This window comes from Thiospirochaeta perfilievii, from assembly GCF_008329945.1.
Taxonomy (GTDB): Bacteria; Spirochaetota; Spirochaetia; order DSM-2461; family DSM-2461; genus Thiospirochaeta; species Thiospirochaeta perfilievii.
In genome coordinates, this window is sequence record NZ_CP035807.1 from 1,038,083 (window position 1) to 1,095,753 (window position 57,671).

General features: G+C 31.8%; 60 protein-coding genes, 5 tRNA genes and 2 pseudogenes (2 of these 67 running past the window's edge). 36 read left to right on the plus strand and 31 right to left on the minus strand.

Features of this window, described 5'->3' with window-relative positions; genetic code table 11:
- Window positions 1-684, plus strand: partial view of a transcriptional regulator gene (locus tag EW093_RS04755; protein WP_246745071.1) — the 3' portion only. It extends 234 nt beyond the left edge of the window; the window shows 684 of its 918 coding nt (coding positions 235-918); its start codon lies beyond the left edge, outside the window; its stop codon occupies window positions 682-684.
- Here EW093_RS04755 and EW093_RS04760 read toward each other — a convergent pair.
- Both EW093_RS04760 and EW093_RS04765 read right to left on the minus strand, forming a co-directional pair.
- Window positions 681-1,352: a hypothetical protein gene (locus tag EW093_RS04760; protein ID WP_149567297.1), complete on the minus strand. Its 672-nt coding sequence runs from the start codon at window positions 1,350-1,352 to the stop codon at window positions 681-683. The genes EW093_RS04755 and EW093_RS04760 overlap by 4 nt on opposite strands.
- Window positions 1,315-2,568 (minus strand): SelB domain-containing protein, encoded by a 1,254-nt coding sequence (locus EW093_RS04765; RefSeq protein WP_149567298.1) that lies wholly within the window; start codon window positions 2,566-2,568, stop codon window positions 1,315-1,317. Before EW093_RS04765 ends, EW093_RS04760 begins: the two co-directional genes overlap by 38 nt.
- Before the next feature lie 87 nt (window positions 2,569-2,655).
- Between EW093_RS04765 and pth the strand changes: the two are divergent.
- The 5 genes and pseudogenes from pth to EW093_RS04795 all read left to right on the plus strand — a co-directional run bounded on the left by pth (window position 2,656) and on the right by EW093_RS04795 (window position 6,258).
- Window positions 2,656-3,209 (plus strand): annotated as a pseudogene (gene pth / locus EW093_RS04775) (aminoacyl-tRNA hydrolase).
- A complete protein-coding gene (mtnN, locus tag EW093_RS04780) occupies window positions 3,206-3,907 on the plus strand; it encodes a 5'-methylthioadenosine/S-adenosylhomocysteine nucleosidase (RefSeq protein ID WP_149567301.1) in 702 nt (233 codons plus the stop codon). Before pth ends, mtnN begins: the two are co-directional and overlap by 4 nt.
- Window positions 3,908-4,381 carry an S-ribosylhomocysteine lyase gene (locus tag EW093_RS04785; protein ID WP_149567302.1) on the plus strand — a complete coding sequence of 158 codons (474 nt, stop codon included), beginning with the start codon at window positions 3,908-3,910 and terminating at the stop codon, window positions 4,379-4,381.
- Window positions 4,382-4,405: 24 nt separating this feature from the next.
- Window positions 4,406-6,028 carry a M30 family zinc metallopeptidase gene (locus EW093_RS04790; RefSeq protein ID WP_149567303.1) on the plus strand — a complete coding sequence of 541 codons (1,623 nt, stop codon included), beginning with the start codon at window positions 4,406-4,408 and terminating at the stop codon, window positions 6,026-6,028.
- Between the two features lie 50 nt (window positions 6,029-6,078).
- The gene (locus EW093_RS04795; protein WP_149567304.1) at window positions 6,079-6,258 is read left to right on the plus strand and encodes a histidine kinase dimerization/phospho-acceptor domain-containing protein; all 180 of its coding nucleotides are present in this window, start codon (window positions 6,079-6,081) and stop codon (window positions 6,256-6,258) included.
- A 3-nt stretch (window positions 6,259-6,261) separates the two neighbouring features.
- Here the strand turns inward: EW093_RS04795 and EW093_RS04800 are convergent, their stop codons facing one another.
- Genes EW093_RS04800 through EW093_RS17815 form a run of 4 tightly spaced genes read right to left on the minus strand, consistent with a single transcriptional unit; the run spans window position 6,262 to window position 10,063 of the window.
- Complete coding sequence (locus tag EW093_RS04800; RefSeq protein ID WP_149567305.1) at window positions 6,262-7,062, minus strand: response regulator transcription factor; 801 nt, start codon at window positions 7,060-7,062, stop codon at window positions 6,262-6,264.
- Window positions 7,055-8,782, minus strand: a complete 1,728-nt coding sequence (locus EW093_RS04805; protein ID WP_149567306.1) for a sensor histidine kinase — start codon at window positions 8,780-8,782, stop codon at window positions 7,055-7,057. Before EW093_RS04805 ends, EW093_RS04800 begins: the two co-directional genes overlap by 8 nt.
- A complete protein-coding gene (locus tag EW093_RS17810) occupies window positions 8,769-9,410 on the minus strand; it encodes a type 2 periplasmic-binding domain-containing protein (RefSeq protein ID WP_149567307.1) in 642 nt (213 codons plus the stop codon). The genes EW093_RS04805 and EW093_RS17810 overlap by 14 nt, the downstream gene beginning before the upstream one ends.
- Entirely contained in the window at window positions 9,407-10,063 is a 657-nt protein-coding gene (locus EW093_RS17815) for an ABC transporter substrate-binding protein (protein ID WP_149567308.1), read from the minus strand. The genes EW093_RS17810 and EW093_RS17815 overlap by 4 nt, the downstream gene beginning before the upstream one ends.
- Before the next feature lie 140 nt (window positions 10,064-10,203).
- On the opposite strand from EW093_RS17815, the gene EW093_RS04820 reads away from it, so the two are divergent.
- The 3 genes from EW093_RS04820 to EW093_RS04830 are packed head-to-tail and all read left to right on the plus strand — an operon-like array spanning window position 10,204 to window position 13,299.
- On the plus strand, window positions 10,204-11,490 hold the full coding sequence (locus EW093_RS04820) for an extracellular solute-binding protein (RefSeq protein ID WP_149567309.1): 1,287 nt from the start codon (window positions 10,204-10,206) through the stop codon (window positions 11,488-11,490).
- Between the two features lie 60 nt (window positions 11,491-11,550).
- Complete coding sequence (locus tag EW093_RS04825; RefSeq protein ID WP_149567310.1) at window positions 11,551-12,450, plus strand: carbohydrate ABC transporter permease; 900 nt, start codon at window positions 11,551-11,553, stop codon at window positions 12,448-12,450.
- Window positions 12,451-13,299 (plus strand): carbohydrate ABC transporter permease, encoded by an 849-nt coding sequence (locus EW093_RS04830; RefSeq protein ID WP_149567311.1) that lies wholly within the window; start codon window positions 12,451-12,453, stop codon window positions 13,297-13,299.
- Window positions 13,300-13,333: 34 nt separating this feature from the next.
- Here the strand turns inward: EW093_RS04830 and EW093_RS04835 are convergent, their stop codons facing one another.
- The 5 genes from EW093_RS04835 to EW093_RS04855 all read right to left on the minus strand — a co-directional run bounded on the left by EW093_RS04835 (window position 13,334) and on the right by EW093_RS04855 (window position 16,352).
- Window positions 13,334-14,449 (minus strand): two-component system sensor histidine kinase NtrB, encoded by a 1,116-nt coding sequence (locus tag EW093_RS04835; protein ID WP_149567312.1) that lies wholly within the window; start codon window positions 14,447-14,449, stop codon window positions 13,334-13,336.
- Entirely contained in the window at window positions 14,434-14,916 is a 483-nt protein-coding gene (locus EW093_RS04840; RefSeq protein ID WP_149567313.1) for a hypothetical protein, read from the minus strand. The genes EW093_RS04835 and EW093_RS04840 overlap by 16 nt, the downstream gene beginning before the upstream one ends.
- Window positions 14,916-15,545, minus strand: coding sequence for an MEDS domain-containing protein (locus EW093_RS04845; RefSeq protein WP_149567314.1), 630 nt, complete (start codon window positions 15,543-15,545; stop codon window positions 14,916-14,918). The genes EW093_RS04840 and EW093_RS04845 overlap by 1 nt, the downstream gene beginning before the upstream one ends.
- Before the next feature lie 51 nt (window positions 15,546-15,596).
- Window positions 15,597-16,187, minus strand: coding sequence for a chemotaxis protein CheD (locus EW093_RS04850; protein WP_149567315.1), 591 nt, complete (start codon window positions 16,185-16,187; stop codon window positions 15,597-15,599).
- Window positions 16,188-16,278: 91 nt separating this feature from the next.
- Window positions 16,279-16,352, minus strand: a tRNA-Ala gene (locus EW093_RS04855).
- Between the two features lie 65 nt (window positions 16,353-16,417).
- Here EW093_RS04855 and EW093_RS04860 point away from each other — a divergent pair.
- Window positions 16,418-17,083 (plus strand): hypothetical protein, encoded by a 666-nt coding sequence (locus EW093_RS04860; RefSeq protein WP_149567316.1) that lies wholly within the window; start codon window positions 16,418-16,420, stop codon window positions 17,081-17,083.
- A gap of 100 nt (window positions 17,084-17,183) precedes the next feature.
- On the opposite strand, the gene folK is transcribed toward EW093_RS04860, so the two are convergent.
- The 4 genes from folK to folE are packed head-to-tail and all read right to left on the minus strand — an operon-like array spanning window position 17,184 to window position 19,428.
- The gene (gene folK / locus EW093_RS04865) at window positions 17,184-17,657 is read right to left on the minus strand and encodes a 2-amino-4-hydroxy-6-hydroxymethyldihydropteridine diphosphokinase (RefSeq protein WP_149567317.1); all 474 of its coding nucleotides are present in this window, start codon (window positions 17,655-17,657) and stop codon (window positions 17,184-17,186) included.
- Complete coding sequence (gene folB, locus EW093_RS04870) at window positions 17,650-18,015, minus strand: dihydroneopterin aldolase (RefSeq protein ID WP_149567318.1); 366 nt, start codon at window positions 18,013-18,015, stop codon at window positions 17,650-17,652. Before folB ends, folK begins: the two co-directional genes overlap by 8 nt.
- Before the next feature lies 1 nt (window position 18,016).
- Window positions 18,017-18,865 (minus strand): dihydropteroate synthase, encoded by an 849-nt coding sequence (gene folP / locus EW093_RS04875; protein WP_149567319.1) that lies wholly within the window; start codon window positions 18,863-18,865, stop codon window positions 18,017-18,019.
- A gap of 2 nt (window positions 18,866-18,867) precedes the next feature.
- On the minus strand, window positions 18,868-19,428 hold the full coding sequence (folE, locus tag EW093_RS04880) for a GTP cyclohydrolase I FolE (RefSeq protein WP_149567320.1): 561 nt from the start codon (window positions 19,426-19,428) through the stop codon (window positions 18,868-18,870).
- A gap of 21 nt (window positions 19,429-19,449) precedes the next feature.
- Here folE and EW093_RS04885 point away from each other — a divergent pair, with 21 nt between their 5' ends.
- The 14 genes from EW093_RS04885 (at window position 19,450) to EW093_RS04950 (ending at window position 31,504) form a co-directional block, all read left to right on the plus strand.
- Window positions 19,450-20,010, plus strand: coding sequence for a 5-formyltetrahydrofolate cyclo-ligase (locus tag EW093_RS04885; RefSeq protein ID WP_149567321.1), 561 nt, complete (start codon window positions 19,450-19,452; stop codon window positions 20,008-20,010).
- Window positions 20,010-20,588, plus strand: coding sequence for a DUF6657 family protein (locus EW093_RS04890; RefSeq protein WP_149567322.1), 579 nt, complete (start codon window positions 20,010-20,012; stop codon window positions 20,586-20,588). The genes EW093_RS04885 and EW093_RS04890 overlap by 1 nt, the downstream gene beginning before the upstream one ends.
- Window positions 20,588-22,744 (plus strand): AAA family ATPase, encoded by a 2,157-nt coding sequence (locus tag EW093_RS04895; protein WP_149567323.1) that lies wholly within the window; start codon window positions 20,588-20,590, stop codon window positions 22,742-22,744. Before EW093_RS04890 ends, EW093_RS04895 begins: the two co-directional genes overlap by 1 nt.
- Before the next feature lie 159 nt (window positions 22,745-22,903).
- A tRNA-His gene (locus tag EW093_RS04900) sits at window positions 22,904-22,976 on the plus strand.
- A 7-nt stretch (window positions 22,977-22,983) separates the two neighbouring features.
- Window positions 22,984-23,057 (plus strand) — tRNA-Arg (locus EW093_RS04905).
- 65 nt (window positions 23,058-23,122) lie between these two features.
- A tRNA-Leu gene (locus EW093_RS04910) sits at window positions 23,123-23,204 on the plus strand.
- Between the two features lie 58 nt (window positions 23,205-23,262).
- Window positions 23,263-23,334: transfer RNA gene (locus tag EW093_RS04915), tRNA-Gly, on the plus strand.
- A gap of 74 nt (window positions 23,335-23,408) precedes the next feature.
- Entirely contained in the window at window positions 23,409-24,761 is a 1,353-nt protein-coding gene (gene tig, locus EW093_RS04920) for a trigger factor (RefSeq protein WP_149567324.1), read from the plus strand.
- A 17-nt stretch (window positions 24,762-24,778) separates the two neighbouring features.
- A complete protein-coding gene (locus tag EW093_RS04925) occupies window positions 24,779-25,372 on the plus strand; it encodes an ATP-dependent Clp protease proteolytic subunit (RefSeq protein WP_149567325.1) in 594 nt (197 codons plus the stop codon).
- 2 nt (window positions 25,373-25,374) lie between these two features.
- A complete protein-coding gene (gene clpX / locus EW093_RS04930; RefSeq protein ID WP_149567326.1) occupies window positions 25,375-26,655 on the plus strand; it encodes an ATP-dependent protease ATP-binding subunit ClpX in 1,281 nt (426 codons plus the stop codon).
- Window positions 26,573-29,002, plus strand: coding sequence for an endopeptidase La (gene lon, locus EW093_RS04935; RefSeq protein WP_149567327.1), 2,430 nt, complete (start codon window positions 26,573-26,575; stop codon window positions 29,000-29,002). The genes clpX and lon overlap by 83 nt, the downstream gene beginning before the upstream one ends.
- A gap of 59 nt (window positions 29,003-29,061) precedes the next feature.
- Window positions 29,062-30,000, plus strand: coding sequence for an ornithine carbamoyltransferase (gene argF, locus EW093_RS04940; RefSeq protein WP_149567328.1), 939 nt, complete (start codon window positions 29,062-29,064; stop codon window positions 29,998-30,000).
- Window positions 30,001-30,053: 53 nt separating this feature from the next.
- The gene (locus EW093_RS04945; RefSeq protein WP_149567329.1) at window positions 30,054-30,470 is read left to right on the plus strand and encodes a hypothetical protein; all 417 of its coding nucleotides are present in this window, start codon (window positions 30,054-30,056) and stop codon (window positions 30,468-30,470) included.
- Between the two features lie 62 nt (window positions 30,471-30,532).
- Complete coding sequence (locus tag EW093_RS04950; protein ID WP_149567330.1) at window positions 30,533-31,504, plus strand: DHH family phosphoesterase; 972 nt, start codon at window positions 30,533-30,535, stop codon at window positions 31,502-31,504.
- Window positions 31,505-31,577: 73 nt separating this feature from the next.
- On the opposite strand, the gene EW093_RS04955 is transcribed toward EW093_RS04950, so the two are convergent.
- Window positions 31,578-32,090, minus strand: a complete 513-nt coding sequence (locus EW093_RS04955; RefSeq protein ID WP_149567331.1) for a hypothetical protein — start codon at window positions 32,088-32,090, stop codon at window positions 31,578-31,580.
- Window positions 32,091-32,194: 104 nt separating this feature from the next.
- Between EW093_RS04955 and hpt the strand changes: the two genes are divergently transcribed.
- From hpt to EW093_RS04975, 4 genes are all read left to right on the plus strand, one after another.
- Entirely contained in the window at window positions 32,195-32,737 is a 543-nt protein-coding gene (gene hpt / locus EW093_RS04960) for a hypoxanthine phosphoribosyltransferase (RefSeq protein WP_149567332.1), read from the plus strand.
- 268 nt (window positions 32,738-33,005) lie between these two features.
- Window positions 33,006-33,716: a tyrosine-type recombinase/integrase gene (locus EW093_RS04965; protein ID WP_149567333.1), complete on the plus strand. Its 711-nt coding sequence runs from the start codon at window positions 33,006-33,008 to the stop codon at window positions 33,714-33,716.
- On the plus strand, window positions 33,713-34,147 hold the full coding sequence (locus EW093_RS04970; RefSeq protein ID WP_246745091.1) for a tyrosine-type recombinase/integrase: 435 nt from the start codon (window positions 33,713-33,715) through the stop codon (window positions 34,145-34,147). The genes EW093_RS04965 and EW093_RS04970 overlap by 4 nt, the downstream gene beginning before the upstream one ends.
- A gap of 72 nt (window positions 34,148-34,219) precedes the next feature.
- Window positions 34,220-34,642, plus strand: a complete 423-nt coding sequence (locus EW093_RS04975; protein WP_149567335.1) for a hypothetical protein — start codon at window positions 34,220-34,222, stop codon at window positions 34,640-34,642.
- A 447-nt stretch (window positions 34,643-35,089) separates the two neighbouring features.
- Here EW093_RS04975 and EW093_RS04980 read toward each other — a convergent pair whose 3' ends face one another.
- Complete coding sequence (locus EW093_RS04980) at window positions 35,090-35,281, minus strand: hypothetical protein (protein ID WP_149567336.1); 192 nt, start codon at window positions 35,279-35,281, stop codon at window positions 35,090-35,092.
- 181 nt (window positions 35,282-35,462) lie between these two features.
- Between EW093_RS04980 and EW093_RS04985 the strand changes: the two genes are divergently transcribed.
- From EW093_RS04985 to EW093_RS17620, 6 genes and pseudogenes are all read left to right on the plus strand, one after another.
- Complete coding sequence (locus EW093_RS04985; RefSeq protein WP_149567337.1) at window positions 35,463-36,239, plus strand: transposase; 777 nt, start codon at window positions 35,463-35,465, stop codon at window positions 36,237-36,239.
- A gap of 132 nt (window positions 36,240-36,371) precedes the next feature.
- Window positions 36,372-37,316, plus strand: a complete 945-nt coding sequence (locus EW093_RS04990; RefSeq protein ID WP_149567338.1) for an Abi family protein — start codon at window positions 36,372-36,374, stop codon at window positions 37,314-37,316.
- A complete protein-coding gene (locus EW093_RS04995; protein ID WP_149567339.1) occupies window positions 37,313-37,999 on the plus strand; it encodes a hypothetical protein in 687 nt (228 codons plus the stop codon). Before EW093_RS04990 ends, EW093_RS04995 begins: the two co-directional genes overlap by 4 nt.
- A gap of 44 nt (window positions 38,000-38,043) precedes the next feature.
- Window positions 38,044-39,840 carry a BREX-1 system phosphatase PglZ type A gene (gene pglZ, locus EW093_RS05000; RefSeq protein WP_149567340.1) on the plus strand — a complete coding sequence of 599 codons (1,797 nt, stop codon included), beginning with the start codon at window positions 38,044-38,046 and terminating at the stop codon, window positions 39,838-39,840.
- An 8-nt stretch (window positions 39,841-39,848) separates the two neighbouring features.
- Window positions 39,849-41,228, plus strand: a pseudogene (gene brxL, locus EW093_RS17460) (BREX system Lon protease-like protein BrxL); the annotation flags it as partial.
- A 102-nt stretch (window positions 41,229-41,330) separates the two neighbouring features.
- On the plus strand, window positions 41,331-41,876 hold the full coding sequence (locus tag EW093_RS17620; RefSeq protein ID WP_246745092.1) for an MIT C-terminal domain-containing protein: 546 nt from the start codon (window positions 41,331-41,333) through the stop codon (window positions 41,874-41,876).
- A 226-nt stretch (window positions 41,877-42,102) separates the two neighbouring features.
- Here the strand turns inward: EW093_RS17620 and brnA are convergent, their stop codons facing one another.
- The 5 genes from brnA to EW093_RS05030 all read right to left on the minus strand — a co-directional run bounded on the left by brnA (window position 42,103) and on the right by EW093_RS05030 (window position 44,229).
- Window positions 42,103-42,345 carry a type II toxin-antitoxin system BrnA family antitoxin gene (gene brnA, locus EW093_RS05010; RefSeq protein WP_149567341.1) on the minus strand — a complete coding sequence of 81 codons (243 nt, stop codon included), beginning with the start codon at window positions 42,343-42,345 and terminating at the stop codon, window positions 42,103-42,105.
- A complete protein-coding gene (locus EW093_RS05015) occupies window positions 42,323-42,595 on the minus strand; it encodes a BrnT family toxin (protein ID WP_149567342.1) in 273 nt (90 codons plus the stop codon). The genes brnA and EW093_RS05015 overlap by 23 nt, the downstream gene beginning before the upstream one ends.
- Before the next feature lie 217 nt (window positions 42,596-42,812).
- A complete protein-coding gene (locus EW093_RS05020; protein WP_187759834.1) occupies window positions 42,813-43,112 on the minus strand; it encodes a cupin domain-containing protein in 300 nt (99 codons plus the stop codon).
- 462 nt (window positions 43,113-43,574) lie between these two features.
- Entirely contained in the window at window positions 43,575-43,856 is a 282-nt protein-coding gene (locus EW093_RS05025; protein WP_149567344.1) for a helix-turn-helix domain-containing protein, read from the minus strand.
- Window positions 43,843-44,229 carry a type II toxin-antitoxin system RelE/ParE family toxin gene (locus EW093_RS05030; RefSeq protein ID WP_149567345.1) on the minus strand — a complete coding sequence of 129 codons (387 nt, stop codon included), beginning with the start codon at window positions 44,227-44,229 and terminating at the stop codon, window positions 43,843-43,845. The genes EW093_RS05025 and EW093_RS05030 overlap by 14 nt, the downstream gene beginning before the upstream one ends.
- A 471-nt stretch (window positions 44,230-44,700) precedes the next feature.
- Between EW093_RS05030 and EW093_RS05035 the strand changes: the two genes are divergently transcribed.
- Window positions 44,701-45,807, plus strand: coding sequence for an IS110 family RNA-guided transposase (locus EW093_RS05035; protein WP_149567346.1), 1,107 nt, complete (start codon window positions 44,701-44,703; stop codon window positions 45,805-45,807).
- A gap of 207 nt (window positions 45,808-46,014) precedes the next feature.
- Here the strand turns inward: EW093_RS05035 and EW093_RS05040 are convergent, their stop codons facing one another.
- From EW093_RS05040 to EW093_RS05070, 7 genes are all read right to left on the minus strand, one after another.
- Window positions 46,015-47,805: a hypothetical protein gene (locus EW093_RS05040; protein ID WP_149567347.1), complete on the minus strand. Its 1,791-nt coding sequence runs from the start codon at window positions 47,803-47,805 to the stop codon at window positions 46,015-46,017.
- A 405-nt stretch (window positions 47,806-48,210) separates the two neighbouring features.
- Window positions 48,211-49,554, minus strand: coding sequence for an MATE family efflux transporter (locus EW093_RS05045; RefSeq protein WP_187759835.1), 1,344 nt, complete (start codon window positions 49,552-49,554; stop codon window positions 48,211-48,213).
- A gap of 53 nt (window positions 49,555-49,607) precedes the next feature.
- Entirely contained in the window at window positions 49,608-49,799 is a 192-nt protein-coding gene (locus EW093_RS05050; RefSeq protein ID WP_149567349.1) for a hypothetical protein, read from the minus strand.
- Between the two features lie 130 nt (window positions 49,800-49,929).
- The gene (locus EW093_RS05055; RefSeq protein ID WP_149567350.1) at window positions 49,930-50,661 is read right to left on the minus strand and encodes an amino acid ABC transporter ATP-binding protein; all 732 of its coding nucleotides are present in this window, start codon (window positions 50,659-50,661) and stop codon (window positions 49,930-49,932) included.
- Window positions 50,655-51,341 carry an amino acid ABC transporter permease gene (locus EW093_RS05060; protein WP_149567351.1) on the minus strand — a complete coding sequence of 229 codons (687 nt, stop codon included), beginning with the start codon at window positions 51,339-51,341 and terminating at the stop codon, window positions 50,655-50,657. The genes EW093_RS05055 and EW093_RS05060 overlap by 7 nt, the downstream gene beginning before the upstream one ends.
- A gap of 13 nt (window positions 51,342-51,354) precedes the next feature.
- Window positions 51,355-52,119, minus strand: coding sequence for an ABC transporter substrate-binding protein (locus tag EW093_RS05065; protein WP_149567352.1), 765 nt, complete (start codon window positions 52,117-52,119; stop codon window positions 51,355-51,357).
- 95 nt (window positions 52,120-52,214) lie between these two features.
- Window positions 52,215-54,356 (minus strand): methyl-accepting chemotaxis protein, encoded by a 2,142-nt coding sequence (locus EW093_RS05070; protein ID WP_187759836.1) that lies wholly within the window; start codon window positions 54,354-54,356, stop codon window positions 52,215-52,217.
- A 152-nt stretch (window positions 54,357-54,508) separates the two neighbouring features.
- On the opposite strand from EW093_RS05070, the gene EW093_RS05075 reads away from it, so the two are divergent.
- Complete coding sequence (locus EW093_RS05075; RefSeq protein WP_149567354.1) at window positions 54,509-55,024, plus strand: DUF1543 domain-containing protein; 516 nt, start codon at window positions 54,509-54,511, stop codon at window positions 55,022-55,024.
- On the opposite strand, the gene EW093_RS05080 is transcribed toward EW093_RS05075, so the two are convergent.
- Together EW093_RS05080 and lacZ are read right to left on the minus strand one after the other, a co-directional pair.
- Complete coding sequence (locus tag EW093_RS05080; protein ID WP_149567355.1) at window positions 55,025-57,154, minus strand: methyl-accepting chemotaxis protein; 2,130 nt, start codon at window positions 57,152-57,154, stop codon at window positions 55,025-55,027.
- Between the two features lie 127 nt (window positions 57,155-57,281).
- On the minus strand, window positions 57,282-57,671 hold the 3' end of the coding sequence (gene lacZ / locus EW093_RS05085; protein ID WP_149567356.1) for a beta-galactosidase, LacZ type. 2,688 nt of this gene lie beyond the right edge of the window; the window shows 390 of its 3,078 coding nt (coding positions 2,689-3,078); its start codon lies beyond the right edge, outside the window — the gene reads right to left on this strand; its stop codon occupies window positions 57,282-57,284.

A 57,671-nucleotide genomic window follows, 5' to 3' on the forward strand; every position in this document is an offset into this window, starting at 1 on the left:
TTTTTACCTAAAAAAGAACATCTTAGAAATAGATGGGTAAGTATAGATAAAGCCCATATAACAGATGTAATACTTCCCCCTATAAAGCTTTATAAAATAGGGGATTTATACTTTGTACGAGATGGAAATCATAGGGTTTCTGTGGCTAAAATGCAGAAAGTTTACGCCATTGATGCAGAAGTAATTGAGTTAAATGCTGAAATACCCCTAGAAAAGGGAATGACCAGATCTGAATTGGAAGATAAGGTTATAGCCTATGAGAGAGAGAACTTTTTAGAGGATACCAAGATAGGCGAGTATATCGATATGTCTGAGATATATTTTACAGCTCCAGGTAGATATATGGAGTTGTTAAATCACATTTTAGGACATAAATATTTTATAAACCAAGGAATAGAAGATGAGATCTCTTTAAAAGAAGCTACTATCTCCTGGTATGAAAATCTATACAGTCCTATAATTAAGACAGTAAGAGAAGATAGCCTTGTTGCAAGATTTAATAATAGAACAGAGGCTGACCTATATATATGGATTGTAAAACATTGGGATGATCTAAAAAGTAAATACGGTCAAGATTTTCCTTTAGATCAGGCCACTAAAGAGTATTCGGATATTTATGGAAAAAATCTGTTTCAGAACTTTTTAGCCTACTTAAAAAAGATTTTTAATAGTATTAGACATTAAAAGTTCCAGGGACCTGATTTAATTTTTAGGTCCCCTTTTTTAACTGTTACATAGAGGGATATATTGGGATTTAGTTCTGTTAAGTCCCTTTTAAATACCTCCTTAAATAAGGATTCACCCTTTAGAATCTTACCACTTGTTAGTAATAAATCATCTAAGTATATATCTACTACCCCACTATCATAATTTAGTAAAACGATCTTATTATCATTAAGTTCTAATTCCGGGTAGATGATATCCCTAGGCTCAACACGACTCTTTGATATATAAATTTTATCATCTACACTCTCCCCTGCTAAGTCCCGTACAAAAACCCTTATAGGGCCTCTAGGAATAGGGGATCTATTAGGCATAACAAGGGAGGTTGACCCAATCCATCTAGTCTCATTTTCTACTTTAATATCCCAGTTATTACTATTTAATTCCCAATAAAATTGAGACTCATCAGATATCAAAAATACAGTCTCTATGTCTCCCTCACCATCCTCATCATATATATTAAGAAATACATTTAAGATCTCATACTCTAAAGATCGCTCTTCATCTTTAAAAAAAGTCACATCCCAATCTATCTCATTTATTATAGGAGGATTAACTGTACAAGAGTATAAGGATATAAAGATTACTATATTAAGGGATAACTTTAATAACTCTTTTATCATCTTCATCCCTCTCTATAACTCCATCGTCTTCTAAAATATTAAGTAATGCAATTATATATCTTCTAGATAGTCCACTAGACTCCCTAATTTCCTGGATAGAAAGATCATCCCCTACAACTTTACTCTTAAAAATCTTACCTAGAAGTTCATTAAAAGCATCTAAACTGTAGTAGAGATCATCATCTAAAACCTTAGCTAATTTCATTCTCTTTATTTCATAAAAACAGTTTATCATACCAAAGTCTTTTATAGATCTTCTGCTTAAACCATTAATACCAGCCTCTTTAATTAGTAAAAAGGAGTTTTTAGTTAGAGGTGATAAAAAGTCCTCCCTATTTTCACAGGTTGAAATAACATAATCCCCATCAACTTCAACTAGTTTTTCCTCTACTAGTTGGTCTAAAACCGCATGAAAAAATGAGGGGGTAACATTACAACTCTTTTTAACTGAGTTAAATAAAACACCACCAGAAGCCTTACTCTGTTTAATTATTCTGTTTTTTACAGAGAGATACTCCCTCTCCATTACCCTTTTATATCCCATTGAGATAGAGCCATCAAAACTTTCATCTTCTAAGAAAAATGGTAATTCTACATAGTTATCTGTTCTTAGAATAATTGAGTATATCCCTTTAACTGTTGGCCTTGTTCTAAATTTTTCAATCCTGGATGTTACTATATTCTCACTTTTTTTGCTCATATCACCAGGATAGATAAGAACCATCTCACCACTAAAACCCTTATTATTCTCAAAGGTGTAACTACCTCCTGGTACTAAGGGGGATTTAAATGGGAAACTAACACTGTACAAACTACCTACTTTTTTAACCTTAGCGCTATACTTTTCCTTATTAAACATTCTATAGCCGGTAAAAATACCGCCAGTTATGTAGTAGTCCCCTGGATAAAAATCCTTACTGTGATAGTCTGAGGGAATAAAATAAGCTTTTTTATTGTACCGAACCTTAAGATTAACAGGGGTAATTACTGCAAAAGGTATACAGTTTTTAAAAGGAATACCCTTTACTTTTACTAAATAGTTATTATCTTCTACTGGAGTTATATCTCTTACTTGGAATTTTCTCTCCCCAGGGAAAATAATAGCTTCTGTAAATGGTTTAAACTCCCCTGTCATCCTACATGTTAATGTTGTTAATTTCTCACCCTTCTCTTGGCTAGCCTTAATAATGCTAAGTACTGATGTAGGTATTCTATCTTCCATTTAAACCTCTTTAAAAATCTTATATCCTATTATATTCATTTTATATAAATTACACTATAGTATTTTTAGGAGCCTTTAATGATTAAAATGGTAGTGTTTTTAGGTAATTATGGTAACCAATATCGTAATACAAGACACAATGTTGGTTGGTTATTTGAAGAATACCTAAACAGATCCACACAAAAAATGACAAAATTTAAAGCTGAATATTATAAAGAGAGTAACATTGTCTATCTACTACCCCAAACACTAATGAATAGATCAGGGGAGTCTGTTGTAAAGGCGATCTCTTTTTTAAGATAAATATAGATGAAGTTTTAGTAGTACACGATGATCTAGAGACTGAGTTTGGGTCCATAAAAATAAAGCACGGTGGTGGTTTAGCTGGTCATAATGGGCTAAGGTCAATAAAAGATTTAACGGGGAGTAGTAATTTTAAACGGCTGGCCATTGGAATATCAAGACCAAGCCGGGGTTCTGTGGCAAATTATGTTCTAGAGCGATTTACCCCCCAGGAAGAGTCTGAATTAGACATTATTTTTAAAGAAACAGAAAATTATTTCACTAAATTCCTAGGTGATGATGATGAAACAAAGGGTAAAAAAGTAGTAATATTACAGCAAGGAAGGGAAAAGAGATGAGAATTGGCTTAATTGGAGCAATGGAAGAAGAAGTAAATGGATTCCTTCATAAGATGAAGGATGTTAAAACTATAGAGAAATGTGGAACAAAACTTTACCATGGAACTCTTTTTAATACCGATGTAGTTTTATTACAGTGTGGAATTGGAAAAGTTGCTGCAGCTGTTGGAACAACAATATTAATAGACCAATTTTCCCCTGATTTAGTAATAAATACAGGTAGTGCTGGAGGACTCTCTACAGATTTAAATGTAGGTGATGTTATTATTTCCCAGGAAGTAAGATACCACGATGTAGATGTTACACTTTTTGGTTACGAGTATGGTCAAATCCCTAAAATGCCTCCTGGATTTACACCGGACAAAAAATTAATAGAAGTTGCAAAAAAAGCAGCAAAAAAAATTGACAAGATCCATGTTACTGATGGTCTAATAATTACTGGCGATTCTTTTATCCACGATGAGGATGATGTTGATAGAATTAAATCCAAACTACCTCCTATGAAGGCTACTGAGATGGAGGCTGCAGCAATAGCCCAGGTGTGCCACATGTCTAAAGTCCCATTTTTAATTATTAGATCCATCTCCGATGTTCCAGGGAAGGAGTCAAAACAATCCTTTGAAGAGTTTCTTGTGGTAGCAGCAAAAAATTCAGGAATGTTAATAGAAGAGATTATATTAGAACTTAAGGAGAAATAAATGGAAAAAATACCAAGTTTTACTGTAGACCATACAAAACTACTGTGTGGGGTATATGTTTCTAGACAGGATAGAGTTGGAAGTGAAGTTGTTACTACCTTTGATATAAGAATGAAGAGACCAAATATGGAACCAGTAATTGATGTTCCAGCCCTTCATACAATTGAACACTTAGGTGCTACTTTTTTAAGAAATAATACAGAATGGAAGGATAGAGTTATATATTTTGGACCAATGGGGTGTAGAACTGGAAACTATCTTATTTTAAAAGGGGACTTAAAACCTATGGATATTAAACCCCTATTAATTGAACTATATAGTTTTATGGCAGATTACCAAGGGGATATTCCTGGAGCAACTGCTAAGGATTGTGGGAATTACCAATCTATGGACCTTAATATGGGTAAATATGAGTCAAAACTCTTTCTAGAGGTACTAAATTCTTTAAATAGTCAAAATACTATTTACCCCTAATAGTTTAAGTATGATAATTGGATTATGGATATAAAAAAAAGTTTTCCAATTATCATTAATCTTATTATACTACTATTAACAAGCAGCTGTTTTTTAGGTAATAACAGTGATGTATTAGTTGTTAAAACAATAACCGTTAATAGTAGTTTATTACCAAAATCTGACAGTTCAAATGCCTACCTTCTATTAACAAACCCTACAAGTAGGAATATTTTAATACCAGAAGTAACTATAAATAGTCAGAGTCGAAGCCTTATAACAACCAGAAATAGTTATCCTTATCCAATTACTCCCACTACAACTCTACCTAGAAGGTTGGATAAACCTCCACGGACAAGGGAAAACAGTATAGATATCTCTAATAGAACAAGGGATATTAATCCCCAAGATAGTTATAGCCAGGGGGATTTAGAGTCCTTTTTTGTTCTTGTAGGTTCAGAGGTTGATGAAAACAACAATAGTGTAATGACCTATTCTAATACTACATTTAAGTTAGTTTCCCTTACTAATAAAATAAATAATACAACTATCAACCTACATATCTGGGTTGATGTAAAGGATCTGGACATATTAAGTATAGATGCTGTAGAGTTTCTTAAAAGTAATTTCTCTGGGATTTATAATGATATGACAAACTTATATGGGGATTATTGGGGAGAACATAACTATGAAAATCTTATAGAGAAGGATAATAGTGACTTCCATATTTTATTAATGGATATTGGCTATGATAAAAATATTGATAAGGATAACAGAGGGGTTATTTATGGTTATTTTGATAGTTATGATACTTATATAGATAAAGAGGGTTCTAATAAGGCTCTAAATGTGGTCCTTGACTCCTACCTACTTTTTAATCGGGCAGATAGTAGTAAAGGGTGGAGTGAAGAGAGTATAGAAACCATATATGGTTTATCCACATTTATTCATGAGTTTCAACACCTAATACATTTCTATCAAAAGAGGATTAAAAATAAAATTACTCTTACTTCAACAAATGACGAGACCTATGTTAATGAGATGTTCTCTATGATAGCTGAGGATATATTAGCATATAACTATTTAATTGCTTCAGATGAAAGTGATACCTATTTTTTCCCGCCAGACTTACAAAGAATACCAATATATAATCAGGATTGGATAGAACACAGTACACTTAATTGGAACTACGATATTTCAAGTTATAGTAGAGCCTATGTTGTAGGAGCATATCTTATTAGAAATTTTGATAGTTTTATAAAAGAGTATTTTACAACAGGAACTCTTGGAATTAATGGCTTATTAGAAGCTATTAATAAAAATAGTACCTTCAATATTGATAGAACAACTCTATTACAAAATCTAGGACTAGCTATTTTATATTCAAGAGAGACAAATACATCTAGACCCCAGCAACTTAACTCAAATAGTTTCTTAGAATACTCAAACTTCAATCTAATTCAGTTAGACTTTTTTTCTAACTATATACCATCATTTAAACCCTTAGATGTAGCCCAGATAAAAGATATAGCTAACTCCAATGGGATAAACTTCTACAAAGAGTCAAATATATATATTAATCTAGGAGAAATTAGTAGTAGTGATACTATTAAAATAGAGTTTGCAAATGATGGAAGTGGAATTGAATATAGATTAGTATATTATTAATGAAAAATAAGTTTATTTGTAATATAGTTAATATATAGAGGAGATGGCTCTTGAGTGAAGATATAAATAAAATAAAACATGACTTAAATAATTTATTAAATGCAATTATTGGTTCTGCAGAGATTATAAAATTCAGTATAGATGATGACAACGAAAAACTTAAAAAATACACTGGGTTAATATTAGAATCAGCAACAAAGGCCACAGATATTACAAAGTCTTTAAAATAGACTCTACCTAGTGCTATACTTATTACGAAAATCCTGGGGAGTGCATTTAAAATATCTTTTAAAAAGTCTGGAGAAGTAGTTTGCATCTATAAAGCCAACTATTGAGGCTATATCCGTAATAGTTAGTTCCATATTATTTATTAAAAGTTTTTTTGATGCATCAAATCTTTTTGTAATCAGATACTTATTAAAACCTATGCCGACTTCCTTTTTAAAGGTCTCAGAAAGATAGGACCTGTTCATTAAAACAACATCACTAACGTTTTCTAGGGATATCTGATTCTGAAAATTTTCCTCTATAAACATCAAAACTTTCTTAATTTTATCATTTTTAATATAAGAAAAATCCGTTGTTGTTTTTATAACAAAATCGTACTCCAATCTTTTAACCTGTTTTTCTAAACTCTCTGACCGATTAATCCTTTTATCCCTATTTAATTGTTTAATAGCCTTAGAGATAGAGTTTTCTAACTCCCCCTCCTCCACAGGTTTTAAAACAAAATCCACAACCCCTAATTTAATAGCCTTTTGGGCGTATTCAAAAATATCATACCCTGAAATTATTATAATACGAGTACTGTTAGTAATCTTATTAATTTCACTTATAAGATCTAAACCAGAGATTCCAGGCATTCTAATATCTGTTAAAACAATATTGGGTTTTTTATCTCTAATTAGCTTTAAACCCTCTTCACCATTTTCTGCTTCACCAACAACTTTTAAGCTAAATTTATCATAGGGTAGAAGTTTTATAATTAGTTTCCTTATCCATTTCTCATCATCTATTACTACAATTTTAACCATCTAAGTCCCCTGTATATGGAATTTTTATATAGACAGTAGTACCATCCTTGTTACTATCGATATCTAGTCCAAAGGGATTTCCATATAGTAGTTTAAGTCTTAAATTAACATTATCTAATCCATGGGCTGATGTAACACTTGAAATATTTGGCTCTTCCTTTAAGGATTTTTTAAGTTTTAATAGTTTATCAGGTTCTATAAAAGGGCCATTATTATAAACTTCTATTACTAGTATATCTTCTTCTGTTTTTGCTGAGACCTTTAGTTCTCCTCCATCTGTTGCTAACTCTAGACCGTATTTATATGCATTCTCTATTATTGGTTGGATTATAAACCTAGCAATTTCTATACTTTTTAGGCCATCGCCTATATTAAATGTAGTTGTAATTCTATCTCCAAATCGAAACTCTTGAATTTTAAGATAGTCTTTTAAATACTCTATCTCTACTCCTAGTTTGTTTGTCTCTTTAAGATTTCCCACATTGTATCGAAATAGTCTAGATAGGGATAAGGTCATTGAAGAGATATCCTCATTATCATTTTCTAGAGCAATACTTCTAATAACATCTAAAGTATTATATAAAAAGTGTGGGTTAATTTTTGCCTGAAGAGCTTGAAATTTTGCCTCTGTTGCCTCCCCTTCTTTTTTAACAACAACATCAATTAAAGAGTCTACTTCATCAACCATTTTTTTGAATCTTTCAATTAAATAGTCAAGCTCATAATAGTTAGTTGATGGGTAACTAGGGGAAAAATTCCCCTGCCCTACCTTTTTCATTGATATATAGAGCTCATGTAGGGGAGAAGTTATAGCTCTAGAAAATAGAATAGCTATAATAAGACTAACAACAGCGATAAGAAAAATAGTGATAATTGTAACCAATATTGCAGAGTTAACTCTAATAAAAAACTGATCCTGTCTAATAAACCCAATAAGTTCTAACTGACTATCCACAATACTCTTTTTTACAATTATATCCTTTGGCCTATTAGATATATATTTAGAATAGATTTCATTTTGTAGAAGTTTTTCATTATTCTTTCTATATAATAGGTACATTGGAATCTGTTCAGCATTTTCTGATGAATCAATAAAATTTTGAAAGGCTGACATATCTATATCTATCTGTATTATTACCTTATCTCCATTTTTTTCAGGGAGAGTAAACTGCTGAATGTAGGAAATAACACGATCATAATCATCCCTCTCTAGAGCTACATTGTAATTGGCGCTATGCACCTTTGTAAAATACTCATTTTTTGCTAAATCACTACTGTTTTTAAGCCAAGGTCTATCTAATAGCAGGTTATCCCTAATACCTAACCTAGAACTAATAACATACTGTTTATCAAAAATAACATAGATCCCATTTATATTTGAACTGGCATTATCTGTTATATATAGATACTCTATAAGATCCTTAAGTTTAGATATTTCGTTTTTATTAAAGTTATCACTATTATCAAAAATAATGTAATCGGATATAACTTTACCTATTGTAGCCCTCTGTATCATTTTTATATTTGAAAAGATATTTATAAGGTTATTACTTGATTGGGTTACTATCGCTTCTTGATAATCCTTAACATCCTTATCAATAATATTTTTAACATTATATATAAAAACAAATGAAATTAGAGTAAATGGTATAAGAATAGATAGAATAATTAGTGCTAATAAGTCCTTTCGAATTGTTCTATATGAATTAATTTTTCTCAACTACCCTACCCATAACATTTTGAACCATATCCATAAATTCATCCCTACTAAGAGCACCACTCCATAAAAGATCATTTGCCTCTTTAAACTGGTTAAATGCCCCTAATGAGTTAAAATAAAATTCGTGAAGATCATAAATTTCACTATTTTTTATATAATTTGCAGATTTTATATATATTGGTTTATCAATTATACTAATATCCATCTTTTTAGCTGGAAATGACCCAGACTCTCTATACCGTGCAATAAAAACTTCATCAGAAAATATCCAATCAATAAGCTTTATTATTGCCTCTCTTTTACTTAAATCAGCCCAGGCTTTTTTGCTAATACAGATGCTTTGGGAGACTCCTCCAATAGTAAAATTTCTAGTATCAATAGACTCATCACTTATTCTAGGTATTGGAATTATTACTGTATCTTTAGCTACATCATCATTAAACCTTGCTAGACTCCAGGTAAAAGCAAAAATTATAGCTGCCTTTCTATTATTATATAGATCAACCTGCCTATCAAAGGAGCCTTCGTAGATTGTATTATTTGGAATTACCCTATTTTTTCTTAACTCTAAAATAGCATCTACAGCCTTAAGTGTTCCAGGATTTTCAAACTTATTGTTAAGTTTCATATCCTTTGCATCTCTATATCCATTAGGATCTTGGTAGGAGAGTGCACTAAAAAAAAGATGTCCTGGATCCCCCTAAAGCTTCCCATGGAAAAGGGTGTTATACCATTTTTATTTAATATAGGTGATATCTCTTTTAAGTCATTAAAAGTTTTTGGTATATCTAAATTATACTCATCGAAAATTGACTGATTCAGTGCCATAAATCCATAAAAGGACTCATGGGGTAAGGCGTAATTTATACCATCAACCTTAGTTGCATCTAAAAACCTGGGAATAAAGTCCTCCCTACTATATTTAGTAGAGGCTTCTAAGTACTCATCCATATTTAAAAGAAATCCATTATCTGCTAGATATCTAAGATTAGTTTCATAACTCCAGAAGCAAAAAACATCTGGTACAGAGTTTGAAGATGCATCTATTAGAATTTTCTCCTTATGGTTTAACCCTAGGTTCTCCTCTGTTTTAATTATAAATTCATTTTTAACTGAGTCTGAGAACTCTTTTAGATTATTTTTAAATCCATACTCCCATGAATAGGCCATGGTTATTACTGGAAGCTCTCTATTAGACTCGATAATCTCCCTATTACTTCCACAGAAGATAGTATTTGAGAAGATAATAAAAACTAAAATAAATTCTAACTGTTTTTTCATTATGTAAGAATAATAACACTAGTTTATAAAAAATATAGTTTAATCCAAAAAAAATCCTATAATTCCAAAAAATCACTTCTACCCAAGTAGAATTTACCATACTACCATTAGTTAATAATTAACAAAAAGGAGAAAATTTTATGCAAATTGTAAAAAAAGTATGGGCTTTGTTATTAATAAGCTTATTAGGTGTATCATCAACTTTTTCTAACAGTCAAAAAGAAGCTGGAACTGAAAATGGTGTTAAAACAGTATCTGTTTGGACTTTATGGACAGATGGGACAGAGGATGTAAATGCAGTAGCTTTTAGAAAGGCTTTAGAAAGTGCAAAAACGGACCTTCCAGGTATTGTAATAGAACACGATGGAACAGCAAATGAAGCATATAAAACTAAAATTAAGACAGCTATAGCTGCTGATGAGCAACCTGATGTATTTTTTGCATGGGGAGCAGGTTTTGTAAAGCCATTTATTGATGCAGGGAAAGTTCTTCCACTAGATGAGTATTTAGCAGATGGAACATCTGATAGAATTAAAGGTGGTGCCAATACTAACTTTACTTTTGATAATAAAACTTATGGTTTAACTTTTACTCAATGGGTTGCTTCTCTTTATTGTAACCAAGAGTTATTTGATAAATACGGTGTTAAAATCCCTGAAACATATGATGAATTATTAACAGCTGTAGATGTATTTAACCAAAACGGAATAATCCCAATTACAGTTGGAGAGAAAGATTTATGGCCTGGAATGTTTTGGCAGAACGCTTTTGCAATTAGAACTGCTGGTGCTGATGCTTCCAATGCAGCCCTTGCAGGAAGAGGTTCCTTTGATACACCAGATTTTGTAAGATCTGCCCAGTTATTAAAAGACCTAGTTGATAGAAACGCATTTGTAGAAGGTGCCTTAGGTATAGATTACAATGAAAGTGGAGCTCTTTTATTAGAAGGTCAAGCAGCAATGTACTATATGGGTAACTGGTTTGCAGGGGATATCGCTGGACATGATAGCGATATCATAAACAAAATAGTTCCAACAAGGTTCCCTACAATAGAGGGAGGTAAGGGTGATAATACTCAATACTTAGGTGGTTCTATTGATGGTCTTTGTGTATCTAAAACAGCTACTGATTTAGATGCTGCTACTACTGTTGCAAAATACCTAATGGAACAAGTTTCTAGAAACCTTGCAGAAGCAGGAGAAGGAATCCCTACATGGAAAACAGATGATGTTGTAACTACAAAAGAGAACCCAGTTGTAAAACAAGTTAAAGAACTAATTACAAACAGTACTGGTTATGTTTTAGCATGGGATACATTTTTAGAGGGTGCTGACGCTGATGACCATAAAAACTATGTAGCAGAACTGTTTGGAGATACAATATCCGCTGAAGATTTTGCAAAAAAGATGCAAGAAATTAATAAGTAATCGTTTTTATATTATGGACCGGTTTTAGATAGACCGGTCCATATTTTTTTAGGAGTATATATGAACAATATTTTATCAAATAAAAAAGTAATTCTACTGTTTATGTTACCAGCTACACTTATTTTTTTATTTGTAGTTATTGCCCCAATTTTTACATCTGGATACTACAGTAGCCTAGAATGGAACGGAATTGGTAAAGGAACATTCATAGGATTCTCTAACTTTAAAGAACTACTCTTTTCAGGAAATAAAGACTTTTATAAACCAATAATAAACTCCCTTTGGCTCGCTCTCTTATCCGTAGGAATACAGCTCCCTATTGCCTTCTTTTTTGCTAGATTATTAACCACTGGAGTTAGGGGTGAGGGCTTTTTTAGAACAGTTTATTTTATTCCTGTTATTGTTTCTACTGTTGTAATTGGTAATATGTGGATGAAGATCTATAATCCCCAGTACGGTGTTTTAAATGAAATACTTAGAAATATAGGTCTTGAACACCTAACAAACCAGTGGCTTGGAAACAAGGATATTGCACTAGTTGCTGTATTTGTACCACTTTTATGGCAGTTTGTAGGTTATCATATTCTCTTATTTTATGCAGGAATAAAAACACTACCCCAGGAACTAATAGAGGCTGCTCAGATTGATGGTGCATCACCTTTAAAAATAACTTTTAGTATAATAATTCCATACGTACTTCCTATAATTGAAATTTGTGTAATATTAGCAGTTATTGGATCTTTAAAAACATTTGATCTTATCTACATCTTAACCGGAGGGGGACCTCTCCACTCAACGGAAGTACCTACAACTATTATGTTTAATACAATATTTCACAGAATGAGCTATGGTTATGGTAGTTCAATGGCAATTTTTATTATTGCAGAGTGTCTTATTTTGACAGTATTGGTTCAGGGTATTTTTGGGAAACTAACAAAAAAATATTACGGGGAGAAGTAGATGAAATCTATAAATATAAGAAAAAGAGATATATCTAAGTTTGCTATAACCATTTTACTTTCATTATACGCTATAGTTCAGTTATATCCATTTATTTGGCTTCTGTTCTCATCCTTAAAAACAAACTCTGAGCTTTTTGGAGGTAATGTTGTAGGATTTCCAGAGACATTTTTATGGGAGAACTATAAGGATGCTTTTTTTGGTGGTAAGGTTGGATTATATCTTTTTAACAGTACATTAGTTACAACTTTAACAATTGTGATAACTATCTTAGTATCATGTATGGCAGCATACGCCATTGCTAGACTAAGATGGAAATTTAGTAAAGTCGCTATGACTTTCTTTTTATTAGGGATGATGATTCCAATTCATGCAACACTTCTACCCCTATTTATTGCATTTAAAAATGCTAAAATATTAAATAGCTATCTATGTTTAATTTTACCCTATGTAGGTTTTGGTATCCCTATTGCAATGTATATTTTAGTAGGATTTATGCAAAAAATACCAAAAGAGATGGAAGAGTCGGCCTTTATTGATGGGGCAGGAGTTGTGACATCCTTTTATAGAATAATTATGCCTATGGTAAAACCAGCTATGGCAACTGTTGCAATATTTACTTTTTTAAGTGCATGGAATGAACTTATGTTTGCAATTACTTTTATAAGTAAATCAAGCTTTAGAACTTTAACAGTTGGTTTGCAATCAATGGTTGGTCAATATGGCTCTAAGTGGGGACCTATAAATGCTGGCCTTGTAATAGGAACCGTTCCAACTATAATAATTTACTCTTTTATGAGTAGTGAGATACAACACAGTTTAGCTGCAGCAGGTGCGGTTAAAGGTTAATAAAAAGGGGGCTGTTGCAACAGCCCCTTTTTATCTATGATGACTGTATTGGTAGTTTAATTGTAAACTTGGCACCATGCCCCTTCTCACTATCAACAATTAGTTCCCCTTTATGATTATCATGTATAATATAGTATGAGATACTAAGACCAAGACCAGTTCCAAAACCACTTCCTTTAGTTGTAAAAAATGGCTCAAAAATTCTTTTTTTAGTCTCTTCATCCATACCTGGACCATTGTCCTGAATCTCAAGCTCAATAGATCCATTATTCTCTCTAAAACTAATTATAAAATGGGGATCTTCAGTCCCACTCTTCTGCATCTCTTGGGCACCATTTCTAAGTATATTTAATATAACCTGTTGAATCTTTGTTTTATCACAGGATAGAGGAGGAACATCATCCCTATATTGTTTTATTATTTTAATCTTTTTAAAATCAAACTGGCTTTTTATATCATAGTCTGTTTGTGCAAGGGTAATTGTCTCATCTACAATCTTATCGATATAATGTGTGGAAATTTTAGCATCACCCTTTCTTGCAAAAGAGAGCATATTACTAACTATATATGAAATTTGTTCCCCTGATTCATGTATACTATTAAACATCTTAGGAATTCCACGCTCCTCCATAAACTTTTTCATACTTAAAAGGTCAAGGTTGTACTTTAGAGCGATCTCTTTATTAACAGGGATTTCTAATTTTTTATATAGCCTATTATATAAAACCTCAGACATCTGAATAACTCCTGCTAAAGGATTATTTATCTCATGGGCCATACCTGCAGCTAACCCTCCAATAGAGAGCATTTTCTCATTTTGTATAGCACTCTCTTCTATCTTAACCCTATCAGTAATATCATCAATTCTTAAAACAGCACCTTCTAGTTTTGAGGAGATTAAAGGATAGACTGTAATATCTTCACAAACCTTTATACTTCCATTTCCGGATACGGATTTATGAAAAACCTGAGTTCTATTAGTTTTTATAGCTTCTTCAACTAGCCTAACTATTGAATCAGTTTTTGGTATCACCTGATATAAGTTCTTTCCTAGGGCAGATTCAGAATCAACCTCTAATCTCTTTTGAGCCTCTTTATTTATTTGAGTAATATTAAAGTTCTTATCAAAACCAATTAAAATAGAGGGCATAGAATCGATAATACTAGAGATATACAATCTAGCAGTTTTAAGTTTTTTTTCAGATAGCTCTCTTTTTTAACCTCCTCTTCTAGCTCTTTAGTTCTTAACAGAACTCTCTCCTCTAGGTTATGAAGGAGAGACTCTTTTAATAACCTCTGTTTCTTCTCTTCTAGTATTACTCCAATAACTGTACAGAAATTCTCAATATATGGTATGTAGGGTTCCGCTTCTTTATAATCATCAAACTCAACATTCAATATATAGTGCTTGCTACTTTTATGGGCTATATCAATAGTATAATAATCCTTAGAGTTGGAAAAATCAGTTTTGTAAGGAACATATAAAACCCTCCTAATCCCTGGAATATCAGAGAACCCCCTACAGATAAAGCTCATAATAGAGATTTCATCATCTAGCTTAGAAGCAACACTCTGCATCATTATAATCTGGGCTAGAACTTTTGAAGAGAGATCCATTACATATTACCCTTATAGCTCTTAAAAAATTCCTCAGGTTCTATATAAAAAGGGTTATGAACAACTGAACCATTTACTACCATTTTTGGATGGACTTTTAAAACATCCATAATGGTTGATCCACTAAATCTATTTGCATCATATTGACATATACAGGTTATTGGATACTCTCTAACAAGTAGTGTAACTTTAGACTCATACTCTAGTAGTCTATCTCCACCAGGAATTGACTCTACAAGAGGCTCCATTTCACCAATAACTCTACAGGAAGAGAATCCTAAATCCATAGACTCTATAAAAAAACCTTTTAGGAGGCCTAACATTTTTTCAGGTTCAAAAGCACCATTGGGGAAATAAACCTTATTTGTGGGTGATAAGCTTATCTTATTTTGATCTCTCTCCTCTTTATATAAAATATTATTATCTTTAAAAAATTTATAAAGTTCATCTTCTGTTATATTTTCACTAAAGCAGCTAGATCTTTCCCTGCCAAGAAGTCCACTTAATAGAAATTTAAGTAGTGATTCAACTCTCTCATTCTCATCTGTAAATACAAGACACATGTGAGTTCCCTCCTCTACTAATTTCTTAGTAAAACCAAGGGATACCATTTTTCTCTCTTTAACCATAATAACCTCCTATTCAGTTATATATATAAAGTTAAACTCTTAAAATATTTCTTAATCAAACAGAACAACCTCTCCTGCATGGGGTATATTGGTTTTAGGAAGATCCTCTTTGACTTTAGTTATAGGTATTGGTTTTACGTAGACAGAGTTGTGCTTAGTAAAAAATATAATTTTTCGTCCTACCTTTTTACCAATATCTTGATTAGTTATCTCTATTCCCTCTGCCTTTAAGAAGGTTAATATAAAATGTATATTTTGTTCCCCAACAGTTACACCTGTTCCAGCGACAGGGAGAATATTAGCTCCCCCAAATATTTTTGCTGTAAAGTTTCGTTTTCGTCCCCCTAGAGAGATCATCTTATTTATTAGTATTTCCATGGATGTAACTCCATATCGAAGGGAGTTACTATGGGCTACATGTTCTAAGAACTCAGCCTTATTTTCGTTCATATCAACCCGGGTATTTTTAGGTAACATAAAATGATTCATGCCACTAACTCCATTTATTCCATCATATAAACAGACGGAAATACAGGACCCTAATACTGTTGTAATCGCTTCACTTCGGTTAGTAACATGGTACTCTCCAGGATAGATAGTTACCATTTTATGATGTGCCTTTAACAGTGTTTTACTTTTCATTTTAACTCTTTATCATCCATAATAAAAACCTCATATAGTTGTTTAATAACAAGTATAGTTTAGGTGCTCTATCATTTCCAATAAAAATTTATGGAGCTAAAGGGACTCGAACCCTTGACCCCATCGCTGCCAGCGATATGCTCTAGCCAACTGAGCTATAACCCCATAATATGTAATAATTTATACAAAATAGTATTTATTTGTCAATATAATAACGTTATAATGATTATATGAAAAAACGTATAATATTTTTAAATGTAATAATAATCCTACTATTTAATAGTTGTGTAACTTCATCTAACCATAACAGAGGTAGCCTAAGTGATGCTCTAAATAAGGCTAAGGATGACTCTAATGATAGATATGTAGAGGATGAACCTGATAATGATTGGTATTATGAGGAACCTAATAACTCAAATGATGGTTGGTTTTTTAATGATCGAAATAACCAAGATGTGGGAGTAAGGATAGATTCACAAAACCCTGTTGATCCAGAACCATTTTTTATTATATTTAGAGAGGGTTCTTCTGTTTTAAATGGTCCATATTTTGATCAATCAATTGGTGGGGAACTCCTATTTGGAGGATCAGAAGAGGAGTATAATCTCTTTTTTTATGTTGGTTTAGATATGTTAGATCCAGATATGACTAATGACATATTAGAAGGAGTGAATAAGGATAGCCTATTTATGTTTACTGGGGGAATTGAATTAAGATACTACCCAATGAATAACTTAAAATTCTTATCCCCTTATATATTAGGTCGATTAGGTGGAGCTCTATTATCATTTGAGTTTAAAAACAGTCTATTTGATGGAACAGAGTCTATTCATTCAGACTCATTAGGAGGATTTACCCTGGATGCTGGATTAGGAGTTGATATAATTCACCTATAGAGGTTTAGGCTAGGTGCTCTTTTAAAAGCCCAAAGCTACCTATACAGCCAAGAGACACTACAGGGTTTTCAAAATGATGTTTTTATAGCTACGGGTTTAATCAAACTAACTTTTGAGGCTGGGTATAAATTCTAACATCTTGGGAAGATACTTTATCTATATACTTATTAAAAGTTGAGTCTAACTCCCCTAGAGGAACTAGAACAAAGGCTCTCTCATACATTCTTGGATGGGGTATTGTTAGATCAGGAGTATTAATAATTTTATCTCCGTATAGTAAAATATCTACATCAATGATTCTAGGTCCCCATCTAAAAAGCCTAACCCGTTTTAACTTTTTCTCCACATCCTGACAAACTAATAATAACTCACTTGCTTCTAAGTTTGTCTCTAAACCTAAAACACAGTTAATAAAATCATCCTGCTTCAAGTACCCCTGGGGAGCTGTAATATAGAGGGAGGATTGTTCTACACAGTTTATCCCTGGGTTTGCCTTTATTAATGAGATTGCTTTATTAATATTTTTTACCCTATCCCCAATATTACTACCAAGACTTAGATAAACTTTAACCATTTTGTCTCCTAACAATCTCTACACCAAAATAGTCGTAGGAGCCAGGTACTGGAGCTTCTGGCTTCTTAACCCTAACTAGGACTGAATCTATAGAATTATAAGTAGATAAAACTCTTTTGGCGATCCCATGGGCTAGGGCTTCTATTAATTGGTAAGGCTCACCTTGGGTTACTTCCTTTACTATTTCAAAAACTTCAGCATAACTGATGCTTTTAGCAATATCGTCTGTTCTACCTGCAGCCTCTAAATCTAAAAATATCTCCATATCAATAAAGAATTTCTGTCCTAATTTTGTCTCCTCAGGAAGTACTCCGTGGTATCCATAGAAACACATATTGTTTAAAAGTATTTTATCCATATTATATCCTAACAATTTTATCAGTTACTAATGCAACTCTCTTATTCTCTTTTACATCATGGACTCTTAAAATGTCAGCCCCAAGGGATATCCCAATTGTAGAAGTAGCAAGGGTTCCCTCTACCCTCTCTTTTGGAGGGATATCTAATATTGATCCTATAATTGACTTTCTAGATGTTCCTAAAAGTAGAGGGTATCCTATTGTATTTAACTCCCCTAACCTAGCTAAGACCTCTCTATTCTGTTCTTGGGTCTTACCAAAACCAATACCTGGATCTAAAATTATTGACTCTTTTTTAATACCAGCTTTAAGGGCTATTCGAATTGACCTTCTTAAGGATTTTCTTATCTCTCTAATAATATCATCAGAGTAATTACAATCCTCCTGGTTGTGCATTAACACAACAGGAACATTATAGGACGCGATAACTTCTGCTAACTTATTATCCTTTAATAGACCCCATACATCATTAATAAGATCAGCCCCTGCTTCTAAACCAGCTTTGGCGACCTCAGCCTTTGATGTATCCAGGGATATAGTTATATCAAAATAATCTTTTATAGCCTTAATAACTGGAACAACCCTAGATATCTCTTCTTCAATGGAGATAGGGGTAAATCCTGGTCTTGTAGACTCGCCACCAACATCAATAATATCAGCACCATCACCTATCATTTTTGAAACCTGGGCTAAAGCTTCCTCTAAACCTATAAACTCCCCTCCATCAGAGAAGGAGTCAGGGGTAACATTTAATATCCCCATAATATATGTTCTAGAGCCAAAATCTATAGTTAGATCTTTAAACTCAATTTTATTACTTCTTAATTTTGTATATCGTATATTTCTCATTATTAAAACTTTATAAGCTGTAGTGCTTCAGCCCTTACCTTTGCATCACTTTGAAATGCTCCACGAACTCCACTAGTAATTGTTCTTGACCCTGGCTTTTTAATACCCCTCATTGTCATACACATATGTTCAGCCTCTACAACAACAATAACTCCTAATGGATTTAACTGCTTCTCTAAAGCCTCTACAATCTCTGTAGTTAATCTCTCTTGTAGTTGAGGTTTTTTTGCAACAGTATCCACAACCCTAGCAAGCTTACTTAAACCTGTAATCTTACCATTTCTAGGTATATAACCAATATGAGCTTTACCAAAAAAAGGAACAAGATGATGCTCACAACATGAATAAAAAGGTATATCTTTTACAAGAACTAACTCTTCGTGACCAGCCTGCTCGAAAAAAACTTGTAGATCATCGGAAGGATCCTTATTTATTGCACTGAAAATTTCTTCATACATATTAGCAACTCTTCTAGGAGTATCTAATAGACCTTCTCTTTTGGGATCTTCACCAATAGCTTCTAAAATATCACGAACTGCACGTTCAATCTTTTCTTTATCCATATTTATATATTAAAATAGATTATGGATTTTAAAAATACCCTTAGAAAAGAAATATTAGAGAATCTTAACTCATTAGAACATATAGACGCTTTATCCAATAGAATAACAGAGAATCTTACATCTATGCCAATCTGGAAGAGCTGTAATAAGATATGCATATTTATAAGTTTTAAAAATGAAGTAAATACAGATAAAATAATAGAAACCGCAAAAAAAGAAGGTAAACATGTCTATGCCCCATTAATTAATGGAAAACATATGACATTTCATAGAGTAGACAATATAAATAGGGAAGATTTAATATTAAATAAGTTTGGAATACTAGAACCTCCTAAAAATATTGATGAATTTATTCCAAATGATGATACCCTATTTGTTATTCCAGGAGTATCTTTTACAAAGAGTGGAAACAGATTAGGCAGAGGTGGTGGTTATTATGACAGATACCTATCTAAAAACATTGTAAAAAACAGTATAGCTCTAGCATTTAATATACAAATAAGAGATAAAATACCTACAGAGAGTTGGGATCAAAAGATGAAATATGTTGTAACAGAGACAAAAATATACGGAGGACTATAATGGCAATTAAATCAGCACTAGAACTGGCAATGGAAAGAGCAAGTAACATAAAAATAGATAAAAATGAGCTAAAAAGAAAAGAGTTGGAAGTAAGAGGAAAAGAAGCTGCCTCCAAGTTTTTAAACACACCTAAATATGACTTCTTAAAATGGTTTACAGAACTTGAAAATGATAATAAAAATGAAATTTTACAAGGAGTTGTATGGGTATTTGTTAAAAATATAACTCTGCCGAACTCAACTGCAGATATTGATAAATTACTTAAAATTAAAGAGGGCTTTCTTTTAATATCAAATAAAAAAGAGGAAATTGAGAATATTTTTACCCAGCTTATAACAGCGTTCCAGCAATATATTGATAATAGTAAAACACTTCTAGAACAGGCAAAAACCGAGTTTGCCCCAAGGTTGCAACAAAAGGCAATGCAGATAGCCCAACAAACAGGACAGATGATACCTATAGAGCCTGAGACAGACAGGGATTTTATAGAGTTTCATAGGGACCAACAGATTCAGGTAGATGACCACTATAAAGAGTATATAAAACAGGCAACAGAGGTATTAAAAGAGACAATTTAATGGACCTTTTTGATTCGGTAAATGACCTACATACAGAACCTCTAGCTGCCAGGATGAGACCTAGGGACTTAAATGAGTATTTTGGACAGCACCACATAGTAGGAAAGGGAAGACTACTTAGACGTGCAATAAAAGGTGATCAACTATCATCCCTAATTTTTTACGGTCCTCCTGGTACGGGTAAAACAACTCTAGCAAGGGTTATAGCAGGAACAACAAAGAGCTTATTTATAAGTATTAATGCTGTTTTAAGTGGAGTAAAGCAGATAAGAGAAGCAATAGATGAAGCCTCAGAAAACAGAAAACTATACGGAAAAAGAACAATTCTATTTGTAGATGAGGTACATAGATGGAATAAGTCCCAACAGGACGCCCTACTCCCATGGGTTGAGAATGGAACATTTGTATTAGTTGGAGCTACCACAGAGAACCCATATTTTGAAGTGAACTCTGCCCTTGTTAGTAGAAGTAGAGTTTTTCAGCTAAGACCATTAGAAGATTCTGACCTCTTTGAAGTAGCAAAGGCTGCAATTGAGGATAGAGAGCGGGGTTATGGTAAGTGGTCTATAAAATTTGAAACAGGAGCCCTAGAACTACTTGTAGAGAAATCAGCTGGTGATGCTAGAAGTCTTTTAAATGCTCTAGAGTTAGCAATAGAGACAACTCCTGATAATTTTCCTCCTCCTATAGATGATGAGATATACATATCAACAGATACTGCCCAAGAGAGTATACAGCAAAAAGCAGTTTTATATGATAAAGAGGGGGACTACCACTACGATACAATTAGTGCCTTTATAAAATCCCTAAGGGGAAGTGACCCAGATGCGGCACTGTACTGGCTTGCTAGAATGTTAAGGGCTGGAGAATCTCCTAACTATATATTAAGACGTCTATTAATCTCTGCTAGCGAGGATATTGGATTAGCAGATCCAAATGCAATCCAAGTTGTTACTAGCTGTGCTACAGCATTTGATAGAATTGGGATGCCAGAAGGTGCATTTTTTTTAACCCAAGCAACCCTATATTTGGCAACAACTAAAAAGTCCAATACAACTATGGCTTATTTTGATGCATTAAAAGCAGTAGAAGAAGAGAAAACCGAGGTTCCGAATCATCTAAAGGATGGAAGTCGAGATAAACACAGTTTTGGCCATGGTGAAGGGTATAAATACCCCCACGCCTTTAAAGACCACTGGGTATCCCAAGCCTACCTTCCCGATGCCCTAAGGGGTAGAATATTTTATAAACCCTCAGACCAGGGTTGGGAAGAAAGTGTTCAAAAAAGTGTTCTAGATAAAAGAGAACAGCAGATAAGTGTAATGATGGAGCAAGCACCCCAGGAGGTTCTAACATTCTCCCCTAATAATAAAGAGAGGGATAAATGGATAAAAAGAACCCAGGGAGACCTTAATGAAAATCTTACTAAGATAAAAAACAGGTTATTTGACAACCTTAAAATATCCAGGCATTTTAACTTTCTTATCCTAGGTGACGACGGAGGGAGTTTAACATTTGAAGCTTTTAAAAGAACACCAGAGGGGTATGTTTTATCCGGAGTCGAGGGTAGAGAGAGTTATGAAGTTTTAAACTACTATACAACGACACTAGACAGTATTGATCGCCCTGAAATATTTTTAGGAACTATACCAGATACTGAAGTAAGTTTTGAAGTTTTAATCTTAAAAAATAGACTTACCTATTTTGATAAAAATAAAGATTTAATTAGTAAACTTCTAAAATATATTAAGAAGGATGGTAATTTAGTTTTAACCCAGGTTATACCAAGGGAGTCTACTCGGCTTTCAAATATTGTAAACAACAGGGAATTAAAAGAAATTTTATTAAATATAGAGGGGGTCATTTTTAATAAAGAGAGTAATCCTTTAACAAATTGGGACAGTAAAACTGTTATAAATCATGTAAAAGATTTAGGTTTTACAGATATAGAGAGTGAGATTATTGATACTACAGAACTAAGAGTAATTAAGAAGGAGAACATAGACACTTGGTTTAACGGAGAGTTTGGTGACGTTTTAAATGAGTTAAATATAAGTGAAACCAAAGAGAGTGTTGTTGATAAACTTAAAAGTTTAATAAGTGAAAAAGAGATTCCCTGGACTTCTAGACATATTATATTAAGGGCAAAAAGATAAATGAACTTTTTTTTATTACTACGCTTGACAAAAAAATCTGTTTACGAAATAATACATCTCGCTGAGTAACTACGAATCATTTGTTTTTCGAACTACTACTTTAAGTGGTATTGACAAAATTATACAAATAATTCAAAGTGAAATTGTTGCACTAACATGGTGAATGTAGTTCAGTTGGTAGAGCGCGAGTTTGTGGTTCTCGTTGTCGCGGGTTCGAGTCCCGTCATTCACCCTTACTTGCACCCTTAGCTCAGCTGGATAGAGCGCCGGACTTCGAATCCGTAGGTCGTAGGTTCGAATCCTACAGGGTGTAAAAAATATCTGGAAACAGGTATTACATAGCGATACTTTGTATCGAGTTGTTTAACAACATTATTTGCGAGCGTGGTGAAATTGGTAGACACGCTAGACTTAGGATCTAGTGCCTCGCGGTGTGAGGGTTCGAGTCCCTCCGCTCGCAAACGGTTTTTTAGTTATAGAGTTTCAACTTCTTTAGCTTCTAAGAAAACCTGGTCAATGCGAAAGTAGCTCAGTGGTAGAGCTTCACCTTGCCAAGGTGGATGTCGCGGGTTCGACTCCCGTCTTTCGCTTTAACTTTTTAGCGATTCGATCTAGTCGGATCGCTTTTTTTTTATTACTTTATTTTTATTAAAGGATGGAACACGTGATTTCTAAAAAAAACATTGAGAAGCTGGAAAACTCAGCTGTAAAGCTTTCAGTAAGCGTTGACAAAGCTGAATCTAAGAAAGAGTACAATTCACTTATAAACAAGTACTCAAAGTCTGTTCAGATCAAAGGTTTCCGAAAGGGAAAGGTTCCTACAACTATTTTAGAGAAACGTTTTGGTGAAAGCCTTAAGCAGGAAGCAGCAAGTAATTTACTAGAAAAAGCATTTAAACTAGCAGTAGAAGATATTGAAGAGAAACCTCTTGGAATTGCAACTCCAGAATTAGTTGGAGATTTAGATTTTAACCCTGAGGAAGAGTTTTCATTTACTGTTAAGTATGATGTTTTCCCTGAGGTTAAACTTGGAGAGTACAAAGGTCTTGAAATTGAAGAGCCTAAAGTTAGTATCTTAAAAAAACATAAAGATGCTGAACTAGAAAAGATCCAAGAGCAAAACTCTATAGTTATAGATAAAGCTAGCAAAACTATTGCATCAAAAAATATTGTTACAATGAATTATGCTGAATTAGATGAACAAGGTGAAGTTATAGAAGATACAAAGAGAGAAGATTTTGTATTTACTGTAGGAACAGGTTACAACTACTACAAACTAGATGACGATGTTATCAAAATGAAAGTTGACCAGGAAAAGGTTATTGAAAAAACTTACCCAGCAGACTTTGAAGTTAAAGAGTTAGCAGGAACTACTAAAAAAATCCAGGTTAAAATTACTGCAGTAAAAGAGAAACAACTACCAGCTTTAGACGATGAGCTAGCTCAAGATGTTTCTGAAGATTTTAATACACTTGATGATCTTAAAGCTTCTATTGAAACTAAATTAAAGGATCAAGTAAAAGAGAGAGTAGAGAATATTACTACAGATAATCTATTACTAAAAATAGTTGAAAATTCAGAGCTTATTATTCCTGAATCTATGATAAATGCTGAACTTGAAAATAGATGGAGAAACTTTATGCAACAGTCAAGAATGACTGAAGAGAACATAGAGATGTTTCTACAACTACAGGGTCAAACTAAACAAGGATTAAAAGAGACATGGAAAGAGGATGCAGAAAAAACTGTTAAATCTCAAATTCTTTTAGAAAAGATCCTTGAAAAAGAAGATGTAAAGGTATCAGATAAAGATGTTGCAGATGAGATTAAAACTCAATCTGAAATGTACAAAATGCCTGAAGATGAGTTAAAAGATACATTTGAAAAGAATGGCATGATGGAATATCTTAAAAAAGATATCAAAACAAAAAAATTAATTAAGAGTCTTTTAAAGTCTGCTACAATCACTAAGGGTGAAAAAGTTGACTACAATGACTTTATGATGGGTAAAATTTAATTATAAAGAGGTTAGTAATGAAAGTTGAAAATATTATAGTTCCACAGGTAACAGAACAAACTGGTTCCGGTTGGGAAAGAAATGATATCTATTCTAGACTGTTAAAGGATAGGGTTGTTTTTTTAGATGGAGAAGTAAATGATACATCTGCTAACCTCATAATTGCACAACTACTGTTTTTAGAATCCCAGGATCCTGATAAGGACGTAAGTTTATATATAAATTCCCCTGGAGGTTCTGTAACAGCTGGTTTAGCTATTTATGATACTATGCAGTATATTAAACCAGATGTGCAGACAATTTGTATTGGACAGGCTGCAAGTATGGGAGCAGTACTTTTAAATGGTGGTGCACCAGGTAAAAGATTCAGTCTACCATCTTCTAGGATAATGATTCACCAACCGTGGGGTGGTGTTCAAGGACAAGCTAGAGATATTGGAATTCAAGCAAGAGAAATATCTAGATTAAAAATACTATTAATAGAGTATTTAGCTAAACATTCAGGAAAGACAGTAAAAGAGTTGGGAGATGACCTTGAGAGAGATTTCTTTATGACTGCAGTAGAAGCTGCTGAATATGGAATTATCGACAAGGTTTTAACAAGGGATTAATAATGGCTAAAACTAGAAGTAAAGATAAATCCTGTTCATTTTGTGGAAAATCATCTGATGAAGCCAAAAGATTAATTGCTGGTCCAGGTGTATATATATGTGATGAATGTATAGATGTTTGCACAAAAATTGTAAATGAAGAAGAGTCTACTGAGGCTCTTGAAATTGATGAGAAACTTCCTACTCCTAAGGAGATTAAGGAACACTTAGATAGTTATGTTATAGGGCAGGATAATGCAAAAAAAGTATTATCTGTAGCAGTATATAACCACTACAAAAGAATTTTAAGTGCACATAAGATTGATGATTCAGTAGAATTAGAAAAGTCAAATGTACTTATAATTGGTCCTACAGGTACAGGAAAAACATTGTTAGCAAAAACACTAGCTAAAAAGTTACAAGTACCCTTTGCAATTGCAGATGCAACTACACTAACTGAAGCGGGTTATGTAGGTGAAGATGTAGAGAACATTCTATTAAAACTTATTCAGAATGCAGGAAATGATGTAAAGAAAGCCGAAAAAGGTATAATTTATATAGATGAAATTGATAAAATTTCTAAAAAGAGTGAAAATGTTTCAATAACTAGGGATGTTTCTGGTGAAGGTGTTCAACAGGCTCTTTTAAAAATAATTGAGGGAACTGAAGCTTCTGTACCTCCCCAGGGAGGAAGAAAACACCCTAATCAAGATATGCTTAAGATTAATACAAAGGATATTTTAGTTATTTGTGGTGGAGCTTTTGTTGGTCTTGATAAAATTATTGAGAAACGTGTTGGTCATAACAGCTTAGGTTTTGGAGCTTCAATTCAATCCAGTAAAGATAAAGATTTAGCCAACATATTAACTGATTTAGAAGCAGATGATCTTGTTAAGTTTGGTTTAATTCCTGAGTTTATTGGAAGACTTCCAATAAATGTTGCATTAAATAACTTGGATGAAGAAGCACTAGTAAGAATTATTACAGAACCTAAAAATTCTATAGTTAAACAGTATACAGCACTATTAGGACTAGATGATGTGGATTTATACTTTGAAAAAGAGGCTATTGTTGCAATAGCAAACCTTGCAGTAGAGAGAAAAACTGGTGCTAGGGGATTAAGAACAATTTTAGAAAGTTCTATTAACTCTATGATGTATGAAGTGCCATCAACTAAAACAGCTAAACGAGTAATAATAACCAAAGAAGTGATAACAAATAATGAAGAACCTATTATCCAAACTACAGAAGAAAAAATCGAAGACTGGCCAAGAGAACTCTACGAGGCACCAGTTAACAAGTAATATAAAACATGTACTTCCCTATTTAACTATAGGGGAGACTGTTATATTTCCAAATACTATAGCTCCAATTTTCATATCTAATCAATCAGATATTAAAGCTTTTGAATCCTCAATGGAGAAAAGTAAAAATATTGTAATTGGTTATCCAATTGATAAAAAAAAGAGCAAATCGTTAAACAATACATATAAAACAGCAGTATTATGCCATATATTACAGGTATTAAAACTCCCTGATGGTACAGTTAGAATTTTAGTAGAAGGGGTTAATAAAGTTAAACTTTCTACAATTACTTTTAATGAGTTCTATATTGCAGAGTGTAAAATTATTAATAACCCTATTCCAATAGATACTAAAACAAAATCATTAATAGAAGTGATTAAAAAAATATTTACTGAATATAGTTCTATTCATGGTAAAATTCCCGAAGAGGTTGTAACAACTATAGATAGATCAGATACTCCTGATAAAATATTAGGAAATATCTGTTTTGTAACTCCTCTACCCTATGCAGTTAAAATTAAATACTTTTTAGAGAACAATAACTTAATAAACCTTGAAAATATCGCAGTAACTTTAAAGTCAGAGATTGAGATATTAAGATTACAACAAAATCTTCATGGAAGAGTAAAAAAGAATTTAGAGAAGACTCAAAGAGACTACTTTTTAAATGAACAGATAAAAGAGATAAATAAAGAGTTAGGAAAGGATGAAGATCCTTCAGGATCAGATCAACTACTTAAACAGATAGAAAAATTAGAACTTAATGTTAAAGATAAAGAAAAATTAACCAAGGATGCCAATAGATTAAATAAACTTCAACCTATGTCACCGGAAGCAGGCATTTTAAGAACTTATCTTGAAACTGTGGTAGAACTTCCCTGGAATAACAAGAGTGAAGACTTAGTGAGTTTAAAAAAAGCCAAAAGTATTTTAAATGATGAGCACTACAATATGGTTAAAGCTAAGGATAGAATCTTAGATTTTATTGCAGTACGACAGTTTGATGTTGAAAAAAAATCCCCTGTTTTATGTCTTGTAGGGCCTCCTGGTACTGGTAAAACTTCTTTAGGAAAATCTGTTGCCAACTCCTTAGGTAGAGAGTTTGGTAGAATATCCCTTGGTGGAGTTAGAGATGAGGCAGAAATCAGAGGGCACAGAAAGACCTATATTGGAGCTCTACCAGGAAAGATTATTCAAGCAATAAAAAAAACCGGTGTTAAAAACCCAGTAATTCTCTTAGATGAAATTGATAAAATTGCAGCGGAGTATAAGGGTGATCCTGCAGCTGCACTTTTAGAGGTATTAGATCCAGAACAAAATCATACATTTACTGATCACTATTTAGAGATACCATTTGATCTATCAGATGTTCTATTTATTGCCACAGCAAACTCGTTAAATCCTATACCTGCCCCACTTTTAGATAGAATGGAAGTTTTAGAGATACAGGGTTATACTGAAATAGAGAAAACTGAGATAGCTAAAAGATTTATAATTCCAAAACAACTTAAAACAATAGGGTTAACCGATGCCCAAATCAGTTTTACAGATGATTCTCTATTAAAAATAATAAGAAAATTCACTAGGGAGTCTGGAGTAAGAAACCTAAATAGAAATGTAGCATCTGTACTAAGAAAAATTGCACGATTAAAACTTGAGGAGTTTGAAGAGGGTGACGAACCTTTTAAAGCTGAGGATATTAAATTTGAAGTAACTGATGAGAATTTAAATGATCTATTAGGAGATGATAAAATACCTGATGAAGATATTAAAGATTCAACGGTTCCTGGACTCTCTGTTGGACTAGCCTGGACTCAGTTAGGGGGAACAGTGCTTCCGCTGGAGATTGTATTATCCAAGGGTAAAGGAAGAATAATTTTAACTGGTCAACTAGGGGATGTAATGAAAGAGAGTGCTCAAATTGCTATATCCTATGTTAAGTCAAATTGTGAATTATTTGGAATTGACCCTGATTTTGATAAGGACGTTGATATTCATATACACGCTCCAGAGGGTGCTATTAAAAAGGATGGCCCATCTGCAGGTATTACCATGACTTCGGCACTAATATCAGCTATAAAACAGACTTGTATTAATAAAAAAACTGCTATGACTGGTGAAATAACATTAACTGGACAACTACTACCTATTGGTGGTCTTAAAGAGAAAGTTCTAGCTGCTGCGAGGAATGGCTCAACAGATGTTTTAATTCCTTTAGCAAATAAAAAAGATATCAAGGATATTCCAAAAGAGATAACTGATAAGATAACTTTTCATACCCACTCTAGGGTTGATGAAGCGATTTTCTCTCTTTTCCCCAAGGGGACTTTTAACAAAAACTCTTAGGCTGGATATTTTTTCATAAAAGCTGTATAATAATACATAAATATTATTTTGGAGTAGATATGAGAGATAAATTAAAGGGGAAATCATTCTTAACACTGAAGGATTTCAGTAAAGAAGAGATAAGATATATATTAGATACAGCACATAAATTAAAGGCCGATAGAAAGGATGGAATTTATCACCAACTTTTTAAAGGCTTATCCCTTGCCATGATTTTTGAAAAGCCATCAACAAGAACAAGATGTGCATTTGAGACAGCTTTTGGGGAGGAAGGTGGACATCCTGTATTTCTATCAGTTAATGATATTCAACTTGGTAAAAAAGAGAGTATAGAAGATACAGCTAGAGTACTAGGTAGAATGTTTGATGCTATTGAGTTTAGGGGTTTTAAACAGGAGACTGTAAATAGCCTTGCAACACACTCTGGAGTTCCTGTATTTAACGGTTTAACAGACCTATACCATCCAACACAGATATTAGCTGACCTTATGACCGTGGAGGAACACCTTGGCACTCTTGAGGGCAAAACCCTGGTATATGCTGGTGATGGTAGAAACAATATGGCCCACTCCCTAATGATTGGATGTGCTAAGATGGGGGTTAATATAACAATTATTTCCCCTTCATCCCTGGCTCCTAATGAGGATGTTTTAAATTACTCTATAGAAGAAGCTAATAAATCTAACTCCTTTGTAAAAGTTACTGAAGATATGAATGAGGGCTTAAAAGGAGCTGATGTTGTTTATACAGATGTCTGGGTTTCTATGGGGGAAGAAGAACAATCTAAGGATAGAATTTCACTATTGCAGCCATATCAAATTAACAATAATTCACTAAAGCTAACTAATAATAGTGAGGTTATTTTTATGCACTGTTTACCAGCTGTTAGGGGCTTAGAGGTAACTAATGAAGTAATAGAGGGTAGTAACTCTGTGGTATGGGATGAAGCTGAAAATAGAAAGCACTCAATTAAAGCAATAATGTTCGCATTAATTTAATTATTTCTTGACTATTTATCAAATAATTATATTATTTTAAACAGGAGCGTTAAATGAAAATTATAAATAAAAGAGCTTTATCAATTTTACTACTATTATTAACAACAATAATGCTTACATCAGCAACAAAATCACCTTATTATGCTAAATCTGTAGTTATTACTAAGGTTTTCCCCCACAGTAAGGGATATAAAGTTTACTATTTAACTAATGATCTAAATACTAAAGAAGCATATCTCCCAAGTTATCTTTTTGAAGAGCAAAAAGATGATACAAGAGAGCGATCAAAGCTTTTCCAGGGTTATGATAAAGCATTTCCATATATGACAATTTTTTGGAAAGATGGTGAATTTTCCCATGTTAAGTTGTATTTAAAAAGTGATTATGGAGATCCCACTTGGGGTGTTTTTACAAATCAATCAGACCAGGATGAATTTTTTGAAAATGCTGATCTTAAATTTGATTTTTAAAGATAATTATATATATAATTATAAGGTAGGTATTATACCTACTTTTTTTTTAAGGATATCAAATGCAACAAAGAAAGATAGATAGTTCAGTTATTGATTGTATTAATAATAATAATAAATTTATAGTGATGGCACATAAGCAGCCTGATGCTGATACTCTATGCTCAGCAATTGCACTAGAATCATTCCTTTCCCGAATGGGTAAAATTACATCACTACATACCGCAGGACCTTTTACCCGAATAGAAACTCTACATCTACAGGAAAAATTCTCATTAGAACCATTAACAGAGAAAGAGAAGGATGGTGCTATAGTTGTAATTGTCGATTGTAATAGTTCTGATAGGGTTGGTTTTTTAGAGGAAGATATTAAAGAACTCCCTGTAATGATAATAGATCATCATGCTACAGATTCTGATTATGGTGAGTATAGATGGGTAGATTCAACCTACCCTGCAACAACTTTAATGATTCAAGATCTTATATTTAGTTTTAATGAGGTACCAACCCCACTTGAAGCTGAAAATTTATTTCTAGGTTTCTGTACAGATACTGGTTTTTTCAGACACCTTGATAAAGGATCTGAATTATCAATAGAAAATGCTGCAACCCTAGTAAAATATGGAGCTTCCCCTAAAGAGACATACTCTATTATGACTGGTGGAAAAACACTTGAGTCAAGAAAGCTTATGGGTAGAATCCTTGAAAGATGTGAATCCCACTATGATGGTAAGATAATAATTTCATGGGAAGACCTAAGTGACAGAGAGGAACTAAAAGCTGAAGATAGAGACTCTGATACACTATATCAAGCTCTACTAAGCATTACTGGTGTAGAAGCTATAGCAATAGTTAGGCAGGAGTCTGATAATAAGTGTACTGTAGGTCTTAGAAGTGTAAAAGATGTAGATGTTAGAAAACTAGCCGAAACATTTGGTGGTGGTGGTCATCAAAGAGCGTCAGGCTTTGCAACAGAAGGAAAACTTTCTGATATAAAAGAGGAACTTATCTCTAGATTTAGAAATTATCTATAAAAAATAAGTTATATAACTTATTACTTACTAAAAAAAGCCGATTTAATATCGGCTTTTTTTATACTCTTAAACCCTATAAAACAAAGTTTAGTGAAACCCCTATAAATCCCTGGGAATCATTATCTATAAAGTTATCCCTACTATCTAAAAGAGTTCGATGATAAACTTCTAATTCGACATCTCTATCTAAATCAATTCCAATACCAAATTTATATGAATCAGTAAATTTTGAAACACTTAAATCGTTCATATCGCTTTGAATTGCAAAAAAACGTTGGTAGTCTGATTTTAAATAGAACCCACCCATAGGAATGTTCATTCCTACACCTGCAGAAAAAACATTTGGGGCTTGAAAACTCTTAAAAAAGCTATCTGCACTGCTATCAATTTCAAAATAAGCCTTACCTGTAAACTCAAAGATTCCCCAAAAATCTGAACCTATTCCTAAAACCAAACTTGAATTAAATGCTGAATTCTCAACAGGTAGGATATAACTAGTAATAAGTGTAACATCCCTCCCCTGTCTGGCGCTTACACCTAGGCTTAAAGAAAATATTATTAAAATTAAAATTGTCTTTTTATTCATGTTATCCTCCGTAAATATAACTTTATATTTATTAAACACTAGGTATGTTACAGGTGTTACCTTTTATAAAAAAATAATATAATAGAAATATATAAGGAGGATCTATGAATTTACCTAAAGGAATAGAGAGTATTTTAATAGATAAAGAGACTATAGAATCTAAAGTTACAGAATTAGCAAATATAATTGATAATAATTATAAGGATATTGAGACTCCCCTAGTTGTCATTGGACTATTAAAAGGTTCATTCATTTTTATGTCAGACCTAGTAAAACAGATGCAGACACCTCTGCAAGTTGATTTTATGATAGCATCAAGCTATGGAGACTCAATGGAAAATACTGAGGTATCAATAATTAAAGATATTGAAACACACATTTCTGGAAGACATGTACTAATTGTAGAAGATATAATTGATACTGGAATAACATTAACAAAAATTGAAAATATACTATCTAATAGAAATCCTAAGTCAATGAAAATATGTACACTACTTAATAAACCTTCTAGAAGAACAAGTGAAGTTAATATAGATTTTAATGGTTTTGATATTGATGACCACTTTGTAGGAGGAATGGGCCTAGACTATGCCCAGAAATATAGAAATCTTCCTTACATTGGGGTGGTAAAAAACGAAAAATTGTAAAAAAATGTAATTTTACAACATTTTTCGCATTTAACGGTTGCAAAAAATAAGTTAAATGATTATAGTCTTTTTAGTTTTTAAACTTTTTTTCATATTTTACTCTAAGAGTCAGTTGCCCGTGTTACGTGGTATGGCTCTTTTTTTTTGCTCTAAAAGTAACTATACTATAAATCCTTTTATAGTAAGAAGTTACAGAGATTAATAAAGACATCCAAAAGTGAATCTATGACTGCTGTAAACAGTTGTGTAAACACTTAGGAGTCATTATATGAGATACAGAGATCCATTCAAAGTATTTCCCAAAAAACTAAAATCAGGAAAAGTAGTCTATTATTATACGACTTATGACATGTTTAATAGGAGAAAACAGTTTAGTACAGGCTGTACAAAAAAATCTGATGCAAAGAGATTCTGCATTAACTTATTGGTTACTGATTCTCTAACAGGTTCCCCTACCCTCACTTTCAAACAATACACCAAGAAATGGTACGTTTATGGAGAGTGTAAATATATTGAATCGATACTTAATAGAGGACGAACCTATTCAAGGAGTAACTCAGAACTTTTTAGAGCTAAACTAGTAAATAAAATGTGGCCTTATTTTGGAAATATCTTAATGACTGATGTAAAACCATTACATTTAGAAGAATGGATAATTATTTTAAAGAAGGAAGGTTTAACTAACGTAACTATTAATACTTATCTATCTGCTATCAAAACTATTTTCAATGAAGCCTATAGGCTTGGAGATATCACAAAAAACCCAGTGACTCATATAAAAAGACTTGCTACAGACTCTAAAAACAAAGGAACACTAACTACTAGTGAAGTAGAAAAATTACTAGATCCAATTAATAAAGGAATGATTTGGAATAAAGATATTTACTACATTTTCACACTTCTAGCTTCACAGACTGGTATGAGAATTGGAGAACTATTAGCATTAACAAAAAAGATATTAAAAGAGATCACATCATAGTATCACATTCATGGGATCGGAAATATGGTTTAAAAGAAACTAAAACTGGAAAATCAAGAATAGTACCGATATCACAAGAATTATATTCTATCTTATTGGAGTACTCCTCAAGAAGTATTCATAACTATATATTCTCAAAAACAACACAGGATAAACCAATAGCAAACTACTCAATTAGGAAAGAGTTTTATAAAGCCTTAGAAAATATCAAGATATCAAAAAATGAGCGTGAAGAAAGGTCTATAGACTTCCATTCTTGGCGTAGATACTATAATACAAGGTTAGTAGTCAAAGGTTACCCAACAGCCATTATACAAGCTATTTTAGGCCATTCTAAGGATAGTAATATGACTGAACACTATACGAAATTAACGATAAAAGACTTATCTATAGTAATAGAAAAGAATAAAAATTATAGGAATGTGTTGTAGATAGACTAAACTTAACATAACTGTTAGTTATTTTAAATACAGACCCACTGTGACATTATCAAGGAGAATTAAATGAAAATTGATGATACTTTAGGTTTAAGACTATCTATTATCGTTGGGGCAATCACTTGTCTAACACTTTTGCAATCATCTGGAATGGTTATTAATGGTGCGGAGATTCTAAAGATTGAGTTCACTACTAAGGTTAATATAACTCTAGGTTTGTTTTCATTTGCTCTTATATCTCATTTAACACAGTTTTTATATTTTATAATTTTAGGAAATTTTGATTTAATGCATGGTGTGAACAGAATAATATGTAATTTGAGCATAATTTTTCCTATATTGTTTATACTTTTCATAGTCTTTGATATGTCCCTATTTTATTTCTATGACATTAAAAGTAGATATCTTATAGTGAATATACTTTCCGCTTTAATATTTGTAGGATTACTCGTAATCCCTTTTATTACCTTCAGAAGAAAGTATCGATGATTATAGATAATCTTTGGGTATTTTAGTTAGAACCTGTAATTACTAATATGATAAAACAAATAAATGGTTTATCTATGCTGACAGAATATGTAATAGGAGAAAAGATTCAGGTAGTTTCTCTTGGAAATGGTAATCCGATTTCCTATGGAATAAATAATATTCCTCACCTTCTATAATAAAATTAATACTCCTTTTTTGTGGAGTACTATAAGATCCCCCATCCCTATATATAGTAAACTTAAAAAAAATGTTAAAGCTTGTCTAACATAGCCTTACCACTATTCCTAAAACAAGAGAACAATTCTCAATTATAAATCAATTAAATTGATTCATATATATATACTTATACAACTAATTTACTACCATATGAATTAACAACCCATCCAATAATTTATTGAACTGGAGTATTATATAGAGTCTTTTTCCGACATTATATATCCTGGAATTCTAATTAATTCCATTTCTGAAGTTATCATCTATTTGTATCATCTTATCATTTACACGATCTTCTACAAGATCATCAAAATTTTTGACATCTTCTCCATATTCATTGATAATTTCTTCTATAGCTTCGTTTCTAATACTATCTTCAAAATCTTGTTCCATTTTTATTACTGCTTCATTACTACCAATTCCCATAATCTCTCCTAATAAAATATAATGTTATTATTAAGATAATATTTTTATCTCAGAAATCAAGTATAAGACATTAAATAAGTATAATTAGAGATATAATCAAAAGTTGTGGATAGGTTAAAATAAAAGAGCAAATCCTTTAATATATATTTTGTGAAAAACAGAATAAAAAAGGAGATGCTCTATGAGTAATAATACTACAGACATAAAATTTAAAAAAGATCCAGGAACATGGTCTTTGATGGAAAAAATACTACGGGATGGTGCAAGAAAAATGCTTCAACAAGCTCTTGAAAATGAAGTGGCTGAATTTTTAGAAAAACATAGTAACTCAAGAGATGAAAATGGTCTGAAGTCCGTAGTAAGAAATGGCTATAATCCAGTGAGAGATATAGTAACTGGGATTGGTAAATTTGAAGTCAAAACACCTAGAATTGACGATCGAAAACTACCTGAAACCGAAGACCGGTTTACAAGTGCTATATTGCCCAAATATCTAAGAAAAATACCCAGGGGAAGTAGTAATTTTTGTGAATTAGAAAGTTTCCATTTATTTAAAGCGGAATTAGAAATTATAAAAGATAGAGAACACAGGTTTACTCCATTTAAAAATACTTGGTATTACTCTTGTAGAAATAAGGATGGTTTTCCTTGTGCTGTACTAGATGATTTTAACTTAAATAATAAATTTGATTTAGCATTAGATATTAGACATTATGTTAACCGTAGTGAACCTTGGGAGTTAAGATTACTCTCTAGAAGTAATGATATAAAAGATCTTCCAGAAATACTAAAAAAACAATTGAAAGAATATCATAGATTTAATTTTGTAACAGAAACACCAGAGTATGCAGGTAGTTCAGGTTATATAAAAACATTAGAAAGAGATATAATGCATCCAGAAATAATTGCTACTATAAAATCTCTTTGTAACACTCTGGTTGAGGTACAAAATGTTTAATAAAATAACTCTTTCAAATTTAATAATGTTGAACAATTCTTTAAGTTATAGTATATTTAAGTTACCAACGCTTGCTACTTCATTTTTTTTTAAGGTGAAGTCAGTGAGCTTTTTTTATAAGGTTTTAAAACTATGAATAAAATATATGATAAACCTTACAAATCTGCAAAGCAATTAGTTGACTTCTTATTGGATTATAAACTAAATATTAGCAATCATGAGAGTGCAGAAAGTTTTCTATCAAAAATAAATTACCATAGGTTTAAGATATATTTAAAACCATTATGGGATAAAAATAATAACTGTTATAACTCTGATTATACTTTTGAAGATGCAATAGAGCTATATAGATTCGATGATGAGTTGAGGGATTTATTATTTACTATTATTGGAAGAATAGAGATAAAATTAAGAACGCGTTTAGATCATACAATATCTAATTATACCAATGATCCTTTCTGGTATTTAAATGATAAATGGTTTAATAAGAATTCGGCCTATCGTTTTAGATCAAAATTAAATTCTAACTTCTTACAATCCCAAGATAGTGACAGTTTACATTTTAAGAATAACTACATAAATGATAAGAATGCCAATTATAAAAATCTACCTCCATTTTGGGCTATTATAGAACTATCAACTTTTGGAACTATGATGGATATATTTAAAGCTCTGAATAAGGATGAATTTAAATTTAGTGGAAAAGAGAATGCCTTAGATACCCTATCTAAAGAGTTTGGAGCAAATAATTTAAAAGTGCTAAATTCTTGGATCGTTTCAATACGAGATATTAGAAATAAATGTGCTCATCACGCAAGATTATGGAATAGTAATTTAAGAGAACCGAGCAGTATAAAAAAACTTTTATCAAAACCTCCTGCCCATCCAAATAGAATTTATCTATTTTTTATTGTTGTAGAAATTTTATGTAATAATTTAGATATTGATATCAATATAAAAGAAGAACTTACAAAACTATTTGGCAAATATCCAGCTGTTAATTATTTCAAAGATTCTATGGGAGTACCAGATAATTGGTCGGATGATATATTTTGGGAAAGAGGTGCTGTAAAATGAATAAATTCCAAGAACCATTAGAGAAATTATTTGATAAACATCGAATAATATTCTGGTGTGATGAAGAAGTTGAATTGTTAGAAGAGTTTAACTCTGTTGATATATTAGGTGTTGAGAAGATAGTTGTTTCAAATAATGAGTTTAGTGTTAAATATAAGATAAGTAGGGAATTTTCTGATAAGAAGTTTTTACTCTACTTTGAGGGTAAAGAACCGGACTATTTAGATGACTGGTTACTTGATATTAAACTTGCTAATTATACATTCCATACAACACCTGAAGCAATTGTACTACAGGAGCTGGGACTTGATTATCGGTTTAGAGATTTTATTAAGGCCCATAAAGAGTTCTTTAAGAGTAAAAGTAGAACAGAGAAGTTTAAAAAGTTATTGATAACCGATGTCGTTACTGAAGATGAACTTAGAATGACTATATTAAAAGCTGTTATTACAAGTGAGGCTATTAGTATTGAGGATCTTATTCTAAAACTATTATCTATAACTACAGATAAACAAGAGAAGATATTTAAGGATCTAAATAAGTTTAATATTTCAAATTATTTCTGGTTAGTTATTAAAAAGAGTATAATTATCAATCAGATTCTCCATCACTATATGAACTCGCTATTGAGTTATTTAAAGCTGTTACAAGTTTTATTAATGGAGACTCTCTTATTTCCGTAGGAAGTAACTCTGCATCAAATGCCCTATGATCTAGGATAAAACATATGATTTCCAATTGGAAACATGACACAAAGACATTTGTAGAATACTCTAGAAGGGTTCAAGAAGATCTTCATATTAAAAAGACACTAAACAGTGGTGTTGATATAAATGAACTTGCATCCGAAGATCAATATGATGAGATTGAAAAATATATAATTACTCAACTAATTGAAAAAATAAACAGTAATCTAATCTCTTTAAATGACGTAGAGGTTATAATAAAACAGAGAGAGCAGTCTTTCTTCTATGAAGCATCTTTACCATTTTATGAAACCATACTTAATGGAGCTAAACTACAATGGGAGATAGAGTCCCTTAAAGATAAAATTAGTATTGATGATCTTGAATCTTGGGGAGATGAGTATAGTAAGCGACTATATAAAGTAGATCTTCATTATAGAAACTTTATACACTCGTATAAACAGACTCAACAAAATCCAGTACTACAGAATCTATTTGATAAGTACCATAATTTGTATAGTAATGATTGGTTATTACCACTAAACGATAACTGGCAAAAAACAGTAGACAGAACAGATACATGGAACACTACCCCCGGGAAGAGACAAAGAGACTTCTATTATTACAATGTAAAACCATTGATTGATAAAGGACAAAAGGCAGTAGTTATTATTTCTGATGCTTTAAGATATGAGATTGGAGTTGATCTAAACGATAACTTAAATGCGGAGATGGTATACGAAAGCAAGATAGATCATCTATACAGTGAGCTACCTTCCTATACCCAATTAGGTATGGCATCACTACTACCTAATAGTGAATTAGAGATTAAAAATGACTGTAATGTATTAATAGACGGAATGAACTCAGATGGGACACCAAATAGATCAAAGATATTAACTAAGAATAGTGGAGTTCAATCACTAGCTATATCCTATAAAGAGTTTATGAAACTAAATTCTGGAAAAGAAGGACGTGAATTACTAAAAGAGAATAAGTTAGTCTATATCTATCACAATAAGATTGATAAAACAGGTGATGATAAAGCAACAGAAGAAGATGTTTTTGATGCTGTTAACCATAGTATTACAGAGTTAAAAGAGCTATTAAAAAGATTGTATAACATGAATTCATATAACTACTTTATAACTTCAGATCATGGATTCATCTATCAGGCTAAAGAGTTGGAAGAAAGTGATTTTATAGAGAGTAGTACTACTGGGGATATTTGGAAACAAAACAGAAGATTTTTCATAGGTAAAAACTTGGAAAATCACTCATCATATAAAGAGTTTACTGCAAATGAACTTGGGCAAAATGGAGACTACACCTGTATGTTCCCAAAATCTATAAATAGAGTCCGTGTAAAAGGAGCAGGTAGTAAATTTGTTCATGGAGGAACTTCCCTTCAAGAAGTTATTATCCCAGTTTTAAGAATTAATAGAAAAAGAGAAGCTATAAGATCATTAGTAGATATTGATATTATTAAAGGTAAAGAGGAGATCAGTTCATCTATTAAACCAATAAGTTTTATACAGAGTAAACCTATTGGTGATAAACTACTTCCAAGAAGAATAAAAGCTGCATTCTACAACCATGATAAAACTGTTATTATTTCTGAAGAGTTTGAGTATACTTTCGATTCAACTGATAGTCTAGAAAGACAGAGAGAGAAAAAGTTTACTTATCACCTTTCTAATAGAGCAACTGATGAGTTTAATAACCAGAAAGTAGTACTTGTTTTACAAGAAGCTATAGATGGTACTTCAGGCTGGAAAGAGTATAGTACATATGATTTTAGAATGAGTATGTCATCAACAATGGATTTTGATTTTTAGAGGTATAAATGAAAGACTTAGATATAAAATTAAACAAACACTTTTTAGGTAAAGTAGTACGAAAAGATCTCACAAAATTAGTCAAGGGTAACGCAATTGTTCCAGCTTATGTTCTTGAATATCTACTTGGTCAATACTGTGCTACAGATGACAATGCTACAATTAATGAAGGTGTTGAGAGTGTTAAAAATATAATATCCAGTCATTTTGTTCATAGAGAAGAATCAGAACAGATAAAGTCAAAAATTAGAGAGAATGGTAAACACAGAATCATAGATAAAGTCTCAGTTTCATTAAACGATAAACGAGATATCTATGAAGCTACATTTATTAATCTAGGTTTAAAAAAGATAGAAATCTCAGCAGATTTAGTAACAAAACATCCTAAACTCTTATCTAACGGTATTTGGTGCATTATAAACATGGAATACTTTGCTATAGAAGATGGGGAAACCGCTCCTTGGCATATAGGATCTTTAAAACCTATACAAATATCAAATGTATCCGTTGATGAATATAAAGAAGCTAGAGCTCAATTTTCAACGGAAGAGTGGATAGATCTTCTACTACAGTCTATGGGATTACAACCAGAAGAGTTTACTAGAAGATCAAAACTGATTCAGTTAAGCCGGTTAGTTCCATATGCAGAGAATAACTATAACTTAATAGAGCTTGGCCCAAAAGGAACAGGTAAATCACATATTTATTCAGAGCTATCACCACATGGAATACTTATATCCGGTGGAGAAGTTACAAAAGCAAAACTATTTGTTGATAATAAAAGTGGAACAATAGGGCTTGTTGGTTACTGGGATGTTGTTGCATACGATGAGTTTGCAGGAACAGGTAAAAGTGTAGACCGGGGTCTTGTAGATATAATGAAAAACTACATGGCTAATAAATCATTTTCCAGGGGTACAGAAGTTTTTGGAGCTTCAGCATCAATGGTTTTTGTAGGAAATACTGATCACAGTGTAGCTTACATGTAAAAACACTCACATCTTTTTGATGCACTTCCCTCTCAATACGCCGACACAGCATTTTTAGACCGTATCCATTGTTATGTTCCAGGCTGGGAAGTACAAAAACTTAGAAATGAGATGTTTACAAACAACTATGGTTTTATTGTGGACTACCTCTCTGAAATTATGAAGCAATTACGAAGAGAAGATTATACTCAGGACTTTAAAAAGTACTTTGTTTTATCTGATAGTATTACCACAAGAGACAAAGATTCCATAACTAAAACATTCTCTGGTCTTATTAAAGTTATGTACCCAGATGGAGAATACTCAGAAATTGAAGCTAAAGAGATTATGGACTTTGCAATAGAGAATCGTAAACGTGTTAAGATACAGCTTATTAAAATGGATGAAACATTTGAACATGTAGACTTTAGTTATACATCCAAGGCTACTGGAGAGACTTACACAGTTAATACTTTAGAATCTATTGAATACGGCTTTAATGAGGATCTACAGGTTAAACATATGCATAGTGAAGATCCAGTATCTGATTCTGTTAATATAAGTTCTGAAACAACTCCTGTCAGACAGGTTATATTAAAAGAAGGTAATACTGAAATTAGGGATAACCAAGAAGGAATTAGTTATGAGAACCTATTTGGGGATTACTTTGTTGGTGCTAAAGAGATTCTAATAGTAGATCCTTTTATTAGGATGCCTCATCAATTTAGAAACCTTATGGAGTTAATCAAGGTAATACTAACAAAGAAAGAGATTGGTGAAGAGATAACAATTCATGTTGTAACTGGAGTAGATGAGGATTACAGATATGAGTCGGATTCTCATTTTACCGAAATTGGAGAATCTATATCTCCGTTAGGTGTATATTTCTCCTATGAGATAAATAATGGAATACATGATAGATCAATTGAAATTGATGATAAGTGGAAGATCCTATTAGGTCGTGGTTTAGATATGTTTCAGAAACCTCTTGGTAGATATGATATTGCTGAAATTTATCCTGAGATTCGGAAATGTAGAGAGTGTAATATTACATATATAAAAAAATAGACCTAATTTTAAATTAGTAAAAATAGCTTTGCCACAGAATCATCGATAGTGATATTATTAGTTTAATAGGAGTTAATATTTGAAATCAGACGAGACCCGTAGGGTATTTCTGTTGTATCTGTCAAAGATTTTTACAGACTTAAAAAAGGAAAAAAATTAAGTCAGGGGTAGTCTATCTATTGACAGATGGAGTCCTTATATGTGTTATATGGTTATTCATTTATTTTTAAGCTCTATGTAGTACTTTTTCTTTATCAAGTCTTTCAGATATCCATATTTTAATTATTGATTGTCGAGGAACACCTAGTCTTTTTGCTTCTTGATCTAATGAGTTTATCATCCAAGAAGGAAAATCTACATTAACTCTTTTTATATCATAATTTGGTTTTTCAACTTTTGATAAATCAAATTGATCTAAGATATCTTCTTCCCCTGCATCAAATTTTTTATCCAATTCTGAAGCTTTCATATAAATCCTCCTCGTTTTTTCTAGACCTTCTAACAGATATTATTCTTACATTTAATTCTCTATAAGTAATAATAGCAGTCCAACATTTTCTATTTAATTTTGCTATGATTAAAAATCTTTCTTCTTCCAGGTTTTTTGATGGAAGTTTAATTAAATTTTCATCTTTCCATAATTCTTGTGCTTCTAAGAAATCAATTCCATGTTTAATAAAGTTAGAATTACTTTTAATATTATCATATTCAAAATTCATATGTTTTAATTATGGTATAATTTTTATACCTTGTCATCTAGCGTTTAGTAATAATTTATACTTTTTTTATTTTTTTTAGCATATTAACGAAGTTGATTGCCATTATGCGACAACATCACAATCATTTAGTAGATCTATTTAAAATGGTAGGTCATCAGCTTCTTTTTAATACTACCCCATATTTCTTTTATATTATCTTCACCTTCATAATATTCTGCTATGTCGCCTTTATAGTGAATATCTTGTTTTGGTAATATATTAATTTTCTAGAGTCCGGATATTCACATACATCAACTTTATTTATTGTTCTTAAATCCATATAAATTAATGGTTCTGAATTAGGATTATAGATTTGATGTGCTCCAGATTTACTTTTTTCAAATAGCACAATTTCACCTATATTTACTTTTTCAATACCTGTTGGTGTTCTTAGTTCTCCTTTACCATATATTATAACAAATAATTCTTCCGAATTATGGTGATAATGATATGGATAAGAATATTTTCCTTTTTCCAATGATCTAATATTACAATTCATGTCTTGAAGATTTAGTTCTTTTCCTAAATTTCCAGAAGACTTCCAACTATATTCTGGTATAGGAGAATTGTTTGATTCTAATTTTTATTTTTTAGGGTTTATAATTATTGGCATAAATACTTCTGATGTTTTTTTAATATTTAGATATTAATTATTGTCTTAAATATATATGAGAAACTATAAAATTTAAACAATTTTTCTTTTATGATCATAATAAACAATGAATAAGTGTTTTAACTACTAAATGGCTAAAAGTACTATTCTGTATCTAAAATCCATATAACGCCTCATTGAAATGCGAAATTATCCCGAAGGGTTGGCGGAGTCTGTGCCTTTTTCTTGCACAGACTCTGACAAAGATTTTGTCATTTCCAATGAATTGTTAAATGCCGATATAAAACAATTAGCCATAAATGACACTTTTAGATGATATTGTTAAACTTATGATGCTGTTAATGTTGTATTAAAATCTAGATTTAGTCCTAATGCATTACATACTTTTAAAAAAGTCATCATATTACAACTATTACCATTTTCAAGTTTAGATAATTGTTGTTGTGTAACATGAGCCTTTTTAGATACTTCAAGCTGACTTAAACCAGAAAGCTCTCTAGCTTCATGTATTTTTAATGCCAGTTCAATGAATTTTTTTTCTTCATCAAAAGATTCTTTAAAATCACTATTTTCTAAAGATGTATTTAGATGGTTTCTAAATGTTTTCATTGTATTCCTTCCTTAATTTTTCTTCATTATATTTACTGAGGAAATCGTCTCTATACATTTTTGCTTTAGCAATTTCCTTTTTAGGTACTTTATTGGTTTTCTTGTTGAAACAATTTGTCAAAATGATAAAATCTTTAAAGCAAAAGAAATAAAGTATTCGAACCTGTTTACCTGTAAGCTTTATTCTCAATTCATGAATCCCATCATCTAATATATCAGCATAGGGTCGTGGTAAAAGAGGACCTTTCTCTTCTAATATTGAAAGCCAACTTAATAATTTTGCTTTATTACTATTTTTTTGAGATTCAACAAAATCAAAAACTTCCGATTCTTGATTTTGTTCATAATAAATAATATTCCATTTGTTTATCATACAATATATTCTACATCATTATTGATGTAGAAGCAATTCTAATTACATTTTTATCCATAAGTATCTGCTCTATCAACATAGTTGTTTTACTATTATCTTGGTTTATACAATTTCTGATTAACATAAGAACTAATTTGTTTATTTTCCGAAGGATAATATGTTATTTATTTCTTTTGGCACAAACCTCATAATCATTAAAATTAATACTCATCAAAAAGTGCATTTAACGATGCTATGATAGAAAGTGTAAAAGGTTGCGACTGGTGCTATAATTAAGTCAGTACTTCTTAAAAGAAGAACGGCCGATGGCTGTAAGCGGACTGGGACATATTATGAACCCGTTTTAACGATTAGCAGTCATCAGTCGCATTAACATGTTGAGGATGAGATTATATTTCTCATACCCCGTATAGACGTATGATTATTATACTCCTCTTCTTTTAGGAAAGAAAGATTTTTAGGAGAGATGAAATGGAATTCATGGGAATTGACCTTCATACTGACTGCTTTAATCACTGTACATTTAATGAGGGAACAAAAAAGAAAGTAGGAACTTATTCAATTGATAAGGAATCTTTGGAAAAATTTTACAAGATTTTAACACCAGAAACTTATGTAATTGTTGAATCAACAACAAATGCATTCAAGTTTACAGAACTAATCCAAAATAAGGTTAAAGATGTTTTTATTTCTAATACTTATTCAATGAAACTCATCAGCTTTACGAACAAAAAGACTGATAAAGTAGATGCAGAGAAACTAGCAAGAGTTCTCAAAATGCAGATTATGAGTGGTGAAGAACAAATTAAAAGAGTTACTTTGCCTCCTCCAATTATCCAGGATTTAAGAGCTTTATTTTCAACTTATAAACTTCTTGGTAAACAAAGAACTCAACTAAAAAACAGAATTCACTCTTTATTAAAACAAAATCTTTTTCCTTTTAATAAAGTAATGATTTTTAATAATAAAATGAGAGATAAAATATTAAATATTTCAGATTCAAGAGAATTAAAATTTCAACTAATGATTTTGTTTAAAGAACTGGATAATTTAGATGAAACTATTATTTTACTTAAAAAGGAAATTGAAATAGCTGGATCACCATATATGAAAGAGATAGATATACTCACATCTATGCAGGGAATAAGTGTATTTACCGCCATTGCTATTATATCAGATATAATTGATGTGAAAAGGTTTTCAAATTCTAAAAACTTTGCATCTTATTTAAGATCAGCCCCAAAAGTTGAAAGTTCAAATGAAAAGACACTGATTAAGAGTACAAATAAGCAGGGCAGAAAGTTAACAATAGCTCTTCTTTATCAATCATTAAACCATTTTATCAACTCAAACAGGGCAATAGAGCATTGGTATGATAAACTAAGTGAATATAAAAAAGTTGGTAAAGTGAGAATGGGAACTTGTAGAAGATTTATTACAGTCATTTATCAGCTTCTAAAAAAAGAAGAATATTATAGATTCATGGATACTAAAAACCATGATAGGAAAATGCACGATTATGAGGTTTTATTAAGAAAAAACCGGATAAATATTAGCAAATTGAAGGAGGTTTCTTGACTTTCATCATAGACGTCCTGTTGAGGTGACTGCTCGTTCCTGTAGCGAAGCGGAAGGATTGGCGTGCTTCTTGCTCAATAAATACCCATTTAAACTAAAATTTAGCAAAAAAAATACTAAATTTTAGTTTAAACTTTTAGTAAGGATTCATGCGAGAAGCATGACAAAGACAGTTCACTTCCAACAGTTTGTTATGTGTTGTTTGATTTATTTTTTCTTAGTCCAAGCTTTTGTTTCTGACTGTGCATCTATATCTGTCCTATAAATCTTCTCTATATTAGGTGTTGTATTTTTTTCCAATTCTTCAATAAAAAAATCATATTTACATCGCCTAAAGTTTAATGCGGAACCTATAGACCAATCAGGATTTTCTTTTAATGTAGTAATGATAGATTGTAATGTGTCAGTATAATAAATATATAAATGATGATAAAACTGAGAAATATTAATATCTAATGAACCTTGATGATTAATTTTATTTCTAACTCTATAAATTCTTCTTAATTGCCAACTTATATTATTGAAATGTATTGTTAAGTGTTTTTTCATGTTCTTAGATGATTTATACATTCCTTCTTTGAGACTAAATAATCTATTTAATATTAGAGGATTATCTGATACACAGGCTTTTATTTTGTTCAGTATTTTACTATCTGTATCAACGAGAAATATTTTATTTAAATCATATGGGTGAAATCTATAATTATTTGATTTTTCCAGAAAATTGCTAATTTCTGTATCGCTTTGTATTTTTCTGATGTATGGTTTTAAGTCTTTTGATACTGCAATTAAAGTACTGTATAGATAATTTAATGTAGTAATTGCTGCAACATTTTTTGTAACATTTCCTATTATAGTACCAGCCTGATCCTGGAAAAGTGATTCTAATGCTATCCATAGATTAGTTAACTTAGCCTCATCATTACTCGACATTAAAGATAGCCTAAAATATTGTATAGATGCTTCTATATATCTCCTTTCTTCTAATTTAAATAATTCTAGAGATCTAATTAAGTTAATATAATTAGAATCAGGATTTTTTGATTTTCTCATGTATAGAGGGATATCATCATTGTGTTTTACTATTTCAAAGTCATCATTTTTGATTAAATCTATCGGATGCATTTTCTGATTTTTTATATCTGGTTCATATATAACTCTAAGAGCTAATAAGTTTCTTAAAAGTTGCCTACCTTGAATCGCAGCTGTAATTTTATCAAGGCTTTTAACAGTAACTTTAATAACAGAGCAACCCAAGTCTTGATTTAAAAATAATTCTGTAAGTCTATTTTTTGGTAGATCATTTCGATTTACGCTAATCAACCTATGGCTACTCAAAGTTTCTAATTGAAAACTGGTTCTAAGCAAGTAATAACATTCAAATTCGATTAATTCTTTAGAAAATAATTGTTTTAATTTAATAAATTTTTCTTCAAATTTTTGTGTTGTTTGCAGTATTTGAAATGAATTTTTAATGTATTCAAAAGAGTAACCTATGTTATGTAGTTCTACAGCTAATAATTGCATAGCAGTATTTAGTTCTTTCTTATTATTTTCTTCACTAAATAATATTTCTTCAAGATAGTCAAAATTTTTGTTTAGGTAATCATTAAGAATTATAATTCCATACTGGGCTAGTTCACTTATCTCAATAAAGTCAGGATTATCTGACTTTTTAATTGATTTATATTGTTTGCTAATCTTATTAGTATAAAAAAGTAAGCTACTAAAATATTTATTAATTATATTATCACTTTTTATGGTTATCTCTAATTCTTCGATAAGGTCATTTAAATTTGTGTGGTGCACTTTTACTTTATTTGAGATAATTGCTGATTCTCTTATTTCATTTAGTAAGTACTTTACATTTGTTGATCGAACTTGCCAAGATTCATAAGTTTTATCATTGAATAGTTCTTCCCACCTAATAGTAAAAAATTTATGTTTATCTTTTTCAATGTTCCATTCTTTCCATTTTTCATCAGTAATATTAATCATTGTCTTGCAAAACCTCTAAGTTAGGAATATAATTATTTATAGTTATCTGAAATTACAGGGGATTCAGATTTTTATAGTAAGTGGTTTAACCCGTATACTTTTCTCGATCCCCTTAACTATATCACTTTATGAAGTGTCCTTTCTACTGTTATTTACATGTGAGTTATACTAGTATTTGTTTTTTAGCTTTTTTATAGCAATTTCCTAACTGGGTTTAAGTAATATTTAAGTTTGATAAGTGTCACTAAATACACATAACATATTTAATTACTAGTTTTCTGTATAACGGAATTATATATAGTTAAAACTCAACTACAATATGACTAATAAAAAAGGAAGGGATATCCCCTCTTCTCACTAGTCTTCATGTGGAAACACTGGATAAGTAGGTGTTCATATGATTATTTAACTAATTAAAGTTCTAATCCATTTTTTACTCTTCAGTCTTTTAGTAGAGAGAAAAAGCTTAGCAAACTCCTCTGTTGCAGCAAATAAAGCGACCCAGTGTAGAGGAAGATGAAGGATAAAAGCTGCTATAAAACAGAGTGGGATACCTACAGCCCACTGACAGAACATATCTATAAACATAACATACTTTGTATCCCCTCCTGACCTTAGAATACCTACTACTACTACAATATTATAAGACATAAAAAATACTTTTAGCATTATAAATAGATATACGAACCTAGCCATGCTTAATGTGGATGGAGGAAGGGATGTAAAAAATCCTAGGAATATATCTCTAAATAGAAATACAGATGTAAAAACAAATACTCCTAATACTACCCCAAATATAATTGCGTAATTAGCTTCTCTCCATACTTTATCATACTCCCTTACTCCCAGGGAGTGGCCTAGAAGAATTCCTGTTCCAGTTGCTAGTCCAGAAAAAAATGATATCATTATAGATGATAAAGGTTCCAACATTGTCATTATTGCTAGTTCCTCACTACCTATCCTTCCGTAAATCATAAAATAAACATAGGTGCCTCCAGCCCAGGCAAAGCTATTAATAGCTAAGGGAATAGATACGTCTAAAACCTTTTTAAAATCTTCCATTGTTATAATATTTATAAATTTAGATATGGAGATTCTGAATTTATTATTATAAAATAGGGTAATAATTACAATTAAAAAAGTTTCAATAATACAACTATAGAGAGTCCCAAGAGCTGCACCCCTTAGACCTAATGGGTCAAAGCCCAGTTTACCAAAAATAAGAATGTAATTTATAACGATATTTGAAGTAACACCAATAAGACTAACTAAGGTACACTTTTTAACCTGTCCTGTACTTCTTAAGCCAACATTTAATGAGATAATTACAGATTGTAGTATTAAATTTGTAGAAATTATCCTTAAATATTCAGAACCATATTTAATGACACTCTCATCAGAAGATGAAAAACCTACAATCTGAAGGGAAAAGATATTTATTATTAAAACTAATATAGTTGATATTGAAATAGATATAATTATTGTAACTAAAACATTTTTAGCTACACCATCAGCATCTCTTTTCCCCCAGTATTGGGATATTAGAATACCAGCTCCATTTGTTATTCCAAATATTGTTATTAACATAACAAAAAATGGCTTTCCTGCAGCACCAACAGCAGCAACTTGAACAACCCCAAGGGTTCCGATCATCATTGTATCAACCAGGTTTCTAGAAGACCCTAATAGATTTTGAAGTGTAACAGGTACTGTTATTGCAAATATTCTTTTAATGAACTCTTTAATCATTTGATCAGAGTACATTATGGAGTGGACTCCATGTCAATTATTTTAAGAATTATTTATTCAGCAATAACCTTAACCCTTAGATCCTTTAGAACATCGGTTAATACATCATCAACATCAAGATGGTCAAATTTTTCAAAATATCCAACCCTTTTATACAAACAAATAATTTTAAGAAGCTTATTCTTTTCACCCTCAAAATTATCCTCAATAAATTCTTCTAACTCGTCACATTTAGTATCACTCATATAAAACTTAGTATACTAAAGAAAAATAGATTATTAAAGGGTAATATTATTATTTTATAGGATTTAACATTAGAGGTCTAATAAAATAATAGCTCTAAAGTAGTAGAATATAGAGCTATTATTTTAATATTTAATTTTGTTTTGTTACCTGTTTTAAAAATTGTGCAGTTCTTTCGTTATCTGGGTTATTAAAGACCTTATCTGCACTCCCTTCTTCTATAATAACACCTTCATCCATAACAATAACCTTATCAGCTACTTCCCGGGCAAACCAAATTTCATGGGTTACAATCACCATAGTCATACCCTCCTTAGCTAGATCGTTTATTACCGCAATAACCTCTCCCACTAGTTCTGGATCTAGAGCACTTGTAGGTTCATCAAAGAGAATAACATCAGGCTCCATAGCTAGAGACCTAGCAATAGCAACTCTTTGCTTCTGACCACCAGATAACATTTCAGGATATACATTAGCTTTATCCTCTAATCCAACTTTTTTAAGTAATAACTTTGCTAATTTTGTAGCTTTAACTTTAGACATTTTTGTAACTTGAGTTGGCCCCTCCATAACATTTTCAATAACTGTTTTATGGGGGAAAAGATTAAAATGCTGAAAAACCATACTAACCTTTCTTCTTAATGAATCTATATCATGGTTCTTCTTTTTAACTTCTTCCCCATTTATATAGACCTTACCAGAATTAGGCATTTCTAAGAAATTAATGCACCTTAAAAGTGTACTTTTACCTGAACCTGATGGCCCAATAATTACAACAATATCCTTCTCTTTAACCTTAAGGTCTACACCCTTTAGAACTTCAAGGGTACCAAAATTCTTTTTTAAGTTTTTTACTTCTACCATATCTTTCTAACCTTTCTCTTTCCAGATGCAAACTTTTTGTCTACTCTTTTAAGTATAAACTGTAGTAGGGATGTTAAAAGTAGATAGTATATAGCTACAATTATAAGCATTTCCATGTACATAAAACTTGAACTACCAAGTTGCCTACCCCTTAAAAGTAACTCAGGTACAGCAATAGTACTTGCTAAACTAGAATCTTTTAAAGCAATAATAAATTGATTCCCTAATGGAGGTATTGCTCTTTTAAAAGCTTGGGGTAATATTATCCTCTGCATAGATTTTCTATGGCTTAACCCTATGGATCGGGCAGCCTCAAGCTGGCTAACAGGTATAGACTCAATTGCACCCCTAAATATCTCGGCAATGTAGGCTCCATTATGAAACCCTAATGCTATTACAGCTGAAGGGAAAGGTGGGATAGTCACAACTGATGTTAAACCGTAATAAATAATAAACAACTGAAGTAATAATGGTGTTCCTCTAACCGTAAAAATATATGCAGAGGCAATACCTTTTAAACCCTTATTATGGGAGATCTTCATCATTGCAACAAAGAAACCAACAATTAAACCACAAATAATACCAGAAGATGTTATTTGCAGTGTAATTAGTGCTGCCTTTATAAAATGTGGGAATCTTTCTACAACAACTGTGAGATCCCACGGAAATAAATCTGTCAATACGTCCTCCTTATTAAGGTACTGTTATATCCGATCCCTCAAACCATTTATTGCTTATTTTTTTAAGAGTTCCATCCCCTCTCATATCCATTAATATTTTATTAATCTCATCTAAAAGATCATCACCTTTTTTAAGGGCAATTGCACACTCTTCTTTCCTTAATAGCTCTCCAGTTAGTTTTAAATCCTCTCCACCTTTAATCTGTTTCATAGCATTTAAACCAACAACCCTGTCTGTAATAACAGCATCTACTCGACCATTTAATAGCTCCATAAGAGTTTGATTATCGTCCTCATACATTCTTACATTTGCCCCTAAAGCATCTACATCCTTAACAAATGTAGTTCCTGTAACAACGGCAATAGTTGTAGTTTCATCAATATCTTCTAAAGATTTAATATTAGAATCTTTTTTGGTAATTATTTGAGCTCCAGAATAGTAATAAGGGGTTGTAAAATCTACAATTTTCTCCCTCTCCTCTGTTACAGCCATACTTCCAAGGATACCGTTATATCTACTAGCTCTTAGGCCTTCAATAATTCCATCCCAAGCAGTTGTAACATATTCCAACTCTAGGTCTAATCTTTTTGCAATCTCCTTTGCTACATCTACATCAAAGCCATCAACCTCATTAGATTCTGTTATAAAATTAAATGGGGGATATCCACCTGATCCAGCAAACATTATTACACCCTCTTCTTTATTTCCAGATGCAAATAAACTTATAGCTGACAAAATTGTGAAAAATAGAATAGTTGATACCTGTTTTAAATTCATATATACTCCTTACAATAGATTTGTATACTAATATTTAGTATACTAACTATTATATTAAAAAAAGACCCCTTGTTCAACAGGAGGTCATATATTAACTATTCTGTTTTAAATCTACCAACTTCATTGTTTACCCTATCTGTCGCATCACCTAACTCAGTTGTTAACTCCTGGGACCGTAACATAGCTATTTTAATTTCGTTAGAACCAGAAGTTGCCTCGATTACAGCATCAGTAACTTCCCTTGAAATCCTTGATACATCCTTTAAAGATGAGTCTACAAGCTCTGAGCTTGAGTTTATAACTGCAGAACTATCCCTTAACTGTATAGAACTATCCCTTAAAATGGACATTGATTGCAAAATCTCTTCTCCTCCAGAGAACAGTTCCTGGGTTGCACTATTTATCTCTTGCAAAGCTTGATTCACACCCTCAACTTCTGAACTTATTAATCGAAATGATTCGGTAGTTTCGTTTATATTAGTATCAGTTATACCAATAGCACTGATTATCTCATTTATAACTGATGATATTTTAAGGGAATTATCACTAGAGAGTTCTGCTAACTTTCTAATCTCGTCTGCAACTACAGCAAAACCTTTTCCTGCATCCCCTGCATGGGACGCTTCAATTGCAGCATTCATTGATAAAAGGTTAGTCTGACTAGCGATATTTGATATGATCCCAGTCATCTCTGAAATACTATCAATTTTGGTTACAATTCCCTCTTTAAAACTTTGACTAGTTTCATCCATTTTATTTTCTCCAAACTCTGCGGTTTGAACTAAACGTTTTGTAGATTCACCTTTTTTTAAAACTATATCAGCAACACTTTTTAATGAAGCAACCATCTGGGTAACAGCAGCTGTAGACTCCTCTATAGCACTGGCCTGTTCCTGTATCTTATCATCCATTCCATTAATATTAGTTGTAATATCATTAACCGCATTTGCAGAATTATTTAGCTTGGAATTAAGTGTTGTTATCTGTTTTGAAACACCATCTAAGTTATAGTTTATTTGGACCAATGAGGAAACAATTTCCTCTATATTGGCAACTAACTCCTGCTTTATATTTACATTAATATTTGAAGCCTCACCAATCTTTTTAACCATAGATATTAAAGTATCTAGAAAGAGGTTAAATTGATGGGATAAAATTCCTACTTCATCCTGGGATTGGGAAACTAATCTCTTTGTTAAGTCTCCATCCCCTTCTGAAATATCTTTCATTGTAACAGAGGCAGCAACTAGAGGTTTTGTAATAGTTTTAGAGAAGATATATGACAATATAACGATTATAAGGTAAGTAATTATTCCTAACAAAACTATTTGTATTGCATTTTTTGTTGCCATTTTAGTAATCTCTTTTTGAGGAATATTTATTGTTAACATCCACTGTTGGCCACTATTTACAAATTTTATAGGCATACCAGTAATATGCATCTTAGCATTCCTGTTATTAGTAGAAAAAAATTCACCCTTAGAAATATTATTACTATAATCACCTTTAAAATATTCAATATCACTAACGTTTTTTCCTAACCAATCATCATTTTGGGAAACGATTATGGTTCCGTTTTCAGAGAAAAGATTTATATATCCTGTATCATAAATTGTAATATCACCAATAATGCTATCTATGGTTCCAACTTCAAAGTCTGTACCTACTAAACCTAGATACTTCCCGGAACTATTAAATATCGGCTCCGATATAGTAACAATTGTCTTAAGCCCAGAGGCGTACTCAAATTCATAGGGGTCTGAAATAGTTGTTTTTTTTCTTGATTTTGGATAGTGGTACCAAGCATCAGTTTCAGCATCTCCAGATAGTTCAGAAGAGTAGATCCCTACCCCACCAGAACCATCATCACTAATCCAAGAAGTAAATGCTCCAGATTTTCCATACCGTTCAGTATTAGCATACTCTATATCATTACCATCATAGGCGTTATCTTCAAATACCAACCATGTATCTACAATTCCTGGGTTTGACTCATACCACCTTTTTAGCATATCGGTAATAACATCCCTTGGAATGTCTACTCCACTATTAACAATCGATTGAATACTCTCTTTAATAGCTTTGTTTTCCCATATAGCTCTCTCAAAGAGGCCCCTAATATAGGTTTCGTAATGGTTGGCATACTCTATAGTAATTGTAGATGCGTCACTGTAGGCTAAATCCATAGTTCTTTTATATGTAACTCCAACTATTGTAGAAAATGCTACAAATATCATTATTGATATTATCAATATAAACTTTGAACTAATTTTTAACCTTTTAAATAACATAACTTAACCTTCTTCTCTTCTTTCTTACTATTAACTATACTCGGAATCAGTTTTATTTACTATTTTTTTTAGTATATAATAAATAAGGGAGATCGGTAATGAAAAAACTATTTATGGTAACACTTGGTGGAAAGACTAGTACTTCAAACATTGAAGTTCACGATCTACAGTTTATAATTGCTAAAGATATAGAAGAGACCTACGAAATTCTTAAACAGAACTGGTATGGTATAGATTTAAAACTCCATATTGATGCATATAAATGGATAGAAGGGGCGGATGAACACGAAGTTCGTATTACAGAGCCTACTAGTGATATAACCCTAGATAAAAAGCTATATTTTATAAATATTGGAGGTTATGATGACTCATTAATGAATGAGTTACATCGATATGTGTTATTAGTATGTAAGGATTTTAATGAAGCTAAGGCAAGGGCTAAGAAAAAGTTTTTTAATGGTTTAAAACAACCCCATATAGATAACCTTCTATGTGTAGACAGTTCAAAGTTACTTAATAAGATTTACAGTGGTAAGATAGAGTTAATACCAAGTGAGACAGAGTATACCTTGACCCCGGACTGGAAAGGGTACAGAAGAATAGATATACAATAACTACTCTTTTAGTTTAAACTTTGAAACATCCCTATGTATTTTAGATATTGTCTCTTTATTTTTAAAGCTTAATTCAACAACTTCAGCAACAGCTGAGTTTATTTGATTATTACCAACAGATATCTCTTGAATACTTTGTAATATGGTTGTGGATATTTCTGATAAGTCAGAAACATCACTTAATATCTGCTCATTTCCACTCCTCATCTCCTCAGACCCTTCTTTAACACCGTTTGTTAAATTAGTGATCTTCTCTAGGGCGTTTGTAACCTGAGTACTCTCTTTTAACTGATCCCCCATAGACTCTTTTATCTCCCCCTCTAGGGAATTTATTCTCTCTATTAATCGACTAACAAGAGAAAATCCCTCCTCTGCATCTTTTGATGCTTCTACAACACTCTGGATAACACCTGTTATACCTTGAAGGTTATTGCTTATATTTCCAGACTGTCTAGAGGATGTCTCTGCCAATTTTCTTATTTCATCTGCAACAACAGCGAACCCCTTACCTGCTTCACCTGCATGGGCAGCTTCTATTGCCGCATTCATTGCTAAAAGATTTGTTTGTTCCGATATGTCTGCAATTATTTTATTTGTTTCTAATAGACTAGAGGATTGTTCTGAGATCTCAATAGCCCTATCGTATACGTTTGCAATTTTTATTTTCCCAGACTCAGATGAGTCAACTAACTCCTTAAAGAGTCTATTTAAGATATCTATATTACTATTAACATGTCCAATATTGTTTACCATATGATTAATTGATTCAGATGAGTCATTAACTGCCTGAACTTGATTATCAACCATTCTATTTAAGGACTCGATGTTTTGCGTAATCTCTTCTACTGCAGAAGATGTAGAAGAAACTTTTGTCTCTTGGGTATTGATCTGCCCTTTTGTACTCTCTATATTTGCCGTTATCTCTGTTATAGCAGCGGATGTCTCCTCCATATTACTAGATAGGGTCTCCCCAATTTTCTCTAGATCTATTGATGAATTTTTAATTGATAGGATCATACTGTTCATAGTTCCAGTAAAAGCGTTAAAACTATTAGACATTTCTGACAACTCATCTTTTGAAGTTACTCTTATCTCCCTGGTAAGATCCCCCTCTCCCTTGGAAATATCATTTAAAATTGATGCTATAAACTTTATTGGGGAGGAGATAGAATTTGCCATAAAATAACCTATTAAATTAAAAACAATAACTAATATAATAGCAAATATAAGTAGAACTCTTAAAAAGTTATAAAATGGTTCCATAATTTCATCATTATGTAAGAAACCAATAAATGTGTAATTTAGAACTTTTGATTTATATACAAAGGCTGTTGTTTCTTTATTATCAATAAATACCTGGTCATTTTCATAGTTTGATTCATATAAATCTCTATATACATCTATATCTGATAATTTTTTAAAATTATTATCCCTATGTAGAGGATCTGCTAAGACTGTATTTTCCCCCTCAACAAGTAAAACAAAGCCATCCTCTCCAACTTTACTGTTATCAATTACACTTGCTAAGTCATTTAGGGATACCTTTAATGATAGAACTCCAACCACTTCTGAATTAATATTAACAGCCTTTACTATGCTTAAATCCACACTGTTTCCATCACTTGAAGGTGCTGCATCTGTTATAATAACTTTTTTCGGATCGGTTAGTGCGGTTTTATACCACCCCCTATCAGGAGGGTTATATCCCGCCTTCCTATCTGATAGAGGGTACCTTATATATCCACCGTATTTTGTACCTAACTCTATTCCGCTATATTTAGGATGGTTATCAATAAAGATCTTTAACTGGGAATATATAAACCTCTCCCCATTTGACCAATTATCAGGATTCATAGAGAGATTTACTTTACTGTTTTTATATATAGTTAAATTCTCACTATTATCAATAATAATAGGATTCTCTGATAGAAACTGTATTGAGTCCTGCATACTTTCAAAGTACAGAGTAAAATAATCATCTATCTGCTTTAACTCTCTTTTTACAATTCCATTATATAGTGGTTTAATTGTCCCTAAAAGATTAAAACTGGATATTATAGATACAATAGACATTGGTATTATAACTGATAGGGAGAAGGCTAAAATTAGTTTTGTTTTTATAGATTTCATATAAACCTCTTGGTACAATTTTAGAATAGGGAACTTTATATTTCAAATAAAAAAACTCTAAAATTTGAGGTATAGTCTATACCAGCCTGGGAAAAATTGGCTGGTATATAAAATAATGTATTAAAAACTAATAGGCTATAAAACTAAAGGAGAGAGTGTATGTTCTTCCTGTATGGATAAAATACTCACTATGGGGTTTGGCCTGCCAGCTATCATCTCCACCAAGGCCCATTTGTTTTCCATTTACCCTTAGAGAGACCTTATCCCCCTTAGGCATTTTATGGGGGTGGTCATAGGTTTCAAACTCATAGGGTGTAAACTCCTGGGCATTAGCCTCAAAAGAACTATCACTCTTTACCATAAATGTTCTACCATCATCTGAGGATAGTTTAATAAATCGAACATCAGTTTTATTTCCACACTCTTGGGGTCTTATATAGTTTACAAACTGCTCCTTTACAGAACCGCTATATAGTCCAAATGGAGTACTCTTTTTTCTATCAATATAGTTTCCATG

Excerpts from the sequence above, each read along its gene's own strand:
- folB (WP_149567318.1), bottom strand. The coding sequence starts at position 18,015 with ATGGATAAAATACTTTTAAACAATATGTGTTTCTATGGATACCACGGA.
- EW093_RS04965 (WP_149567333.1), top strand. The coding sequence starts at position 33,006 with ATGAGATACAGAGATCCATTCAAAGTATTTCCCAAAAAACTAAAATCA.
- folK (WP_149567317.1), bottom strand. The coding sequence starts at position 17,657 with ATGGTTAAAGTTTATCTAAGTCTTGGTAGTAATATTGGGGATAGGGTA.
- EW093_RS05015 (WP_149567342.1), bottom strand. The coding sequence starts at position 42,595 with ATGAATTTTGAATATGATAATATTAAAAGTAATTCTAACTTTATTAAA.
- EW093_RS04820 (WP_149567309.1), top strand. The coding sequence starts at position 10,204 with ATGCAAATTGTAAAAAAAGTATGGGCTTTGTTATTAATAAGCTTATTA.
- EW093_RS05075 (WP_149567354.1), top strand. The coding sequence starts at position 54,509 with ATGAAAAAACTATTTATGGTAACACTTGGTGGAAAGACTAGTACTTCA.
- EW093_RS04800 (WP_149567305.1), bottom strand. The coding sequence starts at position 7,062 with ATGGTTAAAATTGTAGTAATAGATGATGAGAAATGGATAAGGAAACTA.
- EW093_RS04840 (WP_149567313.1), bottom strand. The coding sequence starts at position 14,916 with ATGGATCTCTCTTCAAAAGTTCTAGCCCAGATTATAATGATGCAGAGT.
- EW093_RS04975 (WP_149567335.1), top strand. The coding sequence starts at position 34,220 with ATGAAAATTGATGATACTTTAGGTTTAAGACTATCTATTATCGTTGGG.
- EW093_RS04860 (WP_149567316.1), top strand. The coding sequence starts at position 16,418 with ATGAAAAAACGTATAATATTTTTAAATGTAATAATAATCCTACTATTT.
- EW093_RS04945 (WP_149567329.1), top strand. The coding sequence starts at position 30,054 with ATGAAAATTATAAATAAAAGAGCTTTATCAATTTTACTACTATTATTA.
- EW093_RS05045 (WP_187759835.1), bottom strand. The coding sequence starts at position 49,554 with ATGATTAAAGAGTTCATTAAAAGAATATTTGCAATAACAGTACCTGTT.
- EW093_RS04825 (WP_149567310.1), top strand. The coding sequence starts at position 11,551 with ATGAACAATATTTTATCAAATAAAAAAGTAATTCTACTGTTTATGTTA.
- EW093_RS17620 (WP_246745092.1), top strand. The coding sequence starts at position 41,331 with ATGCATAGTGAAGATCCAGTATCTGATTCTGTTAATATAAGTTCTGAA.
- brnA (WP_149567341.1), bottom strand. The coding sequence starts at position 42,345 with ATGAAAGCTTCAGAATTGGATAAAAAATTTGATGCAGGGGAAGAAGAT.
- EW093_RS05025 (WP_149567344.1), bottom strand. The coding sequence starts at position 43,856 with ATGAAAACATTTAGAAACCATCTAAATACATCTTTAGAAAATAGTGAT.
- EW093_RS17815 (WP_149567308.1), bottom strand. The coding sequence starts at position 10,063 with ATGAAAAAACAGTTAGAATTTATTTTAGTTTTTATTATCTTCTCAAAT.
- EW093_RS04790 (WP_149567303.1), top strand. The coding sequence starts at position 4,406 with ATGGATATAAAAAAAAGTTTTCCAATTATCATTAATCTTATTATACTA.
- EW093_RS04990 (WP_149567338.1), top strand. The coding sequence starts at position 36,372 with ATGAATAAAATATATGATAAACCTTACAAATCTGCAAAGCAATTAGTT.
- EW093_RS04890 (WP_149567322.1), top strand. The coding sequence starts at position 20,010 with ATGGCAATTAAATCAGCACTAGAACTGGCAATGGAAAGAGCAAGTAAC.
- EW093_RS04955 (WP_149567331.1), bottom strand. The coding sequence starts at position 32,090 with ATGAATAAAAAGACAATTTTAATTTTAATAATATTTTCTTTAAGCCTA.
- EW093_RS05050 (WP_149567349.1), bottom strand. The coding sequence starts at position 49,799 with ATGAGTGATACTAAATGTGACGAGTTAGAAGAATTTATTGAGGATAAT.
- pglZ (WP_149567340.1), top strand. The coding sequence starts at position 38,044 with ATGATTTCCAATTGGAAACATGACACAAAGACATTTGTAGAATACTCT.
- EW093_RS05040 (WP_149567347.1), bottom strand. The coding sequence starts at position 47,805 with ATGATTAATATTACTGATGAAAAATGGAAAGAATGGAACATTGAAAAA.
- EW093_RS04885 (WP_149567321.1), top strand. The coding sequence starts at position 19,450 with ATGGATTTTAAAAATACCCTTAGAAAAGAAATATTAGAGAATCTTAAC.
- EW093_RS04985 (WP_149567337.1), top strand. The coding sequence starts at position 35,463 with ATGAGTAATAATACTACAGACATAAAATTTAAAAAAGATCCAGGAACA.
- EW093_RS04995 (WP_149567339.1), top strand. The coding sequence starts at position 37,313 with ATGAATAAATTCCAAGAACCATTAGAGAAATTATTTGATAAACATCGA.
- EW093_RS05030 (WP_149567345.1), bottom strand. The coding sequence starts at position 44,229 with ATGATAAACAAATGGAATATTATTTATTATGAACAAAATCAAGAATCG.
- folE (WP_149567320.1), bottom strand. The coding sequence starts at position 19,428 with ATGGATAAAGAAAAGATTGAACGTGCAGTTCGTGATATTTTAGAAGCT.
- EW093_RS04835 (WP_149567312.1), bottom strand. The coding sequence starts at position 14,449 with ATGCCCTCTATTTTAATTGGTTTTGATAAGAACTTTAATATTACTCAA.
- EW093_RS04850 (WP_149567315.1), bottom strand. The coding sequence starts at position 16,187 with ATGAAAAGTAAAACACTGTTAAAGGCACATCATAAAATGGTAACTATC.
- EW093_RS04950 (WP_149567330.1), top strand. The coding sequence starts at position 30,533 with ATGCAACAAAGAAAGATAGATAGTTCAGTTATTGATTGTATTAATAAT.
- EW093_RS17810 (WP_149567307.1), bottom strand. The coding sequence starts at position 9,410 with ATGAAACTTAACAATAAGTTTGAAAATCCTGGAACACTTAAGGCTGTA.
- EW093_RS04760 (WP_149567297.1), bottom strand. The coding sequence starts at position 1,352 with ATGAAGATGATAAAAGAGTTATTAAAGTTATCCCTTAATATAGTAATC.
- clpX (WP_149567326.1), top strand. The coding sequence starts at position 25,375 with ATGGCTAAAACTAGAAGTAAAGATAAATCCTGTTCATTTTGTGGAAAA.
- lon (WP_149567327.1), top strand. The coding sequence starts at position 26,573 with ATGAAGAACCTATTATCCAAACTACAGAAGAAAAAATCGAAGACTGGC.
- EW093_RS04925 (WP_149567325.1), top strand. The coding sequence starts at position 24,779 with ATGAAAGTTGAAAATATTATAGTTCCACAGGTAACAGAACAAACTGGT.
- mtnN (WP_149567301.1), top strand. The coding sequence starts at position 3,206 with ATGAGAATTGGCTTAATTGGAGCAATGGAAGAAGAAGTAAATGGATTC.
- folP (WP_149567319.1), bottom strand. The coding sequence starts at position 18,865 with ATGAGAAATATACGATATACAAAATTAAGAAGTAATAAAATTGAGTTT.
- argF (WP_149567328.1), top strand. The coding sequence starts at position 29,062 with ATGAGAGATAAATTAAAGGGGAAATCATTCTTAACACTGAAGGATTTC.
- EW093_RS05070 (WP_187759836.1), bottom strand. The coding sequence starts at position 54,356 with ATGATATTTGTAGCATTTTCTACAATAGTTGGAGTTACATATAAAAGA.
- EW093_RS04980 (WP_149567336.1), bottom strand. The coding sequence starts at position 35,281 with ATGGGAATTGGTAGTAATGAAGCAGTAATAAAAATGGAACAAGATTTT.
- EW093_RS04895 (WP_149567323.1), top strand. The coding sequence starts at position 20,588 with ATGGACCTTTTTGATTCGGTAAATGACCTACATACAGAACCTCTAGCT.
- EW093_RS05065 (WP_149567352.1), bottom strand. The coding sequence starts at position 52,119 with ATGAATTTAAAACAGGTATCAACTATTCTATTTTTCACAATTTTGTCA.
- EW093_RS05055 (WP_149567350.1), bottom strand. The coding sequence starts at position 50,661 with ATGGTAGAAGTAAAAAACTTAAAAAAGAATTTTGGTACCCTTGAAGTT.
- EW093_RS04845 (WP_149567314.1), bottom strand. The coding sequence starts at position 15,545 with ATGGTTAAAGAGAGAAAAATGGTATCCCTTGGTTTTACTAAGAAATTA.
- EW093_RS05035 (WP_149567346.1), top strand. The coding sequence starts at position 44,701 with ATGGAATTCATGGGAATTGACCTTCATACTGACTGCTTTAATCACTGT.
- EW093_RS04785 (WP_149567302.1), top strand. The coding sequence starts at position 3,908 with ATGGAAAAAATACCAAGTTTTACTGTAGACCATACAAAACTACTGTGT.
- EW093_RS05080 (WP_149567355.1), bottom strand. The coding sequence starts at position 57,154 with ATGAAATCTATAAAAACAAAACTAATTTTAGCCTTCTCCCTATCAGTT.
- EW093_RS04830 (WP_149567311.1), top strand. The coding sequence starts at position 12,451 with ATGAAATCTATAAATATAAGAAAAAGAGATATATCTAAGTTTGCTATA.
- EW093_RS04765 (WP_149567298.1), bottom strand. The coding sequence starts at position 2,568 with ATGGAAGATAGAATACCTACATCAGTACTTAGCATTATTAAGGCTAGC.
- hpt (WP_149567332.1), top strand. The coding sequence starts at position 32,195 with ATGAATTTACCTAAAGGAATAGAGAGTATTTTAATAGATAAAGAGACT.